This window comes from Nonomuraea candida (genome assembly GCF_000725485.1).
GTDB lineage: Bacteria > Actinomycetota > Actinomycetes > Streptosporangiales > Streptosporangiaceae > Nonomuraea > Nonomuraea candida.
Genome location: NZ_JOAG01000014.1, coordinates 57,672 through 114,450 on the forward strand (window position 1 = coordinate 57,672; position 56,779 = coordinate 114,450).

55 protein-coding genes and 1 pseudogene (2 of these 56 only partly in view) are annotated in these 56,779 nt (G+C 71.4%); 46 read left to right on the top strand and 10 right to left on the bottom strand.

The genetic code is table 11. The features are described from left to right. Nucleotides 1–1,884, bottom strand: the 5' portion of a protein-coding gene (locus IO39_RS14580) for an elongation factor G-like protein EF-G2 (RefSeq protein WP_043622024.1). It extends 255 nt beyond the left edge of the window; 1,884 of the gene's 2,139 nt are visible here — the first part of the coding sequence; it begins with the start codon at nt 1,882–1,884; its stop codon lies beyond the left edge, outside the window. A gap of 144 nt (nt 1,885–2,028) precedes the next feature. On the opposite strand from IO39_RS14580, the gene pgsA reads away from it, so the two are divergent. The 22 genes from pgsA to IO39_RS14690 all read left to right on the top strand — a co-directional run bounded on the left by pgsA (nt 2,029) and on the right by IO39_RS14690 (nt 26,224). Beyond that, nucleotides 2,029–2,667 carry a phosphatidylinositol phosphate synthase gene (pgsA, locus tag IO39_RS14585; protein ID WP_084772865.1) on the top strand — a complete coding sequence of 213 codons (639 nt, stop codon included), beginning with the start codon at nt 2,029–2,031 and terminating at the stop codon, nt 2,665–2,667. After that, nucleotides 2,664–3,575 (top strand): phosphatidylinositol mannoside acyltransferase, encoded by a 912-nt coding sequence (locus tag IO39_RS14590; RefSeq protein ID WP_043622027.1) that lies wholly within the window; start codon nt 2,664–2,666, stop codon nt 3,573–3,575. The genes pgsA and IO39_RS14590 overlap by 4 nt, the downstream gene beginning before the upstream one ends. Further along, nucleotides 3,572–4,702 (top strand): glycosyltransferase family 4 protein, encoded by a 1,131-nt coding sequence (locus IO39_RS14595; RefSeq protein ID WP_043622031.1) that lies wholly within the window; start codon nt 3,572–3,574, stop codon nt 4,700–4,702. Before IO39_RS14590 ends, IO39_RS14595 begins: the two co-directional genes overlap by 4 nt. Nucleotides 4,703–4,751: 49 nt before the next feature. Next, nucleotides 4,752–5,294, top strand: a complete 543-nt coding sequence (locus IO39_RS14600) for a hypothetical protein (protein WP_063765274.1) — start codon at nt 4,752–4,754, stop codon at nt 5,292–5,294. A 62-nt stretch (nt 5,295–5,356) separates the two neighbouring features. Further along, nucleotides 5,357–6,376, top strand: coding sequence for a DUF3048 domain-containing protein (locus IO39_RS14605; protein ID WP_043622036.1), 1,020 nt, complete (start codon nt 5,357–5,359; stop codon nt 6,374–6,376). A 118-nt stretch (nt 6,377–6,494) separates the two neighbouring features. Continuing rightward, the gene (gene pdxS, locus IO39_RS14610) at nt 6,495–7,403 is read left to right on the top strand and encodes a pyridoxal 5'-phosphate synthase lyase subunit PdxS (protein WP_211267016.1); all 909 of its coding nucleotides are present in this window, start codon (nt 6,495–6,497) and stop codon (nt 7,401–7,403) included. 229 nt (nt 7,404–7,632) lie between these two features. Beyond that, on the top strand, nt 7,633–9,327 hold the full coding sequence (locus tag IO39_RS14615; RefSeq protein ID WP_043622039.1) for an alkaline phosphatase D family protein: 1,695 nt from the start codon (nt 7,633–7,635) through the stop codon (nt 9,325–9,327). Between the two features lie 132 nt (nt 9,328–9,459). After that, nucleotides 9,460–9,882: a MarR family winged helix-turn-helix transcriptional regulator gene (locus tag IO39_RS14620; RefSeq protein WP_043622041.1), complete on the top strand. Its 423-nt coding sequence runs from the start codon at nt 9,460–9,462 to the stop codon at nt 9,880–9,882. Nucleotides 9,883–9,980: 98 nt separating this feature from the next. Next, entirely contained in the window at nt 9,981–11,156 is a 1,176-nt protein-coding gene (locus IO39_RS14625) for an MFS transporter (RefSeq protein WP_052422893.1), read from the top strand. 14 nt (nt 11,157–11,170) lie between these two features. After that, nucleotides 11,171–12,025: an endonuclease/exonuclease/phosphatase family protein gene (locus tag IO39_RS50625; RefSeq protein WP_052422894.1), complete on the top strand. Its 855-nt coding sequence runs from the start codon at nt 11,171–11,173 to the stop codon at nt 12,023–12,025. Between the two features lie 97 nt (nt 12,026–12,122). Next, entirely contained in the window at nt 12,123–12,701 is a 579-nt protein-coding gene (gene pdxT, locus IO39_RS14635; protein ID WP_043622044.1) for a pyridoxal 5'-phosphate synthase glutaminase subunit PdxT, read from the top strand. A gap of 3 nt (nt 12,702–12,704) precedes the next feature. Continuing rightward, the gene (locus IO39_RS14640) at nt 12,705–13,457 is read left to right on the top strand and encodes a YebC/PmpR family DNA-binding transcriptional regulator (protein ID WP_043622046.1); all 753 of its coding nucleotides are present in this window, start codon (nt 12,705–12,707) and stop codon (nt 13,455–13,457) included. Nucleotides 13,458–13,694: 237 nt separating this feature from the next. Further along, nucleotides 13,695–15,455, top strand: a complete 1,761-nt coding sequence (locus IO39_RS14645) for a carbohydrate ABC transporter permease (RefSeq protein WP_043622049.1) — start codon at nt 13,695–13,697, stop codon at nt 15,453–15,455. A 10-nt stretch (nt 15,456–15,465) separates the two neighbouring features. After that, nucleotides 15,466–16,611, top strand: a complete 1,146-nt coding sequence (locus tag IO39_RS14650) for a GNAT family N-acetyltransferase (RefSeq protein ID WP_245641970.1) — start codon at nt 15,466–15,468, stop codon at nt 16,609–16,611. A gap of 83 nt (nt 16,612–16,694) precedes the next feature. Next, complete coding sequence (gene ruvC, locus IO39_RS14655) at nt 16,695–17,225, top strand: crossover junction endodeoxyribonuclease RuvC (RefSeq protein ID WP_043622290.1); 531 nt, start codon at nt 16,695–16,697, stop codon at nt 17,223–17,225. 331 nt (nt 17,226–17,556) lie between these two features. Then, nucleotides 17,557–18,177: a Holliday junction branch migration protein RuvA gene (gene ruvA, locus IO39_RS14660; protein ID WP_043622051.1), complete on the top strand. Its 621-nt coding sequence runs from the start codon at nt 17,557–17,559 to the stop codon at nt 18,175–18,177. 177 nt (nt 18,178–18,354) lie between these two features. After that, nucleotides 18,355–19,425: a Holliday junction branch migration DNA helicase RuvB gene (gene ruvB, locus IO39_RS14665; protein ID WP_052422908.1), complete on the top strand. Its 1,071-nt coding sequence runs from the start codon at nt 18,355–18,357 to the stop codon at nt 19,423–19,425. A gap of 217 nt (nt 19,426–19,642) precedes the next feature. Continuing rightward, nucleotides 19,643–20,029, top strand: coding sequence for a preprotein translocase subunit YajC (gene yajC / locus IO39_RS14670; RefSeq protein ID WP_245641971.1), 387 nt, complete (start codon nt 19,643–19,645; stop codon nt 20,027–20,029). A 91-nt stretch (nt 20,030–20,120) separates the two neighbouring features. Beyond that, a complete protein-coding gene (gene secD, locus IO39_RS14675) occupies nt 20,121–22,052 on the top strand; it encodes a protein translocase subunit SecD (protein ID WP_052422895.1) in 1,932 nt (643 codons plus the stop codon). 1 nt (nt 22,053) lies between these two features. Further along, on the top strand, nt 22,054–23,052 hold the full coding sequence (gene secF / locus IO39_RS14680) for a protein translocase subunit SecF (protein WP_084772871.1): 999 nt from the start codon (nt 22,054–22,056) through the stop codon (nt 23,050–23,052). Nucleotides 23,053–23,325: 273 nt separating this feature from the next. After that, on the top strand, nt 23,326–23,844 hold the full coding sequence (locus IO39_RS14685; protein WP_043622066.1) for an adenine phosphoribosyltransferase: 519 nt from the start codon (nt 23,326–23,328) through the stop codon (nt 23,842–23,844). Nucleotides 23,845–24,031: 187 nt separating this feature from the next. After that, nucleotides 24,032–26,224 carry a RelA/SpoT family protein gene (locus IO39_RS14690; protein WP_043622068.1) on the top strand — a complete coding sequence of 731 codons (2,193 nt, stop codon included), beginning with the start codon at nt 24,032–24,034 and terminating at the stop codon, nt 26,222–26,224. Between the two features lie 73 nt (nt 26,225–26,297). On the opposite strand, the gene IO39_RS57690 is transcribed toward IO39_RS14690, so the two are convergent. From IO39_RS57690 to IO39_RS14710, 3 genes are all read right to left on the bottom strand, one after another. Beyond that, nucleotides 26,298–27,389: a cupin domain-containing protein gene (locus IO39_RS57690; RefSeq protein ID WP_245641972.1), complete on the bottom strand. Its 1,092-nt coding sequence runs from the start codon at nt 27,387–27,389 to the stop codon at nt 26,298–26,300. 85 nt (nt 27,390–27,474) lie between these two features. Continuing rightward, nucleotides 27,475–28,704 (bottom strand): DUF349 domain-containing protein, encoded by a 1,230-nt coding sequence (locus tag IO39_RS14705; RefSeq protein ID WP_043622297.1) that lies wholly within the window; start codon nt 28,702–28,704, stop codon nt 27,475–27,477. A gap of 62 nt (nt 28,705–28,766) precedes the next feature. Next, nucleotides 28,767–29,636: a peptidylprolyl isomerase gene (locus IO39_RS14710; protein WP_342671418.1), complete on the bottom strand. Its 870-nt coding sequence runs from the start codon at nt 29,634–29,636 to the stop codon at nt 28,767–28,769. Between the two features lie 138 nt (nt 29,637–29,774). Here IO39_RS14710 and IO39_RS14715 point away from each other — a divergent pair, with 138 nt between their 5' ends. The 3 genes from IO39_RS14715 to aspS are packed head-to-tail and all read left to right on the top strand — an operon-like array spanning nt 29,775 to nt 33,509. After that, on the top strand, nt 29,775–30,455 hold the full coding sequence (locus IO39_RS14715; protein WP_043622074.1) for an MBL fold metallo-hydrolase: 681 nt from the start codon (nt 29,775–29,777) through the stop codon (nt 30,453–30,455). Next, entirely contained in the window at nt 30,455–31,714 is a 1,260-nt protein-coding gene (gene hisS / locus IO39_RS14720) for a histidine--tRNA ligase (protein ID WP_043622077.1), read from the top strand. Before IO39_RS14715 ends, hisS begins: the two co-directional genes overlap by 1 nt. A 58-nt stretch (nt 31,715–31,772) precedes the next feature. Beyond that, nucleotides 31,773–33,509: an aspartate--tRNA ligase gene (gene aspS, locus IO39_RS14725; RefSeq protein WP_043622078.1), complete on the top strand. Its 1,737-nt coding sequence runs from the start codon at nt 31,773–31,775 to the stop codon at nt 33,507–33,509. A gap of 231 nt (nt 33,510–33,740) precedes the next feature. Here the strand turns inward: aspS and IO39_RS14730 are convergent, their stop codons facing one another. After that, complete coding sequence (locus tag IO39_RS14730) at nt 33,741–34,655, bottom strand: peptidylprolyl isomerase (RefSeq protein WP_043622080.1); 915 nt, start codon at nt 34,653–34,655, stop codon at nt 33,741–33,743. Between the two features lie 167 nt (nt 34,656–34,822). Here IO39_RS14730 and IO39_RS14735 point away from each other — a divergent pair, with 167 nt between their 5' ends. The 11 genes from IO39_RS14735 (at nt 34,823) to IO39_RS14790 (ending at nt 46,395) form a co-directional block, all read left to right on the top strand. Then, complete coding sequence (locus IO39_RS14735; protein ID WP_043622081.1) at nt 34,823–35,302, top strand: DUF2231 domain-containing protein; 480 nt, start codon at nt 34,823–34,825, stop codon at nt 35,300–35,302. Between the two features lie 147 nt (nt 35,303–35,449). Then, a complete protein-coding gene (locus IO39_RS14740) occupies nt 35,450–36,691 on the top strand; it encodes a replication-associated recombination protein A (RefSeq protein ID WP_500690335.1) in 1,242 nt (413 codons plus the stop codon). A gap of 153 nt (nt 36,692–36,844) precedes the next feature. Next, nucleotides 36,845–37,594, top strand: a complete 750-nt coding sequence (locus IO39_RS14745) for a cyclase family protein (protein WP_043622083.1) — start codon at nt 36,845–36,847, stop codon at nt 37,592–37,594. A gap of 221 nt (nt 37,595–37,815) precedes the next feature. Continuing rightward, nucleotides 37,816–38,679, top strand: coding sequence for an oxygenase MpaB family protein (locus IO39_RS14750; RefSeq protein WP_043622084.1), 864 nt, complete (start codon nt 37,816–37,818; stop codon nt 38,677–38,679). Nucleotides 38,680–38,764: 85 nt separating this feature from the next. Continuing rightward, nucleotides 38,765–39,166 (top strand): DUF948 domain-containing protein, encoded by a 402-nt coding sequence (locus IO39_RS14755; protein ID WP_043622085.1) that lies wholly within the window; start codon nt 38,765–38,767, stop codon nt 39,164–39,166. Further along, nucleotides 39,163–39,396 (top strand): hypothetical protein, encoded by a 234-nt coding sequence (locus tag IO39_RS14760; RefSeq protein WP_043622087.1) that lies wholly within the window; start codon nt 39,163–39,165, stop codon nt 39,394–39,396. Before IO39_RS14755 ends, IO39_RS14760 begins: the two co-directional genes overlap by 4 nt. Nucleotides 39,397–39,488: 92 nt before the next feature. Next, nucleotides 39,489–42,161, top strand: a complete 2,673-nt coding sequence (gene alaS, locus IO39_RS14765; protein ID WP_043622091.1) for an alanine--tRNA ligase — start codon at nt 39,489–39,491, stop codon at nt 42,159–42,161. Between the two features lies 1 nt (nt 42,162). Next, entirely contained in the window at nt 42,163–42,642 is a 480-nt protein-coding gene (gene ruvX, locus IO39_RS14770; RefSeq protein ID WP_043622093.1) for a Holliday junction resolvase RuvX, read from the top strand. Nucleotides 42,643–42,859: 217 nt separating this feature from the next. After that, nucleotides 42,860–44,089 carry an endolytic transglycosylase MltG gene (mltG, locus tag IO39_RS14780; RefSeq protein WP_245641973.1) on the top strand — a complete coding sequence of 410 codons (1,230 nt, stop codon included), beginning with the start codon at nt 42,860–42,862 and terminating at the stop codon, nt 44,087–44,089. 226 nt (nt 44,090–44,315) lie between these two features. Then, a complete protein-coding gene (gene mltG, locus IO39_RS14785) occupies nt 44,316–45,458 on the top strand; it encodes an endolytic transglycosylase MltG (RefSeq protein WP_245641974.1) in 1,143 nt (380 codons plus the stop codon). A gap of 82 nt (nt 45,459–45,540) precedes the next feature. Continuing rightward, nucleotides 45,541–46,395, top strand: a complete 855-nt coding sequence (locus tag IO39_RS14790; RefSeq protein ID WP_043622102.1) for a shikimate dehydrogenase — start codon at nt 45,541–45,543, stop codon at nt 46,393–46,395. On the opposite strand, the gene IO39_RS57695 is transcribed toward IO39_RS14790, so the two are convergent. After that, nucleotides 46,370–46,570, bottom strand: coding sequence for a PIN domain-containing protein (locus IO39_RS57695; RefSeq protein ID WP_043622105.1), 201 nt, complete (start codon nt 46,568–46,570; stop codon nt 46,370–46,372). The two genes, IO39_RS14790 and IO39_RS57695, sit on opposite strands and share 26 nt — an antisense overlap. 401 nt (nt 46,571–46,971) lie before the next feature. Here IO39_RS57695 and infC point away from each other — a divergent pair, with 401 nt between their 5' ends. The 8 genes from infC to IO39_RS14835 all read left to right on the top strand — a co-directional run bounded on the left by infC (nt 46,972) and on the right by IO39_RS14835 (nt 54,347). After that, nucleotides 46,972–47,541 (top strand): translation initiation factor IF-3, encoded by a 570-nt coding sequence (infC, locus tag IO39_RS14800; protein ID WP_281200085.1) that lies wholly within the window; start codon nt 46,972–46,974, stop codon nt 47,539–47,541. Between the two features lie 120 nt (nt 47,542–47,661). Then, a complete protein-coding gene (rpmI, locus tag IO39_RS14805; protein ID WP_043622108.1) occupies nt 47,662–47,856 on the top strand; it encodes a 50S ribosomal protein L35 in 195 nt (64 codons plus the stop codon). Between the two features lie 24 nt (nt 47,857–47,880). Further along, nucleotides 47,881–48,264: a 50S ribosomal protein L20 gene (gene rplT, locus IO39_RS14810; protein ID WP_043622113.1), complete on the top strand. Its 384-nt coding sequence runs from the start codon at nt 47,881–47,883 to the stop codon at nt 48,262–48,264. A 76-nt stretch (nt 48,265–48,340) separates the two neighbouring features. Then, nucleotides 48,341–49,144: a TrmH family RNA methyltransferase gene (locus IO39_RS14815; protein WP_043622116.1), complete on the top strand. Its 804-nt coding sequence runs from the start codon at nt 48,341–48,343 to the stop codon at nt 49,142–49,144. A 50-nt stretch (nt 49,145–49,194) separates the two neighbouring features. Continuing rightward, nucleotides 49,195–50,286: a sensor histidine kinase gene (locus tag IO39_RS14820; RefSeq protein ID WP_043622119.1), complete on the top strand. Its 1,092-nt coding sequence runs from the start codon at nt 49,195–49,197 to the stop codon at nt 50,284–50,286. A gap of 140 nt (nt 50,287–50,426) precedes the next feature. Continuing rightward, nucleotides 50,427–51,467, top strand: coding sequence for a phenylalanine--tRNA ligase subunit alpha (pheS, locus tag IO39_RS14825; protein WP_245641983.1), 1,041 nt, complete (start codon nt 50,427–50,429; stop codon nt 51,465–51,467). After that, entirely contained in the window at nt 51,467–54,019 is a 2,553-nt protein-coding gene (locus IO39_RS14830) for a phenylalanine--tRNA ligase subunit beta (protein ID WP_043622124.1), read from the top strand. The genes pheS and IO39_RS14830 overlap by 1 nt, the downstream gene beginning before the upstream one ends. 94 nt (nt 54,020–54,113) lie before the next feature. Then, nucleotides 54,114–54,347, top strand: a complete 234-nt coding sequence (locus IO39_RS14835) for a hypothetical protein (RefSeq protein WP_211267017.1) — start codon at nt 54,114–54,116, stop codon at nt 54,345–54,347. 56 nt (nt 54,348–54,403) lie between these two features. Here IO39_RS14835 and IO39_RS14840 read toward each other — a convergent pair whose 3' ends face one another. Further along, the gene (locus IO39_RS14840; RefSeq protein WP_043622131.1) at nt 54,404–54,655 is read right to left on the bottom strand and encodes a hypothetical protein; all 252 of its coding nucleotides are present in this window, start codon (nt 54,653–54,655) and stop codon (nt 54,404–54,406) included. Between the two features lie 152 nt (nt 54,656–54,807). Between IO39_RS14840 and IO39_RS14845 the strand changes: the two genes are divergently transcribed. Together IO39_RS14845 and IO39_RS14850 are read left to right on the top strand one after the other, a co-directional pair. Next, a complete protein-coding gene (locus IO39_RS14845; protein ID WP_043622134.1) occupies nt 54,808–55,551 on the top strand; it encodes an SDR family oxidoreductase in 744 nt (247 codons plus the stop codon). 220 nt (nt 55,552–55,771) lie between these two features. After that, complete coding sequence (locus tag IO39_RS14850) at nt 55,772–56,095, top strand: hypothetical protein (protein WP_043622137.1); 324 nt, start codon at nt 55,772–55,774, stop codon at nt 56,093–56,095. A gap of 115 nt (nt 56,096–56,210) precedes the next feature. On the opposite strand, the gene IO39_RS14855 is transcribed toward IO39_RS14850, so the two are convergent. The 3 genes and pseudogenes from IO39_RS14855 to IO39_RS14860 form a co-directional block, all read right to left on the bottom strand. Next, on the bottom strand, nt 56,211–56,630 hold the full coding sequence (locus tag IO39_RS14855; protein ID WP_043622141.1) for an alpha/beta fold hydrolase: 420 nt from the start codon (nt 56,628–56,630) through the stop codon (nt 56,211–56,213). Between the two features lie 21 nt (nt 56,631–56,651). Further along, nucleotides 56,652–56,699, bottom strand: a pseudogene (locus IO39_RS57700) (hypothetical protein); the annotation flags it as partial. Next, a protein-coding gene (locus IO39_RS14860; protein ID WP_063765276.1) for an SDR family oxidoreductase crosses the window boundary here: on the bottom strand, nt 56,696–56,779 show its 3' portion. Its footprint extends 1,290 nt past the window's final position; the window shows 84 of its 1,374 coding nt (coding positions 1,291–1,374); its start codon lies beyond the right edge, outside the window — the gene reads right to left on this strand; it ends in the stop codon at nt 56,696–56,698. The pseudogene IO39_RS57700 and the gene IO39_RS14860, both read right to left, overlap by 4 nt.

Sequence of the window (56,779 nt, forward strand, 5' to 3'; positions counted from 1 at the left end):
CAGCTCGTCCACCGGCTCCAGCAGCAGCGTCGGCACCTTCGACGCGGCCTCCTTCAGCGCGAGCTGGCCCGCGATCTGGAAGGCCATGTCGGAGGAGTCGACGGAGTGGGCCTTGCCGTCGTACAGGGTGACGCGCACGTCCACCATCGGGTAGCCGGCCACGACGCCCCGCTCCATCTGGGCGCGCACGCCCTTCTCCACCGACGGGATGAACTGCCGCGGCACCACGCCGCCCACGATCTTGTCCACGAACTCGAAGCCCCCGCCGGAGGGCAGCGGCTCGACCTCGAGGTGGCAGATGGCGTACTGGCCGTGGCCGCCGGTCTGCTTGACGTTGCGGCCCATCGCCTGGCACTTGCCGCCGAACGTCTCGCGCAGCGGCACCCGCAGCTCGATCCGCTCGACCTCCACGCCGTGGCGTTTGGACAGGCGGTCGAACAGCACGTCGGTGTGCGCCTCGCCCATGCACCACAGGACGAGCTGGCGGGTCTCGGCGTTGTTCTCCAGGCGCAGCGTCGGGTCCTCGGCCACCAGCCGGCCGAGCGCCTGCGACAGCTTGTCCTCGTCGGCCTTGGACTTGGCCCTGATGGCCACCGGCAGCAGCGGGTCGGGCATCTGCCAGGCCGTCATCAACAGCGGGTGATCCACGTCGGAGAGCGTGTCGCCCGTCTCGGCGCGCGCCAGCTTGGCCACGGCCACGATGTCGCCCGCGATGCCCTTGGCGGCGCCGCGCTGCTGCTTGCCCAGCGGGCAGGTCAGCGTGCCGACCCGCTCGTCCACGTCGTGGTCCTCGTGCCCGCGGTCGGCCAGGCCGTGACCGGAGACGTGCACGGTCATGTCGGGGCGCAGCGTGCCGGAGAAGACGCGGACGAGGCTGATGCGGCCCACGTACGGGTCGCTGGTGGTCTTGACGACCTCCGCCACGAGCGGCCCGTCCGGGTCGCACGTGATGCCCTTGACCGGCTTGCCGGACAGGTCGGTGATCTCGGGCATGGGATGTTCGAGCGGCGAGGGGAAGCCCTGCGTGATGAGCTCCAGCAGCTCCTGCGCGCCCACCCCGAGCCCGCTGCACAGCACCGGGTAGAAGCTGCCCCGGGCCACGGCCTTCTCCAGGTCCTCGATCAGCACCTTGGTGTCGATGGGCTCGCCCTCGAGGTAGCGCTCCATGAGCGACTCGTCCTCGCTCTCCTGGATGATGCCCTCGATCAGCACGCCGCGGTGCTCCTCGATCTGCGCCTGGTAGTCCGCGCCCGGGTCCTTCTCGGTGCGTTCGCCCGTGGCGTAGTTGTAGAACTTTTGCGTCAGAAGCCCGATCAGCCCGTTGACGTGACCGTTGGTGATCACCGGGAGATAGAGCGGCGCGACGCCGTCGCCGAAGGCGTCCTGGCAGGTGGCCAGCACCTCGTCGAAGTCGGCCCGCTGGTGGTCGATCTTCGTGATCACGACCGCCCGCGGCATGCTCACCTGCGCGCACTCCTCCCAGAGCATGCGCGTGAGCCCGTCGACCCCGTCGGAGGCCGACACCACGAACAGCGCGGCGTCGGCGGCGCGCAGCCCGGCGCGCAGGTCGCCCACGAAGTCGGCGTAACCCGGCGTGTCGAGAAGGTTGATCTTGATGCCTTTGTGCACCAGGGGCGCCACGGCGAGGTTGACCGACCGCTGCTGCCGGACCTCCACCTCGTCGAAGTCGCTGACCGTGTTGCCGTCCTCGACCCGTCCCGGGCGCTGAATGGTGCCCGTCGCGGCCAGCAGCTGCTCGACGAGGGTCGTCTTACCCGCTCCTGAGTGGCCGACCAGCACGACATTGCGTATCGCATCCGCCCTGTCGGCCGCGGGTGCCCTGCCCGCGGCTCCCACGGCGCCTCCCGAGTGTCTTTCCGCCACATCGCCTCCCGCGTCGTCGCTTCCTGTCGACGCCGCGCCCGCGCGGAAGGGTGCTGGAAACCGCATGGACGCGGTGTGTTCACCAAATACCCCTGTGGCGGATATCACAAGGGGGGCGGGGCAAAGAAAGTTGCCAGACGCGTCATGGCCTACGATCGGACCGCGATGCTCAAACTCCTGCGCCCGGCCATGACCCGGATACTCACCCCGCTGGGCAGGGCACTCGTCGGCCGCGGGATCGGCCCGAACGCCGTCACGGCGGTCGGCACCCTCGGCACCGTCGTGTCCGCCCTGCTCTTCTTCCCCCTGGGACAGCTCACCTGGGGGGCCCTCGTCATCACCGTCTTCGTGCTGTTCGACCTGCTCGACGGCGTGGTGGCCCGGCTCGGCGGAAAGGGGGGCACCACCTGGGGGGCCTTCCTCGACTCCACGCTCGACCGGGTGGCCGACGCCGCCATCTTCGCCGGTCTGATCTTGTATTTCATCTCCAGGGACGACACTCTGATGGCCTCGGTGACGCTGGTGTGCCTGATCGCCGGCGCCCTGGTCTCCTACGCCAAGGCCAGGGCGGAGGGGCTGGGGCTCACCGCCGACGTCGGGCTGGCCGAGCGGCCGGAGCGGCTGGTGGTGGCGCTGGTCGCGGCCTGCTTCTCGGGGCTGGGAGTGCCGTACATCCTGGCCGCGGGCATGTGGCTGCTCGCGGCGGCCAGCGTGATCACCGTGGGACAGCGGGTGGTGGCCGTCCACCGGCAGGCGAGGCAAGTCGAGCGGGGGGAGAGATGAGCGAGAAGGTCTCGATCGGCGACCGCGTGGTGGCCGCCGGGTTCGCGGCGGGCTGGCGGCTGGTGCCACTGCTGCCGCAGCGGCCGACGGCCGCGGTCTTCCGGTTCCTGGCCGACCGGGTCTGGAGCAGGCAGGGCAAGTCCGTGCGCAGGCTGGAGTCCAACCTGGCCAGGGTGACGGGGCTCGACGTCGGCAGCAGGGAGCTGCGCGAGCTCACCCGGGCCGGCATGCGCTCCTACTTCCGCTACTTCCACGAGATCTTCCGGCTGCCGTCCATGGACCGGTCGGAGATCGTGCGCCGCACCCACGTCATCGGCGCCGAGCACGTCCACGACACCGTGGCGGCCGGCCGGGGCGTCGTGTTAGCGCTTCCGCACATGGGCAACTGGGACCAGGCCGGCGCCTGGCTGGTGGGCGTGGGCCACCCGTTCACCACGGTGGCCGAGCGGCTCAAGCCCGAGTCCCTGTTCCGGCGCTACGTCGCCTTCCGCGAGGGCCTGGGCATGGAGGTGCTGCCCCTGACCGGCGGCGACGGCCACAACTTCGGCACCCTGGCCACGCGGGTGCGCAAGGGCGGCGTGGTGTGCCTGCCGGCCGAGCGCGACCTGACCAGGAGCGGCGTCGAGGTGCGCTTCTTCGGCGCGACCACCAAGGTGCCCGCCGGGCCGCCGCTGCTGGCCGTGCAGACGGGCGCGGCGCTGCTGCCCGCCGTCGTCTACTTCCAGGGCGACGACTGGGGCATCCACATCCACCCGGAGATCCCCGTGCCCGCCGAGGGCACCCGGCAGGAGAAGGTCGCCGTCGTGGCCCAGGGCATGACCGACGTGTTCGAGAAGGGCATCGCCGAGCATCCGGAGGACTGGCACATGTTGCAGCGGCTCTGGCTCGAAGACCTGGAACCCCGATGAGGGTCGGCATCGTCTGCCCCTACTCGTGGGACGTGCCCGGCGGGGTGAAACAGCACATCGACGACCTCGCCCAGGCGCTCATGGCGCAGGGGCACGACGTGTCGGTGATCGCGCCCGCGGCCGACGACGACGAGCTGCCCCCCTACGTGACGGGGGCGGGCCGGGCGGTGCCGGTGCCGTACAACGGGTCGGTGGCGCGGATGTCGTTCGGGTTCCTGTCGGCCGCGCGGGTGCGGCGCTGGGTGCGCACGGGCGACTTCGACGTGCTGCACATCCACGAGCCGTTGATCCCCAGCCTGGGCGTGCTGGCCTGCTGGGCGGCCAAGGGGCCGATCGTGGCGACGTTCCACGCCTCGTTCACGCGCTCGCGGGCCATCGCGGTGGCCGAGCCGCTGCTGCGCAGCGCGCTGGAGAAGCTCAGCGGGCGCATCGCGGTCTCCGACGCGGCCCGCAAGAGCCTGGTCGAGCAGTTCGGCGGCGACACCGTGCTCATCCCCAACGGCGTCACCGTGGCCCGCTACACCGAGGCCGAGCCGCTCGACGGCTGGGGCCCCGACGGGGCCACGCTGGGCTTCCTGGGCCGGATGGACGAGGAGCGCAAGGGCCTGCCGATCCTGCTCGACGCGTTCCGGACGCTGGCGGCCGAGCGGCCCGACGTGAAGCTGCTCATCGCCGGCCCCGGCGACGAGAAGGACGTCTTCGACCGGGTGCCGAAGGAGTTCCGCGACCGGGTCACGGTGCTGGGCATGGTGAGCGAGGCCGACAAGATCCGCGCCTACCACTCGGTCGACGTGTTCGTGGCGCCCAACACGCGCGGCGAGAGCTTCGGCATCGTGCTGGCCGAGGCGATGGCGTCGGGGGCGACGGTGCTGGCCAGCGACATCCCGGCCTTCCGCCGGGTGCTGGGCGAGGGGCAGGCGGGCGCGCTGTTCGTCAACCGCGACCCGGCCTCGCTGGCGCGCGAGGCCGCCGCGCTGCTCGGCGCGCCCGAGCGCCGGGCCAAGCTGGCCGCCGAGGCGCTGGTGGCGGTCAGGAAGTACGACTGGTCCACGGTGGCGCGCGACGTCGTACGCGTCTACGAGACCGTCACCACCAGCGGCGCGGGCCGCGTGGAAGAGGACCTTTGACCGTGGTTCCGTTGACCGGGATCGCGCACGGTCGCGTGGAGGAAGACCTGTGACATCGACCATGATCGTGCTGATCGTGGGCATCGTCGTCGTGCTCACGGCCGTCTACATCTCCTGGCGCGCGGGCCGGCTCGACCGCCTGCACCTGCGGCTGGAGCTGGCCCAGGAGGCGCTGGACGCGGCGCTGATGCGGCGCCGCGCGGTGGTGCTGGAGCTGGCGGGCTCGCGCCTGCTCGACCCGGCCACGTCCCTGGTGCTGGCCGCCGCCGCCCACGAGGCCAGGTCGGCGGGGCCCGAGGAGCGCGAGCACGCCGAGAGCGACCTGTCGCGCGCCCTGCGGGCCGTGGTGGACCAGGAGAGGTTCAGGGAGAAGCTGGCGGAGTCGCCCGGCGGCCGCGAGCTGCTGGAGGAGCTCGACACGGCCGTGGCCAAGGTGGTCTACTCGCGGCGCTTCTACAACAACCACGTAGCGGTCACCCGTACGGCCCAGCGCCGCTGGCTGGCCAGGACCCTGCGCCTGGCGGGGCACACGGAGTACCCGCGTTTCTTCGAGATCGATGACAATCCGCCGGCAGCTATGGCAACTGAATGACCTGATTTAGGGAAGCCAGTAAGCTTCATCCCGTTTTCGGGCTGAAGCGAGGAGAGTTACAGGTGCGGCTACCCCGAGTGATCACGGTCTGTCTGGCCGGAGCGGCCGTGCTGCTGCCCCTGGCCGCCTGCTCCTCGGACGAGCCCGCGGCCGGGCAGGCTCCGCAGGCCGCCGCCACGGAGACGCCGTCGAGTCCGGAGCCCGAAGAGGTCAAGGCGCACCCGTTCACGGGCATGCCGTACGAGACGCTCAAGCCCGTGCTCGCCGTGAAGATCGAGAACACCGCCGCGGGCAAGCCGCAGCTCGGGCTCAAGAGCGCCGACATCGTCTACGTCGAGCAGGTCGAGGCCGGGCTGACCCGGCTCATGGCGATCTTCTCCTCCAAGCTGCCGCCCAAGGTGGGGCCCGTGCGCAGCGCGCGCATCTCCGACCTGCACATCGCCCCGCAGTTCGGCAAGCCGGCCTTCTCCTACTCCGGCGCGCAGACCAAGATGCTGCCGTTCATCGCCGAGGCGTCCCTGTACGACGTGGGCGACACGCGCAACCCCGGCGCGTACTTCCGCCAGCCCGGCCGGTTCGCCCCCTACAACCTGTTCGCCAACACCAAGCAGCTCCTGGCCAAGGCGCCCAGGGCGAGCAAGGCCAAGGACGTCGGCTTCACCTTCGGCGACGCGCCGGCCGAGGGCGGGGTGGAGCGCAAGTCGTACACCGTCAAGTGGCCCGCCGCGCGCCTCACCTTCGCCTGGTCGCAGGCGAAGGAGCAGTGGCTGATCTGGCAGGACGGCAAGAAGAACATGGCGGCCGAGGGCGGCCAGCTCGGCGCGCCGACGATCGTCATCCAGTACACCAAGACCGAGCGCTCCCAGTTCCACGACAAGAACGACAGCTACACGCCGCTGGTGCACACCACCGGCAAGGGCTCGGCGATCGTGCTGCGCGACGGTAAAGCTTTCAAGGCGCGCTGGGAACGGGAATCGGAGGAGAGCGGCACGACGTTCACCACTGAGAGCGGCGAGCCGATGAACTTCGCCCCGGGTCAGGTCTGGGTCGCCCTCGCAAGCCGCAAGCCCGTCATCCCGTGACGCCTGCCTGTACAGGTTTGGCGCTAAATCCTGACATCTTGGCATGTCGGGGGAGGGGTCCCGCAGGACCTACGATGGGGTTGACAAACCTACCGATTCGCCGTGAGAGCCCGTGAGGATGACCGTGAGCACGCCAGAAAGCACCCCCGTCACCGGAACCGCCCGCGTCAAGCGCGGCATGGCCGAGATGCTCAAGGGCGGCGTCATCATGGACGTCGTCACCCCTGAACAGGCCAAGATCGCTGAGGATGCCGGGGCGGTCGCCGTCATGGCCCTCGAGCGCGTGCCCGCCGACATTCGCGCGCAGGGTGGCGTGTCCCGCATGAGCGACCCCGACATGATCGACGGCATCATCAGCGCCGTGTCCATCCCCGTCATGGCCAAGGCCCGCATCGGCCACTTCGTCGAGGCCAGGGTGCTGCAGGCGCTCGGCGTCGACTACGTGGACGAGTCGGAGGTGCTGACCCCGGCCGACTACGCCAACCACATCGACAAGTGGCAGTTCACCGTGCCGTTCGTGTGCGGCGCCACCAACCTGGGCGAGGCCCTGCGCCGCATCACCGAGGGCGCGGCCATGATCCGCTCCAAGGGCGAGGCCGGCACCGGCGACGTCTCCAACGCCGTCACCCACATGCGCACGATCCGCGCCGAGATCAAGCGGCTCACCTCGCTGCCCGAGGACGAGCTCTACGTCGCGGCCAAGGAGCTGCAGGCCCCCTACGAGCTGGTGGCCGAGGTCGCCAAGACCGGCAAGCTGCCGGTCGTGCTGTTCACCGCGGGCGGCATCGCCACCCCGGCCGACGCCGCCATGATGATGCAGCTCGGCGCCGAGGGCGTGTTCGTCGGCTCGGGCATCTTCAAGTCCGGTGACCCGGCCAAGCGCGCCGCGGCCATCGTCAAGGCCACCACCTTCTACGACGACCCCGACGTCATCGCCAAGGTCTCGCGCGGCCTGGGCGAGGCCATGGTCGGCATCAACGTCGACGAGATCCCGCAGCCGCACCGCCTGGCCGAGCGCGGTTGGTGAAGATCGGCGCGTCGGTGCAGGTCACAGGCTTGCCCGCGTGAGACGATCACCTCTGACAGGCCGGTCGCGGCCTGGCGGGGGCGCCACGATGTGACGGTGGAAATTTCCGGAGAAGGCGACATCCGCGAAGGATGTCGCCTTTTTCGTGTTGTGTGGTGTTAACCACGCAGTCATGATGTTCAGTCAGGCTACGGTCGTCCCTCACCCTTGATCGTCCCGGGAGCCCCACATGTCCGAGCTGAACCGCAGGCACTTCTTCGTCACGGGGTTAGCGGCAGGGGCCGCGGCGGCCATCCCCGCCGGCGCCGCGCACGCCGAACCCGACCCCGCCGCCGACCCCGCCGCCGAGACGGCCCAGGCGCTGGCCTCACGCGGGCTGCGTACCGACCCGTTCACGCTCGGGGTCGCCAGCGGCGATCCCGACCACGAGGGCTTCGTGCTGTGGACCAGGCTCGCCCAGCAGCCGATGGCCGAGGACGGGCTCGGCGGCATGCCGCAGCGGCCCTTCCCCGTGCAGTGGCAGATCTACGGCGACGAGCGCGCCCGCCGCGTCGTGCGCACCGGCGTCACCGTCGCCGCCCCCGAGTGGGGCCACAGCGTGCACGTCGAGGTCGGCGGCCTCAGCTCCGACCGCGACTACTGGTACCGCTTCCGCGTCGGCCCGTACGTCTCGCCGCTCGGCCGCGCCCGCACCGCCCCGCACCCCCTCTCGTACGGCGGCGGCCTGGCCATGGCCTTCGTCTCGTGCGCCCAGTACGAGCACGGCTACTTCACGTCGTATCGCCGCCTGGCCGAGGAACGCCCCGACCTGATCCTGCACCTGGGCGACTACCAGTACGAATACACCAGGGACACCTACAACATCCCCGGCGGCAACGTCCGCCACCACGAGGGCCCGGAGACCGAGACGCTGGCGAACTACCGCCAGCGCCACGCCCAGTACAAGGCCGACCCCGACCTCCAGGCCGCGCACGCCGCCGCGCCCTGGCTGGTGGTCTGGGACGACCACGAGCTGGACAACAACTGGGCCGACGAGGTGCCCGAGAAGCCCGAGATCCCCCAGCCGAACTTCCTGACCAGGCGCGAGGCCGCCTTCCGCGCCTACTACGAGAACATGCCGCTGCGCCGCACCTCCATCCCGCGCGGCATCGACATGCAGCTCTACCGGCGCATCCGCTGGGGCCGCATGGCCACCTTCCACATGCTCGACACCCGCCAGTACCGTGACGACCAGGGCTGCGGCGACGGCTACCGCGACTGCCCCGCCGCGGTCGACCCGGCCCGCTCGATCACCGGTGCCGCGCAGGAGCGGTGGCTGCTGGACGGCTTCCACCACTCCCGCGCCCAGTGGGACATCCTGGGCCAGCAGGTCTTCTTCGCCCAGCGCGACAACAACGCCGGCCCCGCCAAGATCACCTCGCAGGACGCCTGGGACGGCTACGTCGCCTCCCGGCAGCGCATCACGCAGGGCTGGCTCGACGCCAAGGTGCGCAACCCCGTGGTGCTGACCGGCGACGTGCACGCGCACTGGGCCAGCGACCTCAAGCTCGACTACGACGACCCGACCGGGCCCACGGTGGGCTCGGAGCTGGTGGCCACGTCGATCTCGACGGGCGGCGACGGGGTCGACTCGGACCCGGCCACGCACCCGTTCCTGGCCATCAACCCGCACCTGAAGTTCTACAACAACCAGCGCGGATACGTGCTGACGAAGATCGAGCGCGACCAGCTCACGGCCGACTTCAAGGTCGTGCCCCGGGTGCAGGTGCCCGGTGCCGAGGTCTACACCCGGGCCACGTTCGTCGTGGAGGACCGGGTGCCGGGCGTGCAGCAGACGTACCTGCGCCCGCTGGACCCGGCGATGCGCGCCGCCCGCCAGATGACGGCGGAGGAGACGGTGCGCCTGGAGACCGAGCGTCCGTAACCCGGAAAATGGACCCGCGTGGGCACGCCACACCTCCTGGGCGTGCTCACGCGACTCTCCCCGCGCCCCGGCCCGGCGGGCCGGGGTTTTCCGGGCCGGAATATTAGCCAGACTAAGTTAGTTGAGCTAAGCATGAGGGACGATCCCACCCACCTGGCCGAGCAGGTCTCGTCGGTGCTGCGGCACCTGGTCCTCCTGCTCAGGCGCACCGTCGCCGGTCAGCCCGTCACCAGCCAGCAGTACGGCGTCCTCGGCTCGCTCGAAGGCGGCCCGCGCCGCATGACCGAGCTGGCCGAGGAGCACGCCGTGCAGCTGCCCACCATGACCGTCCAGATCAACCGGCTGGAGGACGCGGGCCTGGTCACCCGCGGCAGCGACCCGGCCGACGCCCGCGTCAGGACGGTCGAGCTCACCAGCGAGGGCCGCGCCCGGCTGCGCGCCGTGCGCCAGGCCAGGGTCGCCCACCTCACCCGGGAACTGGCCGCGCTCACGGAGCAGGAACGCGAGACGCTCGCGGCCGCCCTGCCCGTCCTGGCGAAACTCGGCCGCCTGTAGCGGCGCGGAGCTTTCGGCGGCTTCATCAGGGCGGCGCGGCCCGTCTTCAACGACAAAGGAGAGTCATGCAAACCGGCGGCGGAATCCTTCGCCAGCCCATGTCCGTCTGGGCCACCGCGTTCGCCGCGGTCGTCGCCTTCATGGGCATCGGGCTGGTCGACCCGATCCTCCCCTCCATCGCCCAAGGGCTGAACGCCACCCCCAGTCAGGTCTCCCTGCTGTTCACCAGCTACTTCCTGGTGACCGCCGTGGCCATGCTGGTCACCGGCTGGGTCTCCAGCCGCATCGGCGGCAAGCGCACGCTGCTCGCCGGGCTCGCGCTGGTCATCGTGTTCGCCGCGCTGGCGGGCACCTCCACCAGCGTGGGCGAGCTGGTCGGCTTCCGCGCCGGCTGGGGCCTGGGCAACGCCCTGTTCGTGGCCACGGCGCTGGCCGTCATCGTCGGCGCCGCCAGCGGCGGCGCGGAGTCGGCCATCATCCTGTACGAGGCCGCGCTCGGCCTGGGCATCTCCCTGGGCCCCCTGGCCGGCGCCCTGCTCGGCGACTGGAACTGGCGGGCCCCGTTCTTCGGCACCGCCGCGCTCATGGCCGCCGGCTTCGTGCTGATCGTCGCGCTGCTCAAGGCCACGCCCACGCCGGCGGTGAAGACCCGCCTGAGCGCCCCCATCAGGGCGCTGGCCCACGGCGGCCTGTCCACGACCGCCTTCACCGCGCTGTTCTACAACTTCGCCTTCTTCACGGTCCTCGCCTTCACCCCGTTCATCCTGGGCATGTCCGCCTACGGCATCGGCGCCGTCTTCTTCGGCTGGGGCGTCTGCGTCGCGCTGTCGTCGGTCTTCGCCGCGCCGCCGCTGCAGCGCAGGATCGGCTCGGTGAACGTGCTGCACCTGGCGCTGGCCCTGCTGGCCGTCTTCCAGCTCGGCATCGCGCTGTCGGGGCACGTGGGCGTCATCGTCTTCACCGTCCTGTCCGGCATCCCCATCGGCCTCAACAACACCGTCTTCACCGAGTCGGCCATGGAGGTCTCCGACGCGCCCCGGCCGGTCGCCTCGGCGGGCTACAACTTCGTGCGCTGGATGGGCGGCGCGCTGGCGCCGTTCATCGCGACCAAGCTCGGTGAGGAGATCGGGGTCGCGGTGCCGTACGCGCTGGGGGCGCTGTGCTGCGTCGCCGGCATGGCCGTCCTCTACACCCGGCGCCACCACCTGCGCGGCCTGTCGCGGGTGGACGCCGGCCACACGACGCACGACGCGGCGGTCACGCCCAGCGTGTGATTGGATGTCCCACCATGGTGGGACACGTCCTGCTGCTCCTGGCGAGCCTGCTCCCCGCGGAACCGGCCGTCTTACCGGTCATGACCTGGAACGTCTGCACGGGCACCAACTCCGCCTGCCGCCTGTACCGGGCGAGCACCGTCGAGCTGGCCGAGCAGATCGGCCGCCGGGCCCTCGCCCGCCGCACCGAGGTGATCTTCCTCCAGGAGTTCTGCACGGGCGCCGACGGCGCCCTCGAAGGCTGGCTGGAGCAGCGCACCGGCCGCCGCTGGACGCTCGGCTCCTGGGGGCTGACCAACCGGGACGGCACTCCGTACGCGTGCCATCCCGACCGGCTCGGCCGCCCGCGCGGCGCGCAGAGCATCGCCGTCGCGGTGGCGGGCGACGACCCGGTCAGGTACGAGGTCCACCCGCTGCCCGCCCCGCCCTGGTTCGTCAAGCGGGCCGCCATCTGCGCCGATCTGCCCGCCAGGAAGGTGCGCGCCTGCGGCACCCACCTGTCGTCCGGCGCCGGCTACGACGACCGGCAGCCCGGCGCGCCGTACCGGACGAAACAGCTCCGGCGGCTGCTGGAGATCTCCGCCGCGCCCGGCTACCGCAGCGTCGTCGGCGGCGACCTCAACGTCTCACCGCCCGACAGCGGGCAGGGCTCCGCCGCCGGCCGCCGGGCCGTCGCCCCGTTCTACCGCCAATACCAGGAATGCGACCAGCGGGGCGGGCGGCGCACCGGCGGGTGGACCAGGGAGGGCAAGAAGCTCGACTACCTGTTCGCCCCGAAGGGCGGCGTGCGCGGCTGCCACGTCGAGCGCGACGTCACCCTGTCCGACCACAAGCCCGTCCACCTCAGGGTGGCCCTGCCCGGGGGGTGAACCGCGCGAAGCCGCCGGACGGGGCACCCTGGAGGAAGACACCAGGCGAAATTGGTGTTGAATATGGCGAACCCGTACCCGGACGAAAGGATCGACTGTGCCCACCATCGGTGTGCTCGCCCTCCAGGGAGACGTGCGCGAGCATGTGCGCATGCTCCAGGAGGCAGGCGCGACGGCCGTCGCCGTGCGCCGCCCCGCCGAACTGGACGCGGTCGACGCCCTGGTCGTCCCCGGCGGCGAATCCACGACGATGTGGAAGCTCGCCGACACCTTCGACATGCTGCAGCCGCTGCGCCTGCGCATCAAGGAGGGCATGCCCGCCTACGGCTCCTGCGCCGGCATGATCATGCTGGCCGACCGGATCGAGGACGGCATCGCCGGCCAGCAGACCATCGGCGGCATCGACATGGTGGTCAGGCGCAACGCGTTCGGCCGCCAGGTCGACTCCTTCGAGTCCGACCTCGACTTCGCCGGGCAGCGGGTGCACGCGGTCTTCATCCGCGCCCCCTGGGTCGAATCCGTCGGAGCGGACGTCGAAGTGCTGGGCAGGGCCGAGCCTGGGGATAGGATCGTCGCGGTCCGTCAAGGGCCGCTGCTCGCTACGTCGTTCCACCCCGAGCTCACCGGGGACGTACGCGTGCACCGTTACTTCGTAGACATGGTGAGGGAGCTCTAGGTAATGTCCGGCCACTCCAAATGGGCGACGACGAAGCACAAGAAGGCCGCGCTCGACGCCAAGCGCGGCAAGCTGTTCGCCAAGCTCATCAAGAACATCGAAGTGGCGGCACGGACCGGTGGCCCTGACCCGGACGCCAACCCCACCCTCTTCGACGCCATCTTCAAGGCCAAGAAGAACTCCGTGCCCAACGACAACATCGAGCGGGCGCGCAAGCGCGGCGGCGGCCTGGAGGCGGGCGGCGCCGACTGGCAGACGATCATGTACGAGGGTTACGCGCCCGGCGGCGTCGCGGTGCTCATCGAGTGCCTCACCGACAACCGCAACCGCGCGGCCTCGGAGGTGCGCGTCGCGCTGACCCGCAACGGCGGCTCGCTGGCCGACCCCGGGTCCGTGTCGTACATGTTCAACCGCAAGGGCGTCGTGATCGTGCCCAAGGCCGACGGCCTCGACGAGGACACCGTGCTGATGGCCGTGCTCGACGCGGGCGCCGAGGAGGTCAACGACATCGGCGACTCCTTCGAGGTCGTGTGCGAGGCCGGCGACCTGGTGCCGGTGCGCAAGGCGCTGCAGGACGCCGGCATCGACTACGACTCCGCCGAGTCCAGCTTCATGCCGACGATGAGCGTGCCGCTCGACGAGGAGGGCGCCAAGAAGGTGTTCCGCCTCATCGACGCGCTGGAGGACAGCGACGACGTGCAGAACGTCTACGCCAACTTCGACGTCTCCGACGAGGTGCTGGCGGCGCTCGACTAGCGGGCGGCGTCCCGCATCCGCTCATGAGGGCTCGGCTCCGGCCGGGCCCTCGGCGCGTCACCACCTCTTCGCCCGCCCGCCGCGCACCCGGCCCTCGGCGCGGCGGGCCGGGACCCGCGCGCCGCGCTGTGCTCGCGGCCGGGCGGGGAACCGGGGTGCCGCACTGCGTGTGACAAGCCGGGACCCGCGTGCCGGGTTGCGTGCGTGACGGGGGCGGGCAGGTTAGGGTCGGGCGACGTGACTTCCCCCAACCCCTCATCGGCATACTCACCCGCCCTCGGCTGGCTGCTGGCCGTGCCCGCGCTGCTGGGCGCCCTCATCACCCTGGTGCTGCCGACCGCCCAGACGATCTGGCTCAGCTTCCAGAGCGGCGGCGTCCTGCGGGAGAGCACCTACGCGGGGACGTCCAACTACGGCAAGCTGCTGGGCGGGGGCGAGTTCTGGTCGGCGCTGCTGTTCACGCTCTCGCTGACCCTGATTCCGCTGCTGGTGGCCGTGGTCGTGGGGCCGCTGCTGGCGCTGGCGCTCGACCGGGCCGGCACCTGGCCGAGGCGGGCCGGGCGCGTCGCGCTCTCGCTCGCCGTCGTGGTCTTCTCGCCGGTCGCGGTCGCGGCGGCCTGGCTGCGCGGGCTGATGCCCGACGCCCCGGGCCTGGCCACGCTGGCCGAGGGGCTGCGCGAGCCCGCCACGGCGCCGGGGACGCTGCGGCTGATCGTCGGCGCCGCCACGTTCGGGGTGGTGTGCGCGCTGGCCGTGATCGCGTTCCTGCCCGCCCTGCGCGGCGGCACCCCCGGGCCCGCGATGCTCGCCGTCGGGGCGCTCGTCGCGCTCGCCACGGTGGCCGTGGGGCTCCAGACGTTCTCCATCGGCATGGTGCTCACGAAGGGCGGCCCTGAGAGGTCCACAGAGACGCTCATGACCCTCCAGTACGCCTACGCCTTCAGACAGGCCCAGTTCGGCCCTGGGGCGTCCGTCGCGGCCCTTACGGGGGTCATCCTCGGCGCGCTGGGCATCGCCGCCACCGTCGTCGCGGTCGTCTCCCGGTTGCGCATCACCCTGAACCCCCGCGAAACGGCACAGAGCGACACCGCGCCGGCCCCCTCCGGCCACCATGTCGCCCCGGGCACGCCACCCGCCTCTCCCGGCCCCGCGCCGTTCGGCCCCTCCGCTTCCGTTCCGTCCGGTCCTGGTCTCGCCGGCGCTGTCGCCCCAGGCTCCGGCCCCGCCGGGGCCGATTCCGCGGTGCGGCGGCCGGGGGCGGGGGCCGTGGCGGCCGGGGTGGCGGCGCTGATCGTCGTCGTGGTGGTCGCGCTCGTCCTGGCCTGGCCCTGGATCGACGGCGTGCTGGCCTCGCGCGCCACCCCCGCGGGCACCCTGCGCGCCCAGCTCAACACCTGGGTCCCCGCCCTGGCCGGGGCGCTCGTCTCGGTCGGCGTGGCGTACCTGGCGGCGCTCGGCATCGGCGGCCTGCGCCCGCTCGGGCGGGGCAGCGAGTGGCTGCTGCTGGCCTTCGCGCCCTGGCTGTTCGTCGGCCCCGGCCCCCTCGCCGTCGCCAACTGGCAGAACCTGCGCAACCTCGACCTGCTCGACACCTTCCCCGCCCTGCTCCCGCCCCTGCTGGTCAGCGTCCCCGCGCTGTTCGTGCTCACGTTCCTGTGCAAGGGCCTGGCCGAGCGGACCGATCGCGACTTCTTCGGCGGCGTGCTGCTGCCCTCGCTCCCGATGGCGGGCATCCTCGTGGGCGCCGTCACGCTCGTGAACGCCCACGGCCTGCTCTGGCCGCTCCTGGTGATCCAGGACCCCGGCATGTTCCCCACCCCGGTCGCCCAGGTGACCCAGCTCAGCGGTTACGCCGCCCCGGCCCCCGACGTCGGGGCCGCCACGCCGCTGCTCGTCGTGGCCGTCGCGCTGGCCGCTCTGGTGACCGCGCAGCTCCTCTACCTGGACCGGCTCGCGATCGCGGCAAATGGTTCGCAGGGACGCGCGCGTACTGCGTAGGTTGCTCCTTGTGGAAATACGTGACCTGACTCCCGAGGATCTTGACGACGTTCTCGACCTGCGGAAACGCTCGTTCGGCCTGCTGTCGCCGGACGATCGCGAGAAGTGGCGCAAGGCGGTGGTCCCGACGCTGGCGGAGGGGCGCTATCTCGGGATGTTCGACGGTGCCCGGCTGACGGCGGCGGCGCGGCTGCGCCAGTTCACGCAGTGGTGGCACGGCAGGCCGCAGCCGATGGCCGGCATCGCGGGCGTCACCGTCAGCCCGGAGGACCGCGGGCGCGGCCTGGGCACCCGGCTCATGCGGGCCGTCATCGAGCGCGGCGCCGAGCTGGGCGACGCGGTCTCGGTGCTCTTCCCCGCCACCACCGCCCTCTACCGCGGGGTCGGCTACGAGCACGCCGGAGCCCAGCACAACGTGCGGCTGTCCGGCGAGGTGCTGCGCGGGATCCGGCCGTCGGGGCAGGTCAAGCTGCGCAGGATGGGCCCGGCGGACGCCGCCGAGGTCGTCTCGGTGCTGCACCGGGTGCACGGGGCGGCCCGGTCGAGCGGGCCCGTCTGCTGGGACGAGCGCACCTGGAGCCTGTGGCTCGCCGAGGAGGACGACTTCCTCTACCTCGCCGACGACGGCCTGGCCGTCTACCGGTGGAAGGGCGACGAGCTGGAGGTCGACACCATCGCCGCCGCCTCCGCGGACACCCTGCGCGCCCTGTGGGCGCTGGTCGGCAGCGCGTCCACGGTCGCCCCCCAGGTCGTCGCCGCCGTGGCGCCCGACGACCCGGTGTTGTGGCTGCTGCCCGAGCGCACGCGGGAGCAGGTCAAGCAGGTCCGCTGGATGTTCCGGGTGCTGGACGTGGCCGCGGCGGTCGAGCGGCGGGGCTACCCGTCCACCGCGGCCTGCTCGGCGGTCGTCACCGTGGACGACCCGATCAGGGGCGGCGGCACGTGGCGACTGGAGATCTCCGGCGGATCGGGCAGCGCCACGCCGGTCCCGGACGGCGACGGCGTCAAGCTCTCGGTGAACGGCTTCTCCGCCCTGTACGCCGGAATCCCCGTCCAGACCCTGCGGCTCAGCGGTCTCATTTCCGGAGATGACCGATACGACGAGGCACTCGAAGCCGCCTTCGCCGCCCGGCCGTACACGCTGGACTACTTCTGATCCACGTTTCCGATGCACGCCCACCCCGGCGGGGGTAAAGTCTCGTGCCGAACACATGTTCGGCGGCGGGGGAGGGTGTGCCGGTGCGGGTGATGGGCGTCGACCCGGGTCTGACCAGGTGCGGCCTGGGCGCGGTGGAAGGGCGCCCGGGCGCGCCGCTGAGCCTGGTGGCCGTCGGGGTGGTGCGCACCGGGGCCGACGAGGAGCTCGGGGCCCGGCTCGTGGGCATCGAGGCCGGCATCGAGCAGTGGCTCGACGACGTGCGTCCCGACGCGGTGGCGGTCGAGCGCGTCTTCAGCCAGCACAACGTCCGCACGGTGATGGGCACCGCGCAGGCGGCCGGCATCGCGGTGCTCTGCGCCGCGCGGCGCGGCCTGCCGGTGGCCCTGCACACGCCGTCAGAGGTCAAGGCCGCCATCACGGGCAGCGGCACGGCCGACAAGAAGCAGATCGGCGCCATGGTCACCCGCCTGCTGCGCCTGGCCGAGATGCCCAAGCCCGCCGACGCCGCCGACGCCCTCGCCCTGGCCATCTGCCACGTGTGGCGCGGCGGCGCCCAGCACCGCCTCGCCGAGGCCGTCGCCCGGGCCACCCGCAAGGGCCCCGGTCGATGATCCCCGCGTCGCCGGCCCGCGCCTCCCACCTCCGCCCCCGAGGGGCCACGGCTCCACCCCTGCGGGCCGGGCTCTTACGGCGGGCGGCGCCCCCGCGGCTGCCTGTTACGACCCTCGCCGCGGCGCGACGATCGGCTCCCACGGCGTGAGAGGGTGGCAGATGCCCCTTGCCGGAGCCCCGGCCCCGTCCGTCCAGACGGGACCGTCGCGATCCGGGACGGGAGCCGTCGGGGCAAGGGTTGCCGTGACCCTGGGCAGGAGCCGTCGGGAAGCTCGCTCGGGGTGAGAGAAGCGGAGTCGTCGTGGTGGGGTCAGTGACAGGAGGCCGGTTGTGATCGCGTCGGTGGCGGGCAAGGTGACGGCGATAGCGCCGGACGGAGCCGTGATCGAGGTCGGCGGCGTCGGCATCCTCACCCACTGCACCCCGGCCACCCTCGCCACCCTGCGCGTGGGCGAGGAGGCCCGCCTGGCCACGTCCCTGGTGGTGCGCGAGGAGTCGCTCACCCTGTACGGCTTCGCCACCGACGATGAGCGCGCCGTGTTCGAGCTCCTGCAGACGGCCAGCGGCGTCGGCCCCAAGCTGGCGCTGGCGATGCTCGCCGTGCACACGCCCAACTCGCTCAGGGTCGCCGTGGCCAGTGCCGACCTCAAGGCCCTGACCCAGGTGCCGGGCATCGGCCAGAAGGGCGCCCAGCGCATCGTCCTGGAGCTGAAGGACCGGCTCGGCACGCCCGAGGAGGCCGTCAACGCGGCGCTCAACGGGGAGCGGCGGGTGGCGGTGTGGCGGGAGCAGGTCCACTCGGGCCTGGTGGGGCTGGGCTACTCCGGCAAGGACGCCGACGAGGCCGTCGCCGCCGTGGAGCCGGAGGCCGAGGCCGACCTGGCCGCCGGACGCCAGCCCCAGGTGGCCGCCCTCCTCAAGGCCGCACTCCGATCCCTGAGCATCCGATGACCCCCACCCCCTCCCGCCTCCGGGCCCGGCCCGCCCACGCTGCCGGGGGCCCGGCCCGCGTCTCACCCCGGCATCCGGCCGGCGGTTCAAGATCCGGTTCAAGATCCGGCTCGGGGTCCGGGCCGGGTTCGGGGCGTGGGAAAGTGACGGTCGGGCGTGATAGCCATGGCGGAGTCGATGTCCGGGTGCCGGTCAGGGAAGGGAGGTGCCGGCGTGGGGCTTGAGCGGGAGGAGATCCTGTCGTCCGCCGCCGGGGGCGACGAGCTGCAGATCGAGGCCGCGCTCCGGCCGAAGCGGCTCAGCGAGTTCATCGGCCAGGGCCGCGTCCGCGAGCAGTTGTCGCTGGTGCTGGAGAGCGCTCTGCGCAGGCAGAAGCCGCCCGACCACGTGCTCATGAGCGGCTCTCCCGGCCTCGGCAAGACCACGCTGGCGATGATCATCGCGGCCGAGCTGAACGCCCCGCTGCGCATCACCTCGGGCCCCGCCCTGGAGCGCGCGGGCGACCTCGCGGCCATCCTGTCCACGCTGACGGAGGGCGAGGTGCTGTTCATCGACGAGATCCACCGGATGGCCAGGCCCGCCGAGGAGATGCTCTACCTCGCCATGGAGGACTTCCGGGTCGACATCGTCGTGGGCAAGGGCCCGGGCGCGACCGCGATCCCGCTCGACATCGCGCCCTTCACCCTGGTCGGCGCCACGACCCGGGCCGGGCTGCTGCCCGCGCCGCTGCGCGACCGGTTCGGCTTCACCGCGCACATGGACTTCTACGAGGTCGCCGAGCTGGAGCAGGTGCTCTTCCGGTCGGCCAAGCTGCTCGGGGTGACCCTGCCCGACGAGGGCGCGCACGAGATCGCCCGGCGTTCCCGCGGCACGCCGCGCATCGCCAACCGGCTGCTGCGCCGCGTGCGCGACTTCGCCGACGTGCGGGCCGACGGAGTGATCGACCGGGACATCGCCGCCGCGGCGCTCAACCTCTACGAGGTCGACGGCGAGGGGCTCGACCGGCTCGACCGGGCGGTGCTCGGCGTGCTGCTGAAGAAGTTCGGCGGCGGCCCCGTCGGCCTGTCCACGCTGGCGGTGGCCGTGGGGGAGGAGCCGGAGACGGTCGAAGTGGTCGCCGAGCCCTTCCTCGTACGCCAGGGTCTGCTGGCCAGGACGCCGCGGGGCCGGGTGGCCACCGCGGCGGCGTGGGCCCACCTCGGCATGACACCGCCACCCGATGCGTTCGGAGCGTCACTTTTCGACTGATCACAGAACGGTTGCAACCGTTTCAAAATGGGAACTTCCCCGCGCGCCGAAACGCTGCCTCGTTGCCGCGTTTCGCAACAAGCGCCTACACTCCGTGGCTTGGCTGGCTGTGTAGGCTGACGGGCTGAGCGGCGCGGCCCGAAGCAACGCACGGAATTTCCGGCGCGAGGCCGGTGTCAACTTCTTGTACGACAATGGAAGGTCGCCCCTTATGGACATGGGACAACTCGGAAGCATCCTGCCGCTGATTCTTCTGGTGGTGGTGTTCTACTTCCTGCTGATTCGCCCCCAGCGCAAGCGCCAGCAAGAGGCGATCAAGATGCAGAACTCCCTGACGCCCGGCACCCGGGTCATGACCACGACGGGTCTGTTCGCCACCGTCGTGGCCGTCGACAACGAGGACGTCATCCTCGAGGTCGCGCCGGGGATCGAGACCCGCTGGGTCAAGGCCGCGATCGGCCGCGTCGTCACCCCCGGCGACGCACCGGCGAGTGACGAGGAGCCGGCCGCCCACCAGGCCGAACTCGACGAAGAGGGCAAGAAGGAGTCCGAGGCCACCGTGGAGCGCAACGGCGACCAGGGCTCCAGTACCAAGCAGTCCTGACTAAGCTCTGCGACAAACCTCTATCTGAAAGAACTGACGACCAGTGGCCCGACCGACCAGCAGCCACAGCCGACCGGGGCGAACGCTCCTCGTGCTTCTGGCGCTCATCCTCGCCCTGGGCGGGACGATGTTCCTGCAGAAGGCGTTCACCCCCAAGCTGGGGCTCGACCTCGCCGGCGGCACGACGGTGACTCTGACTCCCGTGACGCTGAACAACTCGTCACCGCCTGAGGAGATCCTCGACCGCGCGGTCAACATCATCCGCGACCGGGTCAACGGCACCGGAATCTCCGATGCCGAAGTCGCCAAGTCCGGCGACAACATCATCATCTCCATCCCGGGCGTCGGACAGAGCGAGGCCATCAAGCTGGTCGCGACCACCGCGGAGCTGCGTTTCCGCCAGGTGCTCGCCGTCGAGGCCACGCAGGCCCCGCAGGACCTGGCCACCAACGCGCCGACGCCGGGCGCCTCACCCTCGGGCTCGGCGAGCCCGTCGGGCCAGGCCTCGACCCCGGCGTCGGCCACGCCGTCCAACCGGCCCTCGGCCACGCAGTCGGCCTCCACGCCCAGCGCCTCCCCCACGGGCAAGGCGCTGTCGTCGGCGCTGACCGCGCCTGCCGCCGCGGCCCCGGCCGCCGGGGCTCCCGCCGCCGACCCGACCGCCCAGCCGTCCGCGACCCCGACCGGCCAGCAGAACGGCCAGCGCAGCGGCCAGCGCAACACCCGCCAGGACGGCCAGGACGGCGAGACCTCCCAGGACGGCGGAGACGGCCAGAACGGCAAGACCGCCCAGAACGGCAAGACCGCGCAGACCGGCGAAGACGGCAAGACCGGGCAGAAGGGGCAGGAGGGCAAGGCCAAGGCGTCGCCCTCGGCCAGCCCCACCGGCCAGCCCGGCACGCCGCCTCCCGCGCAGAACCCCGGCATCGACACCTCGGGCATCGACCCGGCGGTGCTGGAGCAGTTCAACAAGCTCAACTGCGCCGACCCGGCCAACCGCGGCCAGGGCGTCCAGGACAACCCGGCCAAGCAGTACGCCGGCTGCGAGGCCGACGGCAGCTTCAAGTACGTCCTCGACGTCGCCAAGGTCGTCGGCACCGACATCGACACGGCCTCGGCGGGCGTCCGCCAGGGCACCACCGAGTGGGTCGTCCAGCTCGACTTCAAGAGCAAGGGCGCCGGTGAGTGGAGCAAGCTCACCACCACCGCCTTCAACTCGCCGCAGCCGCGCAACCAGGTCGCGGTCGTGCTCGACGGCGTCGTCATCACCGCCCCCGTCATCCAGGGCCCGATCCCCGGCGGCCGGGCCGAGATCACCGGCGGCTTCGACCAGGCCAGCGCCACCACCCTGGCCGACCAGCTCAAGTACGGCGCGCTGCCGCTGAAGTTCAACCGCAGCTCCGTCGACACGGTCTCCTCGACGCTGGGCCAGGACCAGCTCGAAGGCGGCCTGATCTCCGGCCTGATCGGCCTGGCGCTGGTGGTCCTCTACTGTCTCTTCTACTACCGGGGCCTGGGCATCGTGGCGGTGCTGAGCCTCGTGGTGGCCACGATCGTCACCTACACGGCGGTGGTCGTGCTCGGCCACAACGCCGGCTTCCGCCTCTCGCTGCCGCACATCATCGGCCTGGTGGTCTCGATCGGCATCACCGCCGACTCCTTCATCGTGTACTTCGAACGCATTCGTGATGAGATGAAGGAAGGGCGGCGGACGCTTCGCGCGGCCGTCGAGGTGGCCTGGGTCCGTGCACGCCGCACGATCCTGATCGCCGACGCCGTCATGTTCATCGCCGCGATCGTGCTGTACTTCCTGGCGGTGGGCGGTGTGGCCGGGTTCGCGTTCGCGATGGGCCTGACCACGCTGATCGACATCGTGGTGGTGTTCCTGTTCACCAAGCCGTTCATCGCCCTGCTGGCGAGGCTCAAGTTCTTCGCCAAGGGGCACCCGCTGTCGGGCCTCGACGCCGAGCGAATGAGCGAGACGTCGTCGACCGGCCGCCCGACCACTCCGCAGGAGGCCTGAGATGGGACTTGCGCGTCGCCTCTATCGCGGCGAGATCGACGTCGACTTCGTCGGCAAGTGGAGGCTGTGGTACAGCCTGTCGGGCCTGTTGCTGCTGATCTCGCTGGCCGGGCTGCTGATCAACGGGCTCAACCTGGGCGTCGAGTTCAAGGGCGGCACGATCTTCTCGTTCAAGACCACCACGGCCACGGTCGAGCAGGTCCGCGAGTCGGTTCGGGACGAGGGCGTGCACCAGGTGATCGTCCAGCAGGCCGGCACCGACGGCTGGCGGGCGACCACCGAGAGCCTGCCGGAGGACACCCGGGCCCAGGTGCAGAGCGCGATCGCCAAGGACTTCGGCGTCCCGGCCGACCAGGTCAGCATCCAGGCCATCGGCCCGTCCTGGGGCGGTGAGGTCTCGCAGAAGGCCTGGATCGGCCTCGGCGTGTTCATGCTGGCGATCATCCTGTACCTGTCGATGGCGTTCGAGCCCAAGATGGCGCTGGCCGCCATCGTCGCGCTCATCCACGACCTCGTGATCACGGCCGGCATCTACGCCTGGTCGGGCTTCGAGGTCACGCCCGCGACGCTGCTGGGCTTCCTGACCATCCTCGGTTACTCGCTCTACGACGCGGTCGTGGTGTTCGACATGATCAAGGAGGTCACGGCCAAGCTGGGCCACACGTCCAAGCAGACCTACTCGATGGCGGCCAACAACGCGCTCAACCACACGCTGATCCGGTCGCTGAACACCTCGCTGGTCGCCATCCTGCCGGTGGCGGCGATCCTGTTCATCGGCACCACCGTGCTCGGCGCGGGCACGCTGAAGGACCTGTCGCTGTCACTGTTCGTCGGCATGATCGTCGGCACCTACTCGTCGCTGTGCGTGGCCACGCCGCTGCTGGTGACGCTGAAGGAGCGCGAGCCGAAGTACCAGGCCATCGCCAGGAGGCTCGCCTCCACGGGCGGCGGCAAGGGCGGCCCGAAGGGTCCCAAAAGCGCCGCGGTAGCCAAGGGCTAGCCGCAGGGCTTCCGTACGGCGCCCTCGCCCCTCACCGGGGCGGGGGCGCCGTCCGTTGTGCGCCGCACCGCCACGGGCGGCCCCGGACCGGCACGGGCCGTACAGCCCCGCAGGCCAGGCGAGCCCGGCACAGGGCCGCACGGCCCGGAGGTCGCGCACGGCCCGAACAGGGCCGCACAGGCAGGCCGGCGGGCGCCGGGTACGGATCGGGTCCCGGAATGCACCATCATGGAGCGCGGCACACGGCCGGTGGAGAGAAGCGAGGAAGACGCCATGACCGAGCTCAGCACGTTGATCCTGGACCGGATCAGGGACGTGCCCGACTATCCCAAGCCGGGCGTCCTGTTCAAGGACATCACCCCGCTCCTGGCCGACCCGGTCGCGATGGCGGCCGTGGTGGACGAGCTGGCCGGGCTCCACCAGGTGGACAAGATCGTGGGCATCGAGGCGCGGGGGTTCATCCTCGCCGCGCCGGTGGCCTACCGGGCGGCGGCCGGGTTCGTGCCGGTGCGCAAGAAGGGGAAACTGCCCGCCGAGACCCTGGAAGAGTCCTACGATCTGGAGTACGGCTCCGCGACCATCGAGGTCCACCGTGACGCGTTCGCCCCCGGCGACCGCGTGCTCATCGTCGACGACGTGCTGGCCACGGGCGGCACCGCGAAGGCCACCGTGGAGCTGGTGGAGAGGGCCGGAGCCGAGGTCGTCGGCATCGCCGTGCTGATGGAGCTGGCCTTCCTCAAAGGACGTGAGCGGCTGCCGGGAGTGGAGTTGCGCTCCCTCGTGATCGTCTGAGCCCGGCCCGCGGCCGCCCAGGTTCGCCGCCTGGATACACTGGGGGATCTGGACTCGAACGTGAGGAGCTTTTGCGTGAGGAGTCTGTGTGCCCCGTGATGTGGTCGTGCCCGACGTGACCGACTCCGGCAATGCCGAGGCGCCGGGCGTTCCGGCGGTGCGTCGAAGGCGGTTTGGGGGTGGGGCCATGAATCCGGTGCTGGAGCCGTTGTTCCGGACGGTCCGCGCCACCCATCCCAAGGCCGACCTGCGCCTGATCGAGCGTGCCTACGACGTCGCCGCCTACCACCACCGCGACCAGAAGCGGAAGTCCGGCGACCCGTACATCACGCATCCGCTGGCCGTGGCGACGATCCTGGCCGAGCTCGGCACCGACGACGAGACCCTGTGCGCGGCGCTGCTGCACGACACGGTGGAGGACACCGCCTACAGCCTCGACGAGCTGCGCGGCGACTTCGGCGACACGATCGGGTCCCTGGTCGACGGCGTGACCAAGCTCGACAAGGTCAAGTTCGGCGACGCCGCGCAGGCCGAGACCGTGCGCAAGATGGTCGTGGCCATGTCGCGCGACATCCGCGTGCTGATCATCAAGCTGGCCGACCGGCTGCACAACATGCGCACCATGCGCTACCTGCCGGAGCACAAGCGCCACCAGAAGTCGCGCGAGACGCTGGAGATCTTCGCCCCGCTGGCCCACCGCCTGGGCATGAACACGATCAAGTGGGAGCTGGAGGACCTCGCCTTCGCCATGCTCTACCCCAAGCGCTACGACGAGATCGCGCGCATGGTGTCGGAGCGGGCGCCGCGCAGGGACCTGTTCCTGCAGGAGGTCATCGAGAAGGTGCACGGCGACCTGCGCGAGGCGAAGATCCGCGCGGTGGTCAAGGGCCGGCCGAAGCACTACTACTCGGTCTACCAGAAGATGATCGCGCGCGACGTCGCGTTCGACGACATCTACGACCTCGTGGGCATCCGCGTGCTGGTCGACAGCGTGCGTGACTGCTATGCCGCGCTCGGCACCATCCACGCCCGCTGGAACCCGGTGCCGGGGCGCTTCAAAGACTACATAGCGATGCCCAAGTTCAACATGTACCAGTCGCTGCACACGACGGTCATCGGCCCCGAGGGCAAGCCGGTGGAGCTGCAGATCCGCACCCACGCGATGCACCACAGGGCCGAATACGGCGTCGCCGCGCACTGGAAGTACAAAGAGGAGGTCGGCGCCCCCGGCCCCACCGGCAAGGTCAAGCCGGGCAGCGACATGGCCTGGCTGCGCCAGCTCCTCGACTGGCAGAAGGAGACCTCCGACCCGGGCGAGTTCCTGGAGTCGCTGCGCTTCGACCTGTCGGTCTCCGAGGTCTACGTCTTCACCCCCAAGGGCTCGGTCATCGCGCTGCCCGAGGGGGCCACGCCGGTCGACTTCGCCTACGCCGTGCACACGGAGGTGGGGCATCGCTGCATCGGCGCCCGGGTCAACGGGCGGCTGGTGCCCCTGGAGTCACGGCTCGGCAACGGCGACACGGTGGAGATCTTCACCTCCAAGTCGCCGGACGCCGGGCCGTCGCGCGACTGGCTGAAGTTCGTCAAGTCGGGCCGGGCCCGCAACAAGATCCGCCAGTGGTTCTCCAAGGAGCGCCGCGAGACCGCGATCGAGGCCGGCAAGGAGGCCATCGGCCGGGCCATGCGCAAGCAGGGCCTGCCGCTGCAGCGGCTGATGTCCGGCGAGGCGCTGCTGGCGCTCGCCCGCGACCTGCGCTATCCCGACGTCTCCGCCCTCTACGCGGCCGTCGGCGAGGGCCACATCGCGGCCCAGTCGGTCGTGCAGAAGCTGGTGGCCTCGATCGGCGGCGTCGACAGCGCCGAGGAGGACATCGCCGAGACCTCGCTGCCGACCCGGCTGCGCGGCCGGCCGCGCGGTGGCGGCGGCGCGGGCGTGGTCGTGGCGGGCGACGCCGACGTGTGGGTACGCCTGTCGAAGTGCTGCACCCCGGTGCCCGGCGACGAGATCGTCGGCTTCGTCACCCGGGGCCACGGCGTGTCGGTCCACCGGGCCGACTGCACCAACGTGCAGCAGCTCAAGACGCAGCCCGACCGGCTGGTGGAGGTGAGCTGGTCGCCGAGCGACGACAGCGTGTTCCTGGTGGCCATCCAGGTGGAGGCGCTCGACCGGCCGCGGCTGCTGTCCGACGTCACCCGCACCCTGTCCGACCAGCACGTCAACATCCTCAGCGCCTCGGTCACGACCTCGCGCGACCGGGTGGCGATCAGCAAGTTCACCTTCGAGATGGGCGACCCGAAGCACCTGGGCCACGTGCTCAAGGCGGTGCGCAGCATCCAGGGCGTGTTCGACGTCTACCGGGTCAGCGGCGCGGGCAGCTGACCCGGGGGCGGTGGCCCAAGGACGTCCTCGTGTCCGCGCGGGCCGGGCTCTGCGCGCCCGCGGGGCCGGTGGGTCAGCGCTGGCGCAGGTCGGGCAGGTTGACCACGACCGCCTCCTGGGTGCTGCGCGCGATGACCACGACGGCCTCCTGCGCCGGGTCGCGGTTCTCCTCGCGGTGCGGCACGTACGGAGGCACATACACGTAGTCGCCCGGCCCGGCGTCGATGCGCCTCTCCCGTCCCTCCTCCAGGAACACGAACGACGGCCGCCCGCTGACCACGTAGATGGCCGTCTCGGAGGCGCCGTGGTGGTGGTCGGAGGAGCGGGTGGCGGGGGCGACGCGCGTCTGTCCCATCCACAGCCGGGAGGAGCCGGTCGTGGTGCCGCTGATGGCGGCCAGCCGCGTCATGCCGGGGCTTTGCGCCGTTTCGCCGGAGAGCGCCCCTGAGGGCACGTGACGCAGCGGCCGGTGGAAGGGGTCACCCTGGGCCCGGTAACCCTCCCAGAGGCGCCCTCCGGCCCGTTCGAGCACCTTCGTGGCCACCGCGGCCAGCCTGCCGGGGTCGTCACGGCCCGCCAGCAGTTCCTCGGCCAGCTCGGGGTCGTGGGCGCGCAGGTCCCGCAGCAGCCACTTGCCGTTGCCCTGCCAGGCCCGCCCCATGCTCAGCGCCATCCTGGCCGTCGCCTGGACGACCTCCCACGAGATGAACGCCCGCTCGCCCGGGTCCGTGACGCCCGTCAGGTCGTCGAGGAGGTCGGACAGCACGTATCTGGCCCGCTCGACCTGGCCCTGGGTCGGCCCCGACGGGCCGGCGGCCAGGCGTTCGGCCAGCGTGCTCTGCAGGTCGCTGGCCCGGCCGCCCGTCCTGTCGACCACCACCGCGCCGTCGGCGCAGATGCGCGCCAGCGTCGGCCGGCGCACGTCCAGGCCCTGGTCGAGGTAGGCGGCCAGGCTGGTCTCGCCGTTGACCCACAGCTCGACCGGCCACTCGCGCCAGCGCAACGACTCGCGATAGGGGGTGGACAGGCCGTCCAGCACCACGACGATGTCGAGGTCGGAGGTGCTGGTGCGGTGCTCGGTGAGCACGCTGCCGCCGACGAAGGCGTACAGGGCGCCCGGAAACATCTCTTCGACCAGGGCGCGCGCGGCGGAGACGGGGTCCATCCCGCCAGCCTAGATCCCGGCCGCCGTCGCTCGCCGCCCGATCGGCGACGGCGGCCCGGGGAGAAAGCGCCCCGACCGGAGAGCCCTAGCTGAACTCGGCCAGCGTGCGCTCGGCCTCCGCCAGCCACGAACGGCGGGCGGTCAGGGCCTCCTCGGCCTCCTTGACGTCCTTGGCCCGGCCCGCGGCCTGCGCCTTCGACAGCCGCTTCTCCAGCTGCTCGATCGAGGTGCGCAGCTGGTCGACCGTGCTCTGGGCGCGGGCCCTGGCCTCGGGGTTGGAGCGCTTCCACTCGGCGTCCTCGGCCTTGCGCACGGCCTCGTCGACCTTGCGCAGCCCGCCCTCCAGCCGGTCGCGCTGCTCGCGCGGCACGGGGCCGGCGGCCTCCCAGCGCTCCAGGATGTGCCGCAGCGCCGCCCTGGCCGTGCGCACGTCGGTGACCGGCAGGATCTTCTCGGCCTCGGCCAGCAGCTCCTCCTTGACCTCCGCGTTGGCGGCCAGCGAGGCGTCACGCTCGGCGAAGACCGCCGAACGGGCCTGGAAGAACTGGTCCTGGGCGGCCTTGAAGCGGCCCCACAGCTCGTCCTCGACCTCGCGCGAGGCCCGGCCGGCGGTCTTCCACTGCTGCATCAGGTCGCGGTAGATCGCCGCGGTCTGGCCCCAGTCGGTGGAGCCGGCGATCGCCTCGGCCTCGGCGACGATGCGCTCCTTGGCCGCGCGGACGCCCTCACGCTGCTCGTCGAGCCCGGCGAAGTACTGCTTGCGCCGCTTGGCGAACGCGGTGCGCGCCGCCGACAGCCGCTTCCACAGCGCGGCCTCGGTGACCCGGTCGATGCGGTCGGCGGCCTTCCACTCCTCGACGAGCTGCCGCAGCCGCTCGCCGCCGGACTTCCAGTGGGTGGTCTCCTCCGCGATGCGCTCGGCCTCGCCGACGATGCGCTCCTTGACCGCCCTGGCCTCCGCCCGCGCGTGCTCCCGGGCCGCCTTGACCTCCTCGCGGCGCTGGGCCACCAGCTCCGTCAGGCCGTCGAGCCTGGCCGTCAGCGCGGCGAGGTCACCGACGGCGTGGGCGTCGGCCACGGCCTCGCGCAGCTTGGTGATGCTCGCCTCGGCCTGGGCCGGAGCCAGATCGGTGCCCCTGACGCGCTGTTCGAGCAGCTGAACCTGGCCGGCCAGCTCGTCGTACTTGCGATGGAAGTAGGCCAGTGCCTCTTCGGGTTCACCGGCCTGCCAGGAGCCGACGGCTCGCTCTCCCTCAGCCGTACGCACGTAGACGGTGCCGTCGTCGTCTACCCGGCCCCACGGGTCGGTGCTCACCGTGTCCTCCCGCACTATCCATCAGACCCTTCGGGACTACTTCGTCCCTAGTTTGTATTACGTCAGCTCTTGCCGGCGATTGTCACGTCTTTGATTTCGACGGTTTCCTTTGGCGCTCCCGTCCCGTCGCCCCCGTCGGAGATGACGCCTGCTTTGTTCACCTTGTCCAGGATGTCGAGCCCCTTGGTGATCGTACCCACAGGCGTGTAATCAGGGGTGAGCCCGATGTCCCCGTAAACCAGGAAGAACTGGCTGCCCGTGCTGCCGGGGGCCTGCGTTTTGGCCATGGCCATCACGCCACGCTTGTACTGGGCTCCCTGGAGGTTCTCCTCGGCCATCACGTAGCCGGGGCCGCCCGAGCCGTCCTGGCTCTTGCCGTCGGCCTTGGCGGTCGGGTCGCCGCACTGGAGCATGGGGAACTTGTCGTTGCCGAGCCGGTGGCACTTGCTGCCGTTGTAGTACTTCTTGCTCGCCAGGAACTCCAGCGAGTTGGTCGTGCACGGCGCCTTGGCGTTGTTCAGCTCGACCACGATGTCGCCCAGGTTGGTCTCGAGCGTCATCGTCTTCGTGGCCGGCTCGGTCTTCACCTTCGTCGGCGGCATGCCGACGTCCTTGATCTGGCCGCCCCCGGTGTCCTTGACGTAGTCGCACGTGCCCGTCGCCGCGTCGAACGGCTTCGGCCCCGCCGGCGCCGAGGCCGCCGCGGTGTCGGAGGGGGCCGCCGAGGGCGAGGTGGCCGCGTCCGTGCCCGTGTCGTTGCCACCGAGCAGCGCGACCGCGGCCACGATGCCGCCGACCACGATCACCACGCCCACGGTGGAGCCGATGATCGCCGTGCGCTTGGCCTTCTGCTCGCGCTCGATGCGGCGCTGCATCTGCCGCTCGTAGTGCTCGCGCGCCAGCTGCTTCTGCCGGTCCTTCCCCGTGGCCACCGCTTTGCCTCCCATAGTCAATCAACTGAGGTGGGCGAATCGTATCGGCCAACGGGTAATGATTCGCAGCCCGGCGACCCGCACCGGTACCCTTCGGTTACATTCCCATTGGCTTTTCGACGAGATCACCTGAGGCAGATGCTCATCGCCGGCTTCCCCGCAGGGGCCTTCCAGACCAATTGTTACGTCGTCGCGCCCGCCGCCGGCGAGGAGTGCGTGATCGTCGATCCAGGTCAGGACGCGGCCGATGGCGTCGACGAGCTGCTGCGCGAGCACCGGCTCAAGCCCGTCGCGGTCCTGCTCACCCACGGCCACCTCGACCACGTCTGGTCGGTGGCGCCCGTCTGCGGCGCGCGCGACGTGCCCGCGTGGATCCACCCGGAGGACCGCCACCTGCTCAGCGACCCGGCGGCCGGCTGGTCCGACACCAGCGCCGAGCTGTTCGGCGGCATCACGCTGAGCGAGCCCGACGACGTGCGCGAGCTGTCCGACGGCGCCGTGCTGAAGCTCGCCGGCCTGGAGCTCGTGGTCGACCACACGCCCGGCCATACCAGGGGGTCGGTGAGCTTCCGGCTGCCCGGTGACCAGATCATGTTCTCGGGCGACCTGCTGTTCGCCGGCTCCATCGGCCGCTCCGACCTTCCCGGTGGCGACTATCCGACGATCCTGCGCAGCCTGGCTACCAAGTGTCTGCCGCTGCCGGACGATACGGTCGTGCTGCCGGGCCACGGACCACAGACCACGATCGGCCGCGAGCGCTCGTCCAACCCATACCTGAAGGAAGCAGCGCCGCACGCCGGTCCCACACGAGGGATCTAATGAGCTTCCAAGCACCCAAGGGCACCTTCGACTGGCTGCCGCCCCGCTCCGAGCGGGTCCTCGCCGTACGCGAGGCCCTGGCCGCGCCACTGCGCACGGCGGGGTACGGCTACATCGAGACGCCCGTCTTCGAAGACACACAGCTGTTCGCCAGGGGCGTAGGCGAGTCGACCGACATCGTCACGAAGGAGATGTACACCTTCGCCGACAAGGGCGGCCGCTCCCTGACGCTGCGCCCCGAGGGCACCGCCTCGGTCGTGCGCGCGGTGCTCCAGCACAACCTGCACACCGGCCAGCTCCCGGTCAAGTTGTGGTATTCCGGCAGCCAGTTCCGCTACGAGCGCGCCCAGCGGGGCCGCTACCGTCACTTCTGGCAGGTCGGCGCCGAGGCGCTCGGCTCCGAGGACCCGGCGCTCGACGCCGAGCTGATCGTGCTGGCCGCCCGCGGCTTCGCCTCGCTCGGGCTGAAGAACGTCACGCTGCTGCTCAACTCGCTCGGCGACCAGAACTGCCGGCCCGCCTACCGCGCCGCGCTCCAGGAGTTCCTGCGCGGGCTCGACCTCGACGAGGAGACCCGGGCGCGCATCGAGATCAACCCGCTGCGGGTGCTCGACGACCGGCGGTCCGAGGTGCAGGACCAGCTCGCCGACGCCCCGCTGGTCGTCGATCACCTGTGCGCGGCCTGCAAGGCCTACCACGAGGAGGTCCGCGGCCTGCTGACGGCCTGCGGCGTGGCCTTCACCGACGACCCCAGGCTGGTGCGCGGGCTCGACTACTACACGCGCACCACGTTCGAGTTCGTGCACGGAGGGCTCGGCTCGCAGTCCGCGGTCGGCGGCGGGGGCCGCTACGACGGGCTCAGCGAGATGCTCGACGGCCCGCCGCTGCCGAGCGTCGGCTGGGCGCTCGGCGTCGACCGCACGTTCCTGGCCATGCAGGCCGAGGGCTTGGCCGACGACGAGGCGCGACAGCGCGTGCAGGTGTACGGTGTCCCGCTGGGTGACGACGCCCGCCGCCGCATGTTCCTGCTCGTGGGCGAGCTGCGCGAGGCGGGCCTCAGCGCCGACATGGCCTTCGGCGGCAAGGGTCTCAAGGGCGCGATGAAGGGCGCCGACCGCTCGGGCGCCGCGTTCGCGCTGATCCTGGGCGAGCGTGACCTCGCGGCCGAGGCCGTGCAGGTGAAGGACCTGGCGACCGCGGAGCAGAGCGAGGTGCCGCTGGCTCAGGTCGTCGAATTCTTGAAGGGGAAGGTGCAGTGACCGGCGAGCCAGGGCCGCTGCCGCCCCTCTCCTCCTATCCGTATGAAGGGAAAGTGCAGTGATCCGCACGCATACCGCCGGGTCGCTCCGTGAGGAGCACGCCGGGCAGCAGGTGACGCTCGCAGGATGGGTGGCCCGCCGCCGTGACCACGGCGGCGTCGTCTTCATCGACCTGCGTGACGCCTCCGGCTCGGCGCAGGTGGTCTTCCGCGAGGAGGACCACGCCCACGACCTGCGCGCCGAATACTGCGTGCAGGTCGTCGGCCAGGTCAGGGTGCGCCCCGAGGGCAACGAGAACCCCGAGCTGCCGACCGGCGCGATCGAGGTGGTGGCCGAGCGGGTCGAGGTGCTGAGCGAGTCCGCGCCGCTGCCGTTCCCGATCGAGGGCAACGTGGGGGTGTCGGAGGAGGCGCGGCTGAAGTACCGCTACCTCGACATCCGCCGCCAGCAGGTGGCCAGCGCGATGCGCACCCGCTCCAAGGCCACCTACCTGGCCAACGAGGTGATGCACGAGCTCGGCTTCGTCTACGTCGAGACGCCCACGCTGACCCGCTCCACGCCCGAGGGCGCGCGCGACTTCCTGGTGCCGGTGCGCCTGCAGCCCGGCAACTGGTACGCGCTGCCGCAGTCGCCGCAGCTGTTCAAGCAGCTCCTCCAGGTGGCCGGCCTGGAGCGCTACTACCAGCTCGCCAAGTGCTACCGCGACGAGGACCTGCGGGCCGACAGGCAGCCGGAGTTCACGCAGATCGACGTCGAGATGTCCTTCGTGGACCAGGAGGACGTCATCGCGGTCGGCGAGAAGCTGATCGGCCGGCTGTGGCGGGAGATCGTCGGCTACGAGCTGCCGACCCCGCTGCCGCGCATGACCTACGCCGACGCCATGGCGCGTTACGGCTCCGACAAGCCGGACCTGCGCTTCGGCCAGGAGCTGGTCGAGATGACCGGCTACTTCGCCAACACCTCCTTCCGCGTCTTCCAGGCCGACTACGTGGGCGCCGTCGTCATGCCCGGCGGGGCCTCGCAGACCCGCAAGGAGCTCGACGGCTGGCAGGAGTGGGCCCGCTCGCGCGGCGCCAAGGGCCTGGCCTACGTCCTCGTCCAGGAAGACGGCACCCTCGGCGGCCCGGTCGCCAAGAACCTGTCGGAGGAGGAGCTGTCCGGGCTGGCCGCCAAGGTCGGCGCCGCGCCCGGCGACGCGATCTTCTTCGCGGCCGGCGCCAGGAACGCCTCCCGCGACCTGCTCGGCGCGGCCCGCCTGGAGATCGGGCGGCGCTGCAACCTCATCGACGAGTCGCAGTGGTCGTTCCTGTGGGTCGTCGACGCCCCCATGTTCGAGGAGGACGGCGAGGGCGGCTGGACGGCCGTGCACCACCCGTTCACCGGGCCGAAGCCGGAGTGGGCCGACAACTTCCAGGACCACCCGGGCGAGGCGCTGGCCTACGCCTACGACATGGTCTGCAACGGCATGGAGATCGGCGGCGGCTCCATCCGTATCCACCGGGCCGAGATGCAGCAGCGCGTGTTCGACGTGCTCGGCATCTCCAAGGAGGAGGCGGAGAGCAAGTTCGGCTTCCTGCTGGAGGCGTTCAAGTACGGCCCGCCCCCGCACGGCGGCATCGCCTACGGCTGGGACCGGATCTGCATGCTGCTGTCCGGCGGCGACTCGATCCGCGACGTGATCGCCTTCCCGAAGACGGCCTCCGGCTTCGACCCGCTCACGGGCGCGCCCACGCCGATCACGGCCGACCAGCGCAAGGAGGCGGGCGTGGACGCCCGGCCCAAGACGGAGGCGTAACCACCCTCCCGGCCGATCCACCCGGCCCGAGACGGCCACCCGGCTCCTCGGGCCGGCCGCTCGGGCCGCGCGCCTCGCACCGCTCGGGCCCCGGGCCCGCACGCGGCGGTGCGCCCGGCGTGCGGCGGGCGGAAGCCGGGCGTGCGCCGGCGCGTCCCGAGGCGGTTCCACGCGGAAAGCGGCGGGCACCACCGTGTCGGTGGTGCCCGCCGCTCGGGTGTGAGGCCCCTGCTACTTGAGGGTGACCTTCTTGATGACGACCGGGTTCTTCGGCGCGGTGGAGCCGCCGTCGCCCGTGATGTCGTCGGGGTTGACGAGCACGCCGTCCTCGGCGACCTTGTCCAGGATCTCCAGGCCGGACCTGACCATGCCCAGCACCGAGTAGACCGGCTCGATCTGCGTGTTCTCGTCCGACAGCGAGATGGCGAACTGGCTGCTGTTCTGCCCGGCCGCGTCCAGCGGCTGGGTCAGGAAGACCACGCCCCTGCCGTAGGGGATCGTGCCCACGGCCTCGTCCCTGAAGACGTACCCGGCGTTGCCCTGGCCGTCGGTCGGGTTCTTGCCGTCGGCCTTGGCCTGCGGGTCGCCGCACTGCAGCAGGAACAGGCCGGAGGTCTCGGGCTTGGCCAGGCGGTGGCACTTGTTGCCCTCGTAGAAGCCCTTCTTGGCCAGGAAGGCCATGGAGTTCACCGAGCACGGGGTGGCGTTGGGGTCCACCTCGATGACGATCTTGCCGTGGTTGGTGGTCACGGTCATCGTCGAGAGCTTCAGGTTGGGCTTCTTGGGCGGGAGCCCGACGAACTTGTGCGGCACCGAGGTGTCACGCTTGTACTCGCACGTGATGGCGCCGGGCTTCGCCGTCGGCGTGCTGCTCGGCAGCGCCGTCGGCATGTTGACGGTGGGAGTGGCGGTCGCGGCGGCCGAGGCCTGTGCCGCGGCGGCGGACGTGTCGTTGTCGTTGCCGACCAGGGTGGTCGCGGCGAAGATGCCGCCCGCGACCACGACCACGGCAACGGCCGCGCCGATGAAGGTGTTCCGCTTCGCCTTGCCGGTCTGCTCGGCCGCGCGCTTGGCCTGCCGTTCCTTGTGCTCCCGCGCCAGCTGTCGCTGGCGGTCCTCTTCGTTCTGGCGGTCCTCGCCGCTCACCGCTATGTCCTCTCGTCTTTGCCGTCGCATGACCAAACAACTCCGCGAATGCTACCGGCCTCCGATATGTGACGGACGTAAGTGGCGAAAGCCGCCAGAGCGACGTTTGGTGAGATGAACCTTATGGTGCTGACATTCGTAGGTGAAATGAGCGCCAAGGAGCCCCCATGTTCGACGAGATCCTGGGCCTGCCGGCCCACCCCTTGATCGTGCACTTCGCCGTCGTGCTGACACCGCTGCTCGTGGCCGTCGTCCTGGCCTACGTCCTGCTGCCGCGCCGGCGGGCCAACCTGGGCTGGGCGGTGGTGCTGCTCTCCCTGGCCGCGCCCGTGGCGGTCTTCGCGGCCAAGCAGAGCGGCGAGAGCCTCAAGGCCGCCAGGTTCGGCGGCGTGGAGGGGGAGATGGCCACCCGCATCTCCACGCACCAGGGCTTCGCCAACCCGCTGCTGCTGTCGGTGCTGGGGCTGGGGGTGGCGGCGCTGCTGCTCGTGTACGCCACCAGCCCCTCCCGCGACTCCGTCGGCCGTGACCGCTTCGGCCGTCCCGTCACGCTGATCCTCTCGGCGGTGACGGTGCTGCTGGCGGCGGTGTCCGGCTTCTACGTCTTCCAGGCCGGCGACTCGGGCGCCAGGGCCGTCTGGTCCTGAACGCCGCCCCGCCTGGTCCCGCCCGGAGAGCGCCGGAGCCGGCGGATGGTGGAACCCCGGGCCCGTCGCAGCGTGTAATCTCGCGTTGTGGATAGCCTGTTCGACTCGGCGGCTGAGGAGGCCACCCCGCAGCCGCTCGCGGTGCGCATGCGCCCGCGCACGCTCGACGAGGTGATCGGCCAGCGGCACCTGCTCGGCTCCGGCACCCCGCTGCGCCGCCTGGTCGAGAGCGAGGCGCCCATGTCGCTGTTCCTGTGGGGGCCGCCCGGCACCGGCAAGACCACGCTCGCCTACGTGGTCTCCAACGTCACCAAGCGCCGCTTCGTGGAGATCTCCGCGGTGTCCGCCGGCGTCAAGGACGTCCGCGCCGCCATCGACAACGCGCGCCGCGAGCTGGGCATGAGCGGCCGGCAGACGGTGCTGTTCGTGGACGAGGTGCACCGGTTCAACAAGGCCCAGCAGGACGCCCTGCTGCCCGCCGTGGAGAACCGCTGGGTCACCTTCATCGGCGCCACCACGGAAAACCCCTTCTTCTCGGTCATCTCGCCGCTGCTGTCGCGCTCGCTGCTGCTCACGCTGGAGTCCCTGTCCGAAGACGACATCCGCACGGTGTTGTCGCGGGCGGTGTCCGACCCGCGCGGCCTCGGCGGTCGCGCCACCCTCGCCCCGGAGGCGCTGGAGCACCTCGTGCGCCTGGCGGGCGGCGACGCCCGCAGGTCGCTGACCTACCTGGAGGCGGCGGCGCTGCTGGCCGACGACATCACGGTCGAGGTGGTGGAGAAGGCCGTCGACAAGGCCGCCGTCCGCTACGACCGGCAGGGCGACCAGCACTACGACGTCATCAGCGCGTTCATCAAGTCCATGCGCGGCTCCGACGCCGACGCCGCGCTGCACTACCTGGCCCGCATGATCGAGGCCGGCGAGGACCCGCGCTTCATCGCCCGCCGCATCGTCATCTTCGCCTCCGAAGACGTCGGCATGGCCGACCCGACCTGCCTGCAGACGGCGGTCGCCGCGGCGCAGGCGGTGCAGCTCATCGGGCTGCCGGAGGGGCAGATCACGCTCGCGCACGCGGTGATCCACTGCGCGATGGCGCCCAAGTCCAACGCCGTGGTCAAGGCCATCGGGGCGGCGATCGGCGACGTGCGCAAGGGGCTGATCGGCCAGGTGCCCGGCCACCTGCGCGACGCCCACTACGCGGGCGCGGCCAAGCTGGGACACGGCGACGGGTACAAATACCCCCACGACTTCGAGCACGGGCTGGTCCGCCAGGACTACGCGCCGGAGCAGGTGCGCGAGCGCCGCTACTACGAGCCGACCCGCCACGGGGCCGAGGCCCCGGTGGCCGAACGCTGGGCGAAGATCCGCGACTTCCTCCGCAGAACCTGACCCGCCTTCCAGGAGAAGACCACCTGCCTCTCCCTGAGCCACGGCCTGGGGAGGACCCGTCGGCACGGGAACCGGCTCTTCTAGCGAGAGGGCTCCACCGTGTGACGGGCGTGGTGGGGTGGGGGGTGAGGGACGGGATAGGTTGATCGGGATATGACCGACTATCGCGCTTCCTTCGACGCCACCATCGCCTTCAGCAACGGCGGCGATCTCACGGTGCACGGGTTCCGTGTGGACCTGCCCGGCCCCGACACCCCGGAGGCGGACATCGCGGCGTTGTTCGTGGCCTCCCTGGGGCTGCTCATGACCGACACCGTCGAGCTCGCCAACGTGCGGATCTTCCCGGAGCCGCACAAAGGCACCAGGGGCGGGCCGTCCGACCGCCGCGGTGCGGGCGCGGCGCCGGCGGGCCGGCCGGGCGCGCTGGTCGAGCTCAACCACCTCCCGCAGGAGGGCGGCACCTACCTCGAAGCCCCCGGCGGCGACCTCGGGGGCGTCTCGCTGGCGCGGAGCGTGGACCTGCCCGCCGTGGTCGTGCGCGTGACGGGGGCGCAGCGGCGTCCCGTCGGGGTCGGCTCGCTGGCCGCCTTCGACGTACGCGGCCACGCCGTGCTGCTGCACACCGGCGTACGCGAGGGCCACTGCCTGGACCCCGAGGCGGCGGCCTGGCTGGTGGCGCACGGGGCCGCGCTGGTCGGCACCGACGCCGACGGGCTCGACGACGCCGCACGCGAGGCCAGGCCCGCGCGGGAGGCGCTGCTCGGCGCGGGCGTGCCCGTCGTGGAGCGGCTGACCGGGCTGGAGGGGCTCCCGCCGACCGGCGCGCTGTTCACGGCCGCGCCCCCGCGCCTCCTCGGCGTCGGCCGCGTCCCGGTCCGGGCCTACGCCCGCATCCCCGCCTGACCAGGCGGTACGCATCCGCATCCCGGCCTGGCGAGGCGGTACGCATCCACATCCCGGCCTGACCAGGCGGTACGCATCCGCAGCCCGGACTGGCCGGGCGGTGCGCATCCGCATCCCCGCGCGGCGCCCGCCCGTCGCGACCCGATCGGCCGGTGAGGACGCTTCGGCGACGAATCGTGCAAAGTCGTACTAAGTCGAGCGGTGATGGGAATCACCACCGTGTGAAGGCGACTGTTACCCCCGGCGGCGGCCTCTTCGGCCCCCGGTCGATCACCTGGCGAGTCCACACCGAGACGCCCGCGTGGCCGGTCGTCGTCCGCGCCTTCCAGCTCCAGGCCCTGCACCCCCGCACCATCCGCGGCATCGCCCAGAACTGCCTGCTCGACGACCCCGAGGTGGCCCGCGCCCGGCTGCGGCGCCGGCTCGACTACCTCGCCGTGCGCACGTTCGGCACCCGCGAGCAGGCCGAGAGCGCGGGCGAGCGGGCCCGCCGGGTGCACGCCCGCCTCATCGGCCTCGACCCCGACACCGGGACCCTGTTCCGGGTGAACGAGGAGGAGAACCTGCGCTGGGTGCACTGCGCGGAGGTCTCCTCGCACCTGGAGGTCGCCCGGCGCTCCGGCGTGCCGCTCACCCCGGCCGAGCGCGACGCGTACGTGGCCGAGCAGCGGCGCAGCGCCACCCTCGTCGGCCTGGGCGACGTGCCCGGCGACGCGGCCGAGCTGGCGGACTACCTGGCCGGCATGCGCCCGTACCTGTCGGTCACCCCCGAGGCGCGCGACGCGCTGCGCCGCAGCGTCATCCCGTGGCTCTCGTTCCGGACGGCCCTGCTCGCGCCGCCGCTCGCGCTCGGCTCGCTGTCCGCCGCCGGCGCGCTGGCGTTCGCGACGCTGCCTGCCTGGGCCAGGCGGATGTACGGCTGCCCCGGCGGCCGGGCGGCCGGACACGCGGCCGACACGGCGCTCAAGGCGCTGCGCTCGGCGGCCCTGGCGATGCCGGAACGCCTGGTGGCGGCCGAGATCAGGGCGGCCAGGAGCCTCATGCGGGCGGCCACGGAAGTGCCCGGGGCCGACGTGGCGGCCTGATCGAAGGAGCTTTCGCCACTAACGTTGTCACTCGAACGCGATAGGGTCTTGCCGTTCCGGCCCAGCGTACGAGGGAGATGAGCGGATGCTTACCGCTGGAGAGGTCGCCGGGCTGATCGCGGCCACGGGATGGGTGGTCCTGGTCTGCGTCATGGCCATGGTGCTCGTCAAGCTCGCCCGGCTGCTCACGGAGACCACCAAGGCCGTCTCCGACCTGAACAACCGCCTGGCCCCGCTGCTCGACGACGTCAGCGTCACGGTCAACGAGACCAACAGGCAACTGGTCGCCGTCGAGGCGATCGCCAAGGACGTCAAGCAGGTCAGCGGCCACGCCGCCAAGCTCAGCGCGGTGACGCAGACCATCTTCACCGGGCCGCTGATCAAGGTGTCCTCGCTCGGCTACGGCGTGCGCCGCGCCATCGAGGCCCGCAGGCCCCGCCGGCCCCGGTCCCAGGTGAGGGCGGCGGGGCAGGGGCGGTCGCGATGATCAGACGGCTGTTCTACCTGTCGCTCGGCGCGTTCCTCGCCTTCTGGGTGATGCGCCGGCTGCAGGCGCTCCACCCCGACCACGTGGCCCGCAGGACCGCCGACGGCGCGGCGGGCATGCTCCGGAGGGTGAGAGACTTTACTACCGACGCGCTCGGCGAGGCCGCTGAGCGCGAAACGGAGTTGCGAGCACACTTCGGGCTCGACAACGCTGAAAGCGGCAAGAGCTGACGACGGCGCAGGCCGGCGGCGGCGAAGCCGAAGACCGCGAAGCTGATGACATCAGCTGCAGAAACGACTGACTACAGCAAAGGATGGCCACAATGGAGTCGGCAGAGATCGCCCGCCGCTTCCTGCGCTTCTTCGAGGAGCGCGGGCACAAGATCGTGCCCTCGGCCAGCCTGATCGCTGAGGACCCCACGCTGCTCCTGGTTAATGCCGGTATGGTGCCGTTCAAGCCGTACTTCCTGGGGCAGCGCAAGCCTCCGGCGTCCCGGCTGGCCACCGCCCAGAAGTGCGTGCGCACCCCCGACATCGACGAGGTCGGCAAGACCACCCGCCACGCGACGTTCTTCCAGATGCTGGGCAACTTCTCGATCGGCGACTACTTCAAGGCCGAAGTGATCCCGTTCGCGTGGGAGCTGCTCACGCGCTCCGAGTCCGACGGGGGCTTCGGCTTCCCCGAGGAGCGGCTGTGGGCGACGGTCTACCTCGACGACGACGAGGGCTACGACATCTGGCGCAACCGCGTCGGCGTGCCCGCCGAGCGCATCCAGCGCCGTGGCCTGGAGGACAACTACTGGCACATGGGCGTGCCGGGCCCCGGCGGCCCCTGCTCGGAGATCTACTACGACCGCGGCCCCGAATACGGCAAGGACGGCGGCCCGGTCGCCGACGAGGAGCGCTACCTCGAGGTCTGGAACCTCGTCTTCATGCAGTACCAGCTCAGCGCGGTCCGCTCCAAGGTCGACTTCGACGTGTCGGGCGAGCTGCCGGCCAAGAACATCGACACCGGCATGGGCCTGGAGCGCATGGCGGCGATCCTCCAGGGCGTCGACAACATCTACGAGATCGACACCACCTACAAGATCCTCGACAAGGCGGCCGAGCTCACCAAGACCCGCTACGGGCGCGACCAGCGCTCCGACGTGAGCCTGCGGGTCGTCGCCGACCACGTGCGCACCGGCACCATGCTGGTCGCCGACGGCGTCATCCCGAGCAACGAGGGCCGCGGCTACGTGCTGCGCCGCATCCTGCGCCGCTCCGTGCGCAACCTGCGCCTGCTCGGCTCCGGCGACGAGCGCTACATGCACGAGCTGACCGACGTCGCGATCAACGTCATGGGCGAGCAGTACCCCGAGCTCAAGACCGACGCCCCGCAGATCCACGGGATCATCGACGCGGAGGAGGCGTCCTTCCTCGGCACGCTGCGCACCGGCACCGCGATCTTCGACGTGGCCGTCGAGGAGACCAAGCGCAAGTCCGGCACCACGCTCTCCGGCGACCAGGCCTTCCAGCTCCACGACACCTACGGCTTCCCGATCGACCTGACCCTGGAGATGGCGGCCGAGCAGGGGCTCAAGGTCGACGAGGAGGGCTTCCGCCGCCTGATGAAGGAGCAGCGGCAGCGGGCCAAGGCCGACGCGGCGGCGAAGAAGACCGGCAACGCCGACATCTCGGTGTTCGGTCAGCTCCTGGAGTCGGCGGGCAAGGTCGAGTTCCTCGGCTACGACCAGACCGAGGCCGACACCAGCGTGGTCGGCATCCTCGTCGACGGCCTGCCCGTCCCGGCGGCGGGCGCGGGCGCGACGGTCGAGGTCGTGCTGCAGCGCACCCCGTTCTACGCCGAGGGCGGCGGCCAGCTCGCCGACCAGGGCGTGATCCGCACCAGCGGCGCCGAGGTCGAGATCGTCGACGTGCAGTCGCCGCTGGCGGGGCTCGTCGTGCACCGCGGCAAGATCCGCAGCGGCGAGCTGCGGGTCGGCGACGAGGCGCAGGCGGAGATCGACATCGAGCGCCGCCGCGCGATCTCGCGCAGCCACAGCGCCACCCACCTCGTCCACCGCGGCTTCAAGAACGCGCTCGGCGAGACCGCGGCGCAGGCCGGCTCGGAGAACTCGCCCGGCCGCTTCCGCTTCGACTTCACCTCCGCGGGCGCGGTGCCGCCCAGCGTGCTGCGCGACGTCGAGGACGAGGTCAACGCGGTGCTCATCAACGACCTCAAGGTCAACGCCTTCTACACCTCCCAGGCGGAGGCCAGGGCGATGGGCGCGCTGGCGATGTTCGGCGAGAAATACGGCGACGAGGTCCGCGTGGTCGAGATCGGCGACTACTCCCGCGAGCTGTGCGGCGGCACCCACGTCCACAGCTCCGGCCAGCTCGGCCTGGTCAAGGTGCTGGGCGAACAGTCGGTCGGCGCGGGCGTGCGCCGCGTCGAGGCGCTGGTCGGCCTCGACGCCTTCCGCTTCCTGGCCCGCGAGAGCGTGCTGGTCGCGCAGCTCACCGAGCAGCTCAAGGCGCGCCGCGAGGAGCTGCCCGAGCGCATCGACGGCATCGTCACCCGGCTGCGCGCCGCGGAGAAGGAGCTGGACAAGCTCCGCTCGGCGCAGGTGCTGCAGGCGGCGGGCGAGCTGGTGTCGCAGGCTCGCGACCTGCAGGGTGTCTCCGTGGTGACACACCGCGCGCCTGATGGCACCGGTGCCGATGACCTGCGTAAGCTCGCGCTTGATGTGCGTGGCAGGTTCCCGGCCGACCGGCCGGCGGTCGTGGTGATCGCCGGCGCCCCCTCCGACCGGCCGGTGGTGGTTGCCACGGTCAACGAGGCGGGGCGCGAGCGGGGGCTCAAGGCCGGACAGCTGGTCGGCGTCGCCGCCAAGGCTCTTGGGGGTGGCGGTGGCGGCAAGGATGATGTCGCACAGGGCGGCGGCACGCGACCGGAGGCGATCGGCGACGCGCTGCGCCTGGTCGAAGAGGCGATTTCTGGGCAGCTCGGCTGACATGAGGTTCGGTTCACGGATCGGCGTGGACGTCGGCTCCGTACGCATCGGCGTGGCCCGCAGTGACCCCAGCGGGCTGCTGGCCACGCCGGTCGAGACCGTCAAGCGGGGCAAGGGCGATCTCAACCGCATCGCCGCGATCGTCGCCGAGCACGAGGCGATCGAGGTGGTGGTGGGGTTGCCCACCTCCTTGTCGGGGCGCGAGGGGCAGGCCGCGGGGCTGGCGCGCGAGTTCGCCGCCAAGCTGGCGGCCCGGCTGGCGCCCACGCCCGTGCGGCTGTTCGACGAGCGGCTGACGACCGTCGCGGCGCAGCAGGGGCTGCGGGCCAGCGGCGTGCGGGCCAAGAAGCAGCGCGGCGTCGTCGACCAGGCGGCGGCCGTGGTGCTGCTGCAGGACGCGCTCGACTCCGAGCGCGCCACGGAAAGACCACCAGGCAGGCCCGTCGAACCGCCACCGGCGGCCGACGGACCTGCCTCATGAGCGCGCGGACTACGGGGGTCCGCCCCGCTCGGACGGCGGTGCCGCGGGTCACGGGTGCGCACGTCACGGTGGCGCGGGTCACGGGTGCGCACGTCACCAAGGCGCGCGTGACGGATGTGCACGTCGCAAGGGCGCACGTCACGGTGGCGCGGGTCGCGGCGGCGCGGGTTGCGGCGGCGCGGTGTGCGCGCTCGGGCGGGGTCCGAGGGGTGGTCGCGTGAGCGGGAAGCCCGAGGACGAGGACGACGTCGGCGACGTGATCCCGTTCCGGTCAGGGGAGGGCGCGGCGGAAGGGCCGCGGTCCCCGGCCGGGGACGGGCGGCAGGAGCCCGGCAGTCCGCAGGAGCCGGAGGAGCCGGAGGAGCCGGAGGAGGGCGCCGCCGACGCGGAGGTGATCCCGCTGCCGGCGCCCCGCCACCGCGCCGTGCGCAGGGCGGGCCTGCTGTCCGCCGGCCTGCTCGCCGGGGTGCTGGCCCTGGGCGCGGGCGCGATCGCGGTGCTCAAGCCGTACCTGAGCCCCGACGACTTCGACGGGCCCGGCAGCGGGACCGTGACGGTGCGCATCACGCCCGGCTCCAGCGCGCAGGCCATCGGCTCGGCGCTGGCCGACGCGGGCGTGGTGGCCAGCGTGCAGTCGTTCGTGAACGCCACCGAGGACCGCGCGGTGAGCGACCGGCTGCGGCCGGGGCACTACCGGCTGCGCAAGGGCATGGCCGCGGGTGCGGCGCTCGACCTGCTGCTCAGCCCCGCCGCCCGCATCGTGCGGCGGGTGACCGTGCCCGAGGGGCTGCGGGTGAGCGAGGTGCTGGCCCGCCTGGCCAAGCAGGCCGGGCTGCCGCTCAAGGAGCTGCAGAGCGTGGACAAGGCGCTCGTCGGGCTGCCCAAGTACGCCCCGGGCCTGGAGGGGTTCCTGTTCCCCGCCACGTACGAGATCGAGCCCGGCCACACGGCCGTGGACGTGCTGGCGGCCATGGCCGAGCGCTTCGCCGCCGCGGCCCGGCAGGTGGGGCTGGAGGCGCAGGCCGCCCGGATGGGCCTGACCCCGCTGCAGGCCGTCACGGTGGCCAGCCTGATTCAGGCGGAGGGCGGCACCGACGCGGACTACCCGAAGATCTCCCGGGTGATCTATAACCGTCTGGCGAAGGGTACCCCGCTGGAAATCGACAGCACCGTGTTGTACGCGCAGAATCGAAGGACACTGAAGGTGACGGAACGTGACACCAAGGTGGACTCTCCATACAACACCTACCGCCACAAGGGACTGCCGCCAGGGCCCATCGCCAATCCTGGCGAGAAGGCGCTGATGGCAGCCCTGAACCCAGCCGAAGGTGATTGGCACTGGTTTGTGACGACAGATCCGGTGCATAGAATCACCAAATTCACCAACAAAGAGAGCGAGTTCGTGAGATACCGGGAAGAGCTGAACAAGAACCTCGGGACGAGCTGATGTTCGACGGGACCCCCTCCGTCCCCTCGCGAAAGCCCCGAAACGGGGCGTACGTCCTCTCTGCGTCCCCTAGCATGGCTACCCAGAGTGATCCCCGCCGGGCGTGGCGACACGTACGGCGGATCCCCCCGTTTCGCTCGGTGACCCCAGCCGGTTGGGCAGTTCCGCTTGACGCCCGGCGGGCGGTACCGGGAGATTGGCCAGCGCACCTATGAACGATCTCGATTTGAACACCCTGCTCGGCGCCGAGGACGACGAAGGCTCGTCCAGGCGCCGCTCACGGGCTTCGGGCAAGCGCGGCGGGCGCAGGCGGCGCCGCCGGCGCAACCGGGGCGGATTCATCGCACCGCTGCTCGCGTTCGTCATCCTGGCGGGCATCATCGGCGGCGGCGGCTACTACGGCTATATATGGATCAACGACGCGATCGAGGCCGACGACTACGCCGGCCAGGGCAGCGGCGAGGTCATCATTGAGATCAAGCCGGGCCAGAGCGCCTCGGAGGTGGCCCAGGAGCTGGAGCGGCAGGGGGTCGTGGCCAGCGTCAGAGCGTTCACCAACGCTCTCGCCGCCGCCAACATGAGCGCTTCGTTGCAGCCCGGCGAGTACAAACTGGCCAAGCGGATGTCGGCCGCCGCCGCGGCCTCCCGGCTCGTCCCCGGCAACCGGCTGCACGAGAAGGTGACGATCAAGGAGGGGCTGCGGCTCTCCCAGACGCTCGCCGAACTCGCCAAGGAGACGGGCAAGCCGCTCAAGGAGTTCCAGACCGCGGCCAAGAACGCCAAGGACCTCGACCTGCCCTCCTACGCCAGGGGCCGGCTGGAGGGGTACGCCTTCCCCGCCACGTACGAGTTCCAGCCCAGCGACACGCCGAAGGAAATGCTGACGGCGATGGTCGACCGGTTCAACCAGACGGCCAAGAGCATGGAGCTGGAAGAGGGCGCCAGGGCGCTCGGCTACAAGCCGCAGGAGATCGTCATCATCGCCAGCATCGTGCAGGCGGAGGCGGGCCGGCAGGAGGACATGGCGAAGATCGCCAGGGTCATCTACAACCGGCTCCGGCTCAATCCGCCGATGAAGCTGCAGATGGACAGCACGACGATGTACGCGCTGAACAAGTTCGGCACTGCCGCGACCCACGCCGAGACGAAGGTCGCGCACCCGTACAACACGTACTACATCGACGGCCTGCCGCCGGGCGCCATCACCAACCCCGGCGACCACGCCATCGAGGCCGCGCTCAACCCGGCCAAGGGCGACTGGCTCTTCTTCGTCGCCACCAACCCGGGCAAGAGCAACGTCACCAAGTTCGCCACCACGGAAGAGGAGTTCAAGCGGCTCCTGGCCGAGTACCAGGCGAACGGCGGCTGAGCCGCGAGCGACCTGACGCGGCCGCCCGGGACCTCCGGGCGGCCGCTCGCTGTAAGGTCGTCTTCGTTCGGAAGGAGTGGGGATGCGGGCTGCGGTGATGGGGTCGCCCATCGGACATTCGCTCTCGCCCTACCTGCACAGGGCCGCCTATGAGGCGATGGGGCTCGGCGGGTGGAGCTATGAGGCGTTCGAGTGCGACGAGGCGCGGCTGCCGGGGCTGCTGGCGGAGCTGACGCCGGTGCGCGGGCAGGCGGGCGCCGGCGAGGACGCCTGGGCGGGGCTGTCGCTCACGATGCCGCTCAAGCGGGCCGTGCTGCCGCTGCTCGACACCGTCTCCGAGCTGGCCGTCGAGGTCGGCGGGGCCAACACCGTGGTCTTCCGCGACGGCCTGCGCCACGGCGACAACACCGACGTCTACGGCATCGAGCGGGCGCTGGCCGAGGCCGGGGTGCCCGCCCCGCGCTCGGCGACCGTGCTGGGCGGCGGCGCCACGGCCGCCTCGGCGCTGGCGGCGCTGCGCAACCTGGGCCTGTTCTCGGCCACGCTGCTGGTGCGCGATCCGGCGCGGGCGGGGGAGACGGTGGCCGTGGCCGAGCGGCTGGGCGTGGCGCTGGCGGTGGAGACGTTCGACAAGCTCGACGGGTCCACCCGGGTGGACCTGGTGGTCTCCACGCTGCCCAGCGGGGCGGCCGACGTCTTCGCCGAGCGGCTGGCGCGGGTGCCCGCGCTCTTCGACGTGGTCTACGCGCCCTGGCCGACCGGCGCGGCGGCGGCCGTCCGCGCGGCGGGCGGCACCGTGGTCGGCGGCTTCGAGATGCTGCTGCACCAGGCGGTGCGGCAGGTGCGGCTGATGACGGGGGTGGCGGACGTGCCGGTGGAGGCGATGCGCGCGGCAGGCCAGGCGGAGATCCTCAGGCGCTCGGCTCGAAGGGATTGATCACGGTGACGCCCGTGTCGTAGAAGTCCTTCACATCACGGGTGACCACGCTCCAGCCGTGGACCTTGGCAGTCGCGGCGATCAGCATGTCGGAGGTCCCTCGAGGGCGCGCGTTGCTCAGACGGCCCCATTCCTCGGCGATGTCCTCGGTGTCGAGGATGTAGCCGACGCTCACCAGCCCAGGTCCACTTCTCGCGGAAGCTCCCTGCTGCGCGGGATCCAGGTCCCATTTTCTGACTAGTTTTCTGGACAGAATTTCTAGCGGAAGGTGCCCCGGCGGCGGGATGATTCGAGGGGGTTCCGGTGTTGTGGTAATGTAGCTCTCTGATCGGTCCGGCATGTCTGCTGGACGCGCAAGCGGAGGTCTCCCTCCCACCTGTGTCACCGCGAGGTGGCCGGGTCCAGGATCACGCCGGACTACTCCGGGGAGCTCGAGGCCACGAAAGCCACAGAGCTCAGTGGCCCCGCATGCGCGACGTGCGGGGCTTTTCGCATTCGGGGGAATGCGTCAAGCTCCGATACGACGAGCACGTAGGGATCGCAAACCTAGGAGGCCCCATCAGCACTGAGCCCCGCATCAACGAGCGTATCCGAGTTCCCGAGGTTCGCCTCGTGGGCCCGAACGGCGAGCAGGTGGGCATCGTCTCGATTCACGATGCGCTGAAGCTCGCCCAGGAGGCCGACCTCGACCTGGTCGAGGTCGCGGCCACGGCTCGACCGCCCGTGTGCAAGCTCATGGACTACGGCAAGTTCAAGTACGAGTCCGCGATGAAGGCGCGCGAGGCGCGCAAGAATCAGGCGCACACGATCATCAAGGAGATCAAGCTCCGGCCGAAGATCGACCCGCACGACTACGAGACCAAGAAGGGTCACGTGGTGCGGTTCCTCAAGGCGGGAGACAAGGTCAAAGTCACGATCATGTTCCGCGGACGCGAGCAGTCCCGGCCCGAGCTCGGGTTCCGGCTGCTCCAGCGGCTGGCGGACGACGTCCAGGAGCTCGGCTTCGTGGAGTCCCACGCCAAGCAGGACGGCCGTAACATGATCATGGTGATCGGTCCGCACAAGAAGAAAGCCGAGGCAAAGGCCGAGAAGGCCGCCGCCAAGGCACAGCGTGGTGGCGAGGAGCCTTCCGCACCGGAAGCGTGACCCGCGGCTGGGGTTAGCCTTACAGCACCCAGCAGCCACCGGCAGACGTAAGACGCCGCTACCGGGCCGGCCAGCACCGGCCCGGCCAGCGGCACGACCGAAACGAGGAGAGACGGCGACATGCCGAAGATGAAGACGCACAGCGGTGCGAAGAAGCGGTTCCGGCTCACCGGCACCGGCAAGATCAAGCGTCGCCGTGCCAACCGCGCGCACTACAACGAGTGGAAGTCGTCCACGCTGACGCGCCGTCTCAAGAACGAGGTCGTCCTTTCCGACGCCGATTCCAAGAAGATCAAGAAGCTGCTCGCCAAGTAGCGCGATTCCCCGGGGAGAAGAAACATGGCACGCGTGAAGCGGGCGCTCAACGCCAAGAAGAAGCGCAGGGTCGTTCTCGAAAGGGCCAGCGGATACCGTGGCCAGCGGTCGCGTCTTTACCGCAAGGCCAAGGAGCAGATGCTCCACTCGATGACGTACGCCTACCGGGACCGCAAGGACCGTAAGGGCGCCTTCCGTCGTCTGTGGATCCAGCGCATCAACGCCGCCGCTCGTCAGAACGGCATGACGTACAACCGTCTCATCCAGGGTCTGCGCCTGGCCAACATCGAGGTCGACAGGAAGATCCTCGCCGACCTGGCGGTCAACGACAGCCAGACCTTCGCCACGCTCGTCGAGGCCGCCAAGAAGGCGCTTCCGGCGAACGTGAACGCTCCGGCCGCGAGCTGAAGCGGCCGGCTTGACCGAGGGGCCCACCGATGACGGTGGGCCCTTTGTTGCGTGTCTGCACGAGTGGGGGAGATGCATGGCCGGGTCCGAGCTGACCAACGTGAGGTCGCCGCGGGTGAAGGCCGCCAGGCGGCTCACCAAGCGGGCCTTCCGCGAGCAGGACAGGAAGTTCCTGGCCGAGGGGCCGCAGGCGGTGCGCGAGGCGCTCAAGCTCGACGGCGTGACACTGGAGCTGTTCACCACCGCCGAGGCGGAGCTGCGCCATCCCGAGATCGTCACCGAGGCCACGCTCAAGGGCGTCCCCGTGCACCGGGCCAGCGGCGAGGTCATGTCGGAGCTGTCGCAGACCGTGACCCCGCAGGGACTGGTGGCCGTGTGCCGGCTCGTGCACGTGCCCCTCGACGAGGCGCTGGCCGGGCAGCCGCGGCTGGTGGCGCTGCTGGCGCACGTACGCGACCCGGGCAACGCCGGCACCGTGATGCGGGCGGCCGACGCCGCCGGGGCCGACTCGGTGATCTTCACGGACGCCTCCGTGGACCCTTACAACGGCAAGTGCGTGCGCGCCAGCGTCGGAAGCCTGTTCCACCTGCCTGTCACCATCGGCGCGCCCGTGGGCGCCGCCGTGCGCGAGCTGAGGGCGCGGGGCCTGCGCGTGCTGGCCGCCGACGGCGCGGGCAAGCACACGCTCGACGACGTCGATCTGTCCGGGCCCACCGCGTGGATCTTCGGCAACGAGGCCTGGGGGCTGCCGGAGGACGTCCTGGCCGAGGCGGACGATGTGGTCAGGGTTCCCATCTACGGACAGGCTGAAAGTCTCAACCTGGCGACCGCCGCGACGGTATGCCTTTACTCCTCGGCCAGGGCTCAGCGAGTGCCCTAGGCGGCCGGAAACCCGCTATTGTCGGCGTTGTAGGCGGAGGAGGCGAGGTCGTGCACGGCGCAGACACCGACGGGCGAGTAGTGGCCAGCGCGTGCACGATAGCCATCGACGACCTTCCCGACGGCCTCATCGTGACCGACCGATATGGGTGCGTCCTGGCCGTCAACCGGGCCGCCGCCCGGCTCACCGGCGTCGCCGTGGAGCGCGCCGTCGGCAGGCACATGAACGACGTCTACCCGTTCCGCGACCACGACGGGCGCGACTGGTGGAAGGCCCTCGACCCCGAGGGCGGGCTGCGCAGCAGGATCCGCGTCCCGGAGAAGCCGCTGCACCTGCCGGGCGGCCAGGAGCTCTACGTCGCGGCCAGGCTCGTGCGCGAGCCGGAGCGCGGCGGCGAGGTCGAGCGCGTGGCCATCACCCTGCGCGACGGCGGCGCCCGCGCCAGGCTGGAGCGCAGCCGCGCCGACCTGGTCTCCACCGTGGCCCACGAGCTGCGCTCGCCGCTGACCAGCGTCAAGGGGTTCACCGCGACGCTGCTGGCCAAGTGGAGCCGCTTCACCGACGAGCAGAAGCGCGTCATGCTCGAGACCGTCAACAACGACGCCGACCGCGTCACCCGGCTCATCACCGAGCTGCTCGACGTCTCGCGCATCGAGTCCGGGCGGCTGGAGGTGCGCCGCCAGGTCGTCGACCTGCCCGCCAGGGCGCGCCGGCTCATCGCGGGCCGGGTGGCGGCCGGCGAGGCGGAGGACCGCTTCCGCCTGATCGTGGGCGACGACCTGCCGGAGATGTGGCTCGACCAGGACAAGATCGACCAGATCCTGGGTAATCTGGTGGAAAACGCGCTGCGTCACGGGCGCGGCACTGTGACAATAGAGATCGAGTCCGTCGGATGGGGAGTTGCCGTGTCGGTGCGCGATGAGGGCGAGGGCATCGAGCCCGAGCTGGCTCCGCGCGTCTTCAGGCAGTTCTGGCGGGGCGGCAACAGCCGCCGCCGCGGCGGCACCGGGCTTGGCCTGTTCATCGTCAAGGGCCTGGTCGAGGCGCACGGCGGCACGATCGCCGTGCAGCGCGCGCCCGAGGGCGGTGCGGAGTTCCGATTTACCATGCCCACCGGCACGCCCGACTTCGCCAGCGTCTAGATCGGCTGGTCGCCGAGTTCGGGTCCGGTGGGCGGGCCCCACTAGACTCTTTTCCGCCCAAGCCCTGGATACGGAGCCCACTCTTGTCTGACTACGATCCCGTCGAGGTGACACCGTTGCACGCCGACGAAGTGTCCCGGATGGAGGCCGACGCCATCGCGGCGATCAAGGCGGCCGGCGACCTCGACGCACTCAAGCAGGCCAGGCTGGCGCACGCGGGCGACCGCTCGCCCATCGCCCTGGCCAACCGCGAGATCGGCGCCCTGCCGCCGGCCGCCCGCGCCGAGGCCGGCAAGCGCGTCGGCGGCGCCCGCAAGGCCATCGCCGAGGCCCTCGCCGCCCGCCAGGCCGAGCTGGAGGCCGAGCGCGACGCGCGGGTCCTCGTCGAGGAGACCGTCGACGTCTCCCTGCCGTGGGACCGCCGCCCGCGCGGCGCCCGCCACCCGCTGACCACGTTGCAGGAGCACATCGCCGACGCGTTCGTCGCCATGGGCTACGAGGTGGCCGAGGGGCCCGAGCTCGAAGGCGAGTGGTTCAACTTCGACGCGCTCAACATCGCCAAGGACCACCCGGCCCGCTCCGAGCACGACACCTTCTTCGTCGAGTCGACCGACTCCGGCATGGTGCTGCGCACCCAGACCTCGCCGGTGCAGATCCGCGCGCTGCTCCAGCGCGACCTGCCGGTCTACGTGATCTCGCCGGGCAAGACCTTCCGCACCGACGAGCTCGACGCCACCCACACCCCCGTCTTCCACCAGACCGAGGGCCTGGCGGTGGACGAGGGGCTGACGATGGCCCACCTCAAGGGCACCCTCGACCGGTTCGCGGAGGTGATGTTCGGCAAGGGCATCACGACCCGGTTCCGGCCCAACTACTTCCCGTTCACCGAGCCGTCCGCCGAGATGGACCTCAAGTGCTTCGTCTGCCGGGGCGCCTCCGCGGTCCCCGGCAACCCGCCCTGCCGCACCTGCAAGTCCGAGGGTTGGATCGAATGGGGCGGCTGCGGCATGGTCAACCCGCGCGTGCTCGTCGCGTGCGGCGTCGACCCCTCGCGATACTCCGGGTTCGCCTTCGGCATGGGCATCGAGCGGACGCTGATGTTCCGTCACAACGCCGAGGACATGCGTGACATGGTCGAGGGAGACGTGCGCTTCACGCTCCCGTTCGGAATGGAGATCTGATGAAGGTCCCGCTTTCCTGGCTGCGGGAGTATGTCGATCTCCCGGCGGCCACGGCCCAAGAGGTGGCCGACAAGCTGACGGCGGCCGGGCTCAAGCTCGAATCGCTCACCTCCCACGGCCACGACGTCAAGAACGTCGTGGTCGGCGAGGTGCTCGAGATCGAGGAGCTGACCGGGTTCAAGAAGCCGATCCGGCACTGCAAGGTCGAGGTGGGTGAGGCCACGCCGCGCGAGATCGTCTGCGGCGCGACCAACTTCTCCGCCGGCGACCGCGTGCCCGTCGTGCTGCCCGGCGGCGTGCTGCCCGGCGGGTTCGAGGTCGGGGCGCGCAAGACGTACGGGCGCATGTCCGAGGGCATGATCTGCTCCGAGCGCGAGCTCGGGCTGGGCGACGACCACAACGGCATCATGGTGCTGCCCGCCGGCACGCCGATCGGCGCCGACGTGGTCGAGCTGCTCGGGCTGCGCGACGACGTGATCGAGCTGGAGATCACCCCCGACATCGGCTACGCGCTGTCGATCCGCGGCGTGGCCCGCGAGGTGGCCACGGCGTTCGGGGTGGACTTCCGCGACCCCGCCGACGTCGAGCTGCCCGCCGAGACCGGCCCGTCGTGGCCGGCCTCGATCGCCGACCCGACGGCGTGCGACCGGTTCGTGCTGCGCGAGGTGAGCGGCTTCGACCCGGCCGCGCAGAGCCCGCTGTGGATGCGGGTGCGCCTGACCCGCGCCGGCATGCGCCCGGTCTCCCTGGCGGTCGACATCACCAACTACCTGATGCTGGAGCTCGGGCAGCCGCTGCACGCCTTCGACCGCGCCAAGCTGCGCGGCGAGATCGTCGTGCGCCGGGCCGCGCCCGGCGAGCGGCTGGAGACGCTCGACCACGTCGTACGCGAGCTCGACCCCGACGACATCCTCATCACCGACGCCTCGGGGCCGATCTCGATGGCCGGCACGATGGGCGGACTGGAGACCGAGATCTCCGACGCCTCCACCGACATCGTCATCGAGGCCGCGCACTTCTCCGCCACCGGCATCTCCCGCGAGTCGCGCAGGCACGGCCTGGTGTCGGAGGCGTCCAAGCGGTTCGAGCGCGGCGTGGACCGCGAGCTGCCGCTCGTCGCCTCCTGGCGGGCCGTGCAGCTGCTGGCCGAGCTGGGCGGCGCGACCGTGCGGCCCGGCGTCACGCACGCCGAGGTCGAGGTCGAGCCCGCGCGCATCGCCATCCCCGCCGGCTACCCCGGCCGGGTGGCCGGCGTCGACTACTCCAAGGACACCGTGGTCGCGCGGCTGGAGCAGGTCGGCTGCGTCGTCGTCGAAGGCGACGACCCGGCCGTGCGCAAGGGCGGCGTGGCCCCGACCGGCGTGGTGACCGGCGGCGCGCTGGCGGCCAGGCTGGCCGTCACCGGCCCCGACATGATCACGGTGACGCCGCCGTCCTGGCGGCCCGACCTCACCGACCCCAACGACCTGGCCGAAGAGGTCATCCGGCTGGAGGGCTACGAGAGCCTGCCGTCGGTGCTGCCCTCCGCCCCGGCCGGCGCCGGGCTCACCGCCGGGCAGCGGCTGCGCAGGCGCGTCGGCAGGGCGCTGGCCGAGGGTGGCTACGTCGAGGTGCTCAGCTACCCGTTCATCAGCGGTGACGACTTCGACCGGCTGCAACTGCCCGCCGACGACCGGCGGCGCGCGGCCATGCGGCTGGCCAACCCGCTGTCGGAGGACGAGCCGCTGATGCGCACGACGCTGCTGCCGGGGCTGCTCAAGACCCTCGTACGCAACGTCGGGCGCGGCTTCGCCGACGTCGCGCTGTTCGAGACGGGGGCGGTCTACCGGCCCCGCGAGAGCGCGCCCCGGGTGGCGCCCGTGCTCGGCGTCGAGCGGCGGCCGACCGCCGAGGAGACGGCCTCCATCGAGGCGGCCCTGCCCGACCAGCCGCTGCGGGTCGCGGTGGTGCTGGCCGGGGAGTTCGAGCGGTCCGGCTGGTGGGGCGAGGGCCGCGCGGCCTCCTGGGCCGACGCGGTGCAGGCCGCCCGGCTGGTGGCGGCCGAGGCGCGGGTGGAGCTGTCCATCAGCGCCGACCAGCACGAGCCCTGGCACCCCGGCCGCTGCGCCGCCCTCTACGTGGGCGACACGCTGGTCGGGCACGCCGGTGAGCTGCACCCGCGGGTCATCGAGGCGTACGGGCTGCCGGCCCGCACGGCGGCGATGGAGCTGGAGCTGTCGCGGCTGGAGGCCGTGATGCCGGGGCCGGTGCAGACGCCCGCGGTGTCGGCCTACCCGGTGGCCACCCAGGACGTCGCGCTGATCGTGCCCGACTTCACGCCGGTCGCCGACGTGGAGGCGGCGCTGCGCGACGGGGCCGGTGAGCTGCTGGAGTCGATCCGGCTGTTCGACGTCTACGCCGGGGAGCAGGTGGGCGAGGGGAACAAGTCGCTCGCCTACTCGCTGCGCTTCCGGGCCGCCGACCGCACGCTGACCGTCGAGGAGACGACGGCGGCGCGCGACGCGGCGGTGGCGATGGCGGCCGACCGCGTGGGCGCTCAGCTGCGCGGCTGAACGTCTGACCGGGGGGCCGGTGCGGCGGTGGCCGCGCCGGCCCCCTTTGGCGGGTGCGCCTTTTGGGCGGGTTGTGGACATGGAAGATGGGTTCATGACGCAGTTGCTGGTGTTCGGCGAGCGGGATGACGCCGAAGAGGTCGCCGAGACGCTGGGGGAGTGGTTTCCCGAGCTCGGCGTGCCGCGCGTGGTGCGGGAGACGCTGGCCGGGGAGGACGACGCCGAGGACGCGCAGTGGCTGGTCGTGGTCGAAGGGCTGGACGAAGGGGCGCTCGGCAGGGTGGACGAGCTGGCCGAGCGGTATGACGGGTGGCGGGAGACGGACTGAGCGCCGCCCGCCCGACGGTGCGGTCAGGGCTCAGGGCCTGTACGGACTTCGGATCTTCAGGCGGGCCGGAGGCTCCGGATCCACAGAATGGCTCCACGGAGAAGGCCGGCCAGGTAGCCGCCTGGCGTCATGTCGAAGCGGAAGACCAGCCCGCGCCAGACTTTGATCCGGTTGACGCAACACTCCGCACCGATCGGGGAGAACTTCTCGCGCAGCAGCGCCAGTACCGGATGCGCGCCGTCGTGGTCTTGACCGACGCGGCGGTGGCCATCACCCCGCCTCCAGCACCGCACGCCCGCCTCCAGCACCGCACGCCCGCCTCCAGCACCGCACGCCCTGCTCCGGCACCGGCGAAGGGCAGTCGGTCGGGGAGCGCGGCGGCCTGATCCTGACGGCGTCGTCAGCCACGCTCGCCGATCAGGCCATGTCACGGCCGAGTGGGCCACATCGTCTGAAGAGTATGACGAACTCGGAACAGACCTCGGTGCTGATCACCGGAGGTAACAAGGGACTCGGCTTCGAAGCGGCTCGCCGCCTCGGGGAACAGGGTTGGACGATCTTCCTCGGCTCGCGTGACGAAGGCCGCGGACGGGCGGCCGCGGACAAGCTGACCGCGGGCGGCGCGAACGTGGTCATGGTCCCGCTGGACGTGACCTCCGACGAGTCGGTGAGCGGCGCCGTGCGGCTCGTCCGGGAGCACACCGACCGGCTGGACGTGCTGATCAACAACGCCGGCGTGCCGGGCAGGGGCATCGCACCGGCGGATGCGACAGCCGACGAGATCCATGCCGTCTACGACACCAACGTGTACGGGCCGATCAGGGTCACGCACGCGTTCCTGCCGCTGTTGCGGGCCGCCGACCATCCGCGGGTGGTGATGCTGTCCAGCGGCGTCGGCTCCTTCTCCGTGGTGACCGATCCGGAACAGCCCTCGTCGAAGTTCCACGAACTCGCCTACAGCTCCTCGAAGGCGGCCCTGAACATGATCACCGTCCGCTACGCCCAGGCGCTCCCGGACGTCAAGTTCAACATCGCCACGCCCGGCGAGGTGCGCAACCGCAAGTTCGCCGCCACCGACATGAACAACAACACCGGCGAGCTGACGGTCACCGAGGGCACCGACTCGATCCTGCGGCTCGCGATGCTCGACGCCGACGGGCCGACCGGGATCTTCGTCGACCGTCTCGGTCCCATTACGTGGTGACCACCGCCCGATCCGCCCGCAGCCTGCGCCGGAGGCCGGGCGAAGGCCCGAGGTCAGATCTCGTCCCCATGAAAGCGACGGCCCTGCGGTAGGGCATCGAACAGGGGAATCGGCACGTGGGCCAGGGCGGGAATGGCCCGCGTGCCGAACGAACCGTCGCTCGGTCCGTGCCGGGCGCTGACGGACACGGCAGGGGCCGTGACGAGCCGGCCGCAGTCTCGTGGCGACCTGGATCCAGACGGTGGTGCCGATCGCGCTCCAAAGAAGGGTGGGCAAGCAGAACGAGCTCAGCCAGATCCATTACCGGGAGGTCATTCATGACGAGAAGCACCGCCGGGGGACTCGCCGCCCTGGAACTGCCGGTCGAGCGGGGCTGCCCGTTCGCCCCGCCCGCCGCGCCTACGAGCGGCTGCGCGAACGGGCGCCGAGCAACAGGATGCGCCTGGTAGGCGGTGCCGAGGCGTGGTGGGTGTCCGGGCACGAGGCAGGCCGTGCCATCCTCGCCGGAAGGCTGCCCGGCCTGGCCGCTCGCGGGGTGGGCTGACCAGCAAGGTGCACCCGTCCGCCGACCGGCGATGCCGTCCGCCGCCGTTCGTCCTCCGGCCCGCCTGAAGATCCGAAGTCCGTCCAGGCTCTAGCACGACCTGCCAGAGGTGGGGTCAGGGCCGGGCCGGCAGGCGTGCCCCGATGATCGTGCGGGCGAGCTGCTCGGGGTGGGTGAGCTGCGGATAGTGGCCCGCCCCGTCGATGGTGGTCACGGGCCTGTCCACCGGTACGGTCAGCGGGTCGGCGGAGCCGGTCACGATCTCCACGGGGACCTGGAGCCGGCCGAGGGCTTCGCGCAGCTCGCGCCGCCCGGTGGCGACCGCCCGCAGGGCCGCGACGACGCGGGAGGCGGCGCCGGGGCGGCTCAGGTCGGTGGCGGCGCCGGCGATCGCGGGGCCCTCCGGGACGGCGAGCGCGCGGGCCAGGCGGGACGCGGGCAGCCGGCGCAGCAGGAGCGCGGCCGGGCGCGAACGCAGGAATCGCGGGGACGGGGCCTGGAGGAAGGCCGGCGCGACCAGCACCAGCCGTGACACGCGCGCCGGATGGGCGGCCGCGTAACGGACGGCCGGGCCACAGGCCAGCGAGTGCGCGACCAGCGTCAGCGGTGGGGCGAGCCGCGCGGCGGCCGGGGCCGGACCGGCTCCGGCGGTTCCGGCGGCGGGCCAGGAACCTGTGGGGCCGG

Excerpts from the sequence above, each read along its gene's own strand:
- pheS (WP_245641983.1), top strand. The coding sequence starts at position 50,427 with ATGGAGGCCGACGCCATCGCGGCGATCAAGGCGGCCGGCGACCTCGAC.
- IO39_RS14590 (WP_043622027.1), top strand. The coding sequence starts at position 2,664 with ATGAGCGAGAAGGTCTCGATCGGCGACCGCGTGGTGGCCGCCGGGTTC.
- ruvX (WP_043622093.1), top strand. The coding sequence starts at position 42,163 with ATGAGGTTCGGTTCACGGATCGGCGTGGACGTCGGCTCCGTACGCATC.
- pgsA (WP_084772865.1), top strand. The coding sequence starts at position 2,029 with ATGGCCTACGATCGGACCGCGATGCTCAAACTCCTGCGCCCGGCCATG.
- yajC (WP_245641971.1), top strand. The coding sequence starts at position 19,643 with ATGGGACAACTCGGAAGCATCCTGCCGCTGATTCTTCTGGTGGTGGTG.
- rplT (WP_043622113.1), top strand. The coding sequence starts at position 47,881 with ATGGCACGCGTGAAGCGGGCGCTCAACGCCAAGAAGAAGCGCAGGGTC.
- IO39_RS14735 (WP_043622081.1), top strand. The coding sequence starts at position 34,823 with ATGTTCGACGAGATCCTGGGCCTGCCGGCCCACCCCTTGATCGTGCAC.
- IO39_RS14845 (WP_043622134.1), top strand. The coding sequence starts at position 54,808 with ATGACGAACTCGGAACAGACCTCGGTGCTGATCACCGGAGGTAACAAG.
- IO39_RS14815 (WP_043622116.1), top strand. The coding sequence starts at position 48,341 with ATGGCCGGGTCCGAGCTGACCAACGTGAGGTCGCCGCGGGTGAAGGCC.
- secF (WP_084772871.1), top strand. The coding sequence starts at position 22,054 with ATGGGACTTGCGCGTCGCCTCTATCGCGGCGAGATCGACGTCGACTTC.
- IO39_RS14625 (WP_052422893.1), top strand. The coding sequence starts at position 9,981 with ATGTCCGTCTGGGCCACCGCGTTCGCCGCGGTCGTCGCCTTCATGGGC.
- ruvB (WP_052422908.1), top strand. The coding sequence starts at position 18,355 with ATGTCCGGGTGCCGGTCAGGGAAGGGAGGTGCCGGCGTGGGGCTTGAG.
- IO39_RS14615 (WP_043622039.1), top strand. The coding sequence starts at position 7,633 with ATGTCCGAGCTGAACCGCAGGCACTTCTTCGTCACGGGGTTAGCGGCA.
- IO39_RS14740 (WP_500690335.1), top strand. The coding sequence starts at position 35,450 with ATGCGCCCGCGCACGCTCGACGAGGTGATCGGCCAGCGGCACCTGCTC.
- IO39_RS14690 (WP_043622068.1), top strand. The coding sequence starts at position 24,032 with ATGAATCCGGTGCTGGAGCCGTTGTTCCGGACGGTCCGCGCCACCCAT.
- IO39_RS14620 (WP_043622041.1), top strand. The coding sequence starts at position 9,460 with ATGAGGGACGATCCCACCCACCTGGCCGAGCAGGTCTCGTCGGTGCTG.
- rpmI (WP_043622108.1), top strand. The coding sequence starts at position 47,662 with ATGCCGAAGATGAAGACGCACAGCGGTGCGAAGAAGCGGTTCCGGCTC.
- IO39_RS14760 (WP_043622087.1), top strand. The coding sequence starts at position 39,163 with ATGATCAGACGGCTGTTCTACCTGTCGCTCGGCGCGTTCCTCGCCTTC.
- IO39_RS57690 (WP_245641972.1), bottom strand. The coding sequence starts at position 27,389 with ATGGACCCCGTCTCCGCCGCGCGCGCCCTGGTCGAAGAGATGTTTCCG.
- alaS (WP_043622091.1), top strand. The coding sequence starts at position 39,489 with ATGGAGTCGGCAGAGATCGCCCGCCGCTTCCTGCGCTTCTTCGAGGAG.
- IO39_RS14790 (WP_043622102.1), top strand. The coding sequence starts at position 45,541 with ATGCGGGCTGCGGTGATGGGGTCGCCCATCGGACATTCGCTCTCGCCC.
- IO39_RS14745 (WP_043622083.1), top strand. The coding sequence starts at position 36,845 with ATGACCGACTATCGCGCTTCCTTCGACGCCACCATCGCCTTCAGCAAC.
- IO39_RS14830 (WP_043622124.1), top strand. The coding sequence starts at position 51,467 with ATGAAGGTCCCGCTTTCCTGGCTGCGGGAGTATGTCGATCTCCCGGCG.
- IO39_RS14755 (WP_043622085.1), top strand. The coding sequence starts at position 38,765 with ATGCTTACCGCTGGAGAGGTCGCCGGGCTGATCGCGGCCACGGGATGG.
- IO39_RS14715 (WP_043622074.1), top strand. The coding sequence starts at position 29,775 with ATGCTCATCGCCGGCTTCCCCGCAGGGGCCTTCCAGACCAATTGTTAC.
- hisS (WP_043622077.1), top strand. The coding sequence starts at position 30,455 with ATGAGCTTCCAAGCACCCAAGGGCACCTTCGACTGGCTGCCGCCCCGC.
- IO39_RS50625 (WP_052422894.1), top strand. The coding sequence starts at position 11,171 with ATGGTGGGACACGTCCTGCTGCTCCTGGCGAGCCTGCTCCCCGCGGAA.
- pdxS (WP_211267016.1), top strand. The coding sequence starts at position 6,495 with ATGACCGTGAGCACGCCAGAAAGCACCCCCGTCACCGGAACCGCCCGC.
- IO39_RS14685 (WP_043622066.1), top strand. The coding sequence starts at position 23,326 with ATGACCGAGCTCAGCACGTTGATCCTGGACCGGATCAGGGACGTGCCC.
- IO39_RS14835 (WP_211267017.1), top strand. The coding sequence starts at position 54,114 with ATGACGCAGTTGCTGGTGTTCGGCGAGCGGGATGACGCCGAAGAGGTC.
- IO39_RS14595 (WP_043622031.1), top strand. The coding sequence starts at position 3,572 with ATGAGGGTCGGCATCGTCTGCCCCTACTCGTGGGACGTGCCCGGCGGG.
- IO39_RS14640 (WP_043622046.1), top strand. The coding sequence starts at position 12,705 with ATGTCCGGCCACTCCAAATGGGCGACGACGAAGCACAAGAAGGCCGCG.